Source organism: Ruficoccus sp. ZRK36, assembly GCF_019603315.1.
Taxonomy (GTDB): domain Bacteria; phylum Verrucomicrobiota; class Verrucomicrobiia; order Opitutales; family Cerasicoccaceae; genus Ruficoccus.
The window spans coordinates 3,138,678-3,196,348 of sequence record NZ_CP080649.1; the positions used below are offsets into that span (position 1 = coordinate 3,138,678).

Consider the following 57,671-nt stretch of genomic DNA (forward strand, 5'->3'; position numbering starts at 1 on the left):
ACCTCATCGGCCTGACGAAGAAGGAGCTCGGCCTCCCCCACGTAGACGAGGCCAACGAGCGCCAGAAAAAGGAGGGCATGTGCTGGGAAAAAGAAGACGAGCTCTACAATAGCGGAGGCGCCTTCAAGCTTACTTGCCGCGACAGCAACGGCGTGGTTGTCACCATCATCGCTGACAACTACTTCGGCTACTGCAAGAAGGAGGTCAAAACCCAGATCAGCTACTCCTCGAATCTTTACGGCCTGGCCGAAGAAGAGCACGCCGGTGGCGCCATTGCCTTCCCGAGCTATGACCTCGGTGAAGACTTCCGCCTGGCCACCGTGCAGCACGACCTCGACCACACCTACGAGGACGTCATCAAAAACTACGCCGAGCTGCTCGACCCTCAGCCCGAGGGCTACGCCATCGATAAGACTTACCCGGACATCTACTACATGCCCGAGGATGCGTTCTTCTCGCTGGCCGAGCAGTCCATCACCTGGAAAAAGGCTGACACCGAGCAGTCCATCCGCCTGAGCCCCGGCATCACCTACGTGCTGCCCAGCGGCTACCGCGTGGCCATGATCAAGCCGGTTGACGGCCGTCGCTGGCGCCTCGTCGGCACGACCGCCGAGGGCACCTACTGCCATAAGCCCTGCACCGTGTCCGGTGGCGGTAAATCCGAAATCTCCAAGTCCATCTCGGATGCCATCATTTATGGCCCGGTCATCGTCGCCGACTTCCAGAGCGACTTCGATAAGGTCGAGGAAATCCTTAACAAGGAATACGGGATGCGCTTCAAGGACTCGACGCGCAACCGCGAGCACGGCCGCCCGATCCTCGGACCGAAGCGCTCCCTCGGGTCAGTGATTAAGCTGCTGACACCGTCCAGCGACTACACCGACGAGTATAACTCCTGGCTCAAGAGCATCCCCTACTACATCAAGGAGCTGATCTTCATCGTCAAGCGGCACTACAAGCCCGCATGGGGAGACAACTGGCGCGAGCGCTTCCACGTGGACATGGTCAACGGTGTCGGCGGGAACCAGCTGCGCTACCGCGAGAACCTGCTCGTCACGCAGTACCTGCGTGTTGGCTTCACCGAAGACGGCGCTTGGCGCACCTACGGCCTGCGCAAGGACTTTTACCCGTCCTTCAAGCTGCAGACCGAGGACGACATCTCCGCCGCCATCGTCATGCCGCGCGACCGCATCCCCGGCCTCCCCGCCGGTATGCCGAATGAGTCCCTCAAGTTTATCGAAAACTGCGAGTTCCGGCTTTTCCAGCGCCCCGACGAGGCCATCCACCGTGGCTACGACAAACGCAGCGAGCTGGACATGTCCCAGCCGGGTAACTTCTTCAGTAACTACGAGCCGCTGGACCATGACGCCGTCACCGCCGTGCGTCAGGACAGCATCCGCTTCGATCAGTACACCCAGCCGGTCAAGAATCTCGTCAACGAGTTCCTCTCCACGGACGATCCTGACTACCTGGTCATCCCCTCGCACCCGCGCATCGTGGACGGCAAGCCGACCAAGAACCCGCGCTACCTGCAGGACCGCGATGATCTGGTCAACCCGCGTCGCTTCTACCTGGGCGAAATCGGTACCCGCCTCTACCGCGAGATCGCTCTCGGTCAGGGCGTGCCGCGTCCGGTGAACGCCGTGCTGCCGGGCCGCCGGAACAACCCGCCCGAGCCGGGCATCCGCCCGCTGGCTGTGTTCAACCCGGTCCACTTCCTGCCGATGCCGGAGTTCTTCATGGAGGTCATCTCCAGCATGACCGGTAAGTCGCCCTCCACCACGGGTGCTGGCTCCGAAGGCGCTCTGACCAAGGGTCCCTTTAACTGCCTGCCACAGATCATCGACCTGAACAACGCCCTCGTCAGCTTCATCCTCACCGGCTACCAGCCCTTTATCACGGCTGCCGGCTACGTGGGGCCGAAGTGCCGCGTCGATCACGACATCAGCCTGCTGGTGCCGGAGATCTGGTGCCGCCTCAAGCCCGAGGAGCGTTGCCCGCAGTTCATGATCGAAAACGGCTATCTGGAGAAGTGCCCGGACGTGGAATTCGAGGGGAAGACCATCCCCTCCTCCATTCTCGGCTACCGCATCTCGGACCGTTTCGTGCGCACCTTCTTCGGCCGCGTCTTCGCCAACCCTGGCTCGGTCTTCACCGAGGAAATGCTCAAGCCTGAGCTCCAGGGGGTCGACCTGTTCGCCGACGGGATGGACAACATCATCGTCACCCACGAACGTGTCGCCAAGAGCTACTTCGAGGACGGCACGATCGAGGGCGCCTGCCCTCCGCTCCAGGCCCTGCTCAAGATCATGGCCGAGGGCGATTTCGCCGCACTGCAGGACGAAAGCTTCCGCAAGCAGTTCACCCGCGAGGGTCTGATCGCAAGCGACTGGTACCAGGCCCGACTCAAGGCCCGCCAGAACGTCGAGGTCAAGCTCTGGAAGAAGCACATCGAGTACCTCGAAGGCTTCCAGCACAAGGCTAGCTACCTGCGCGAGGCCGAGCGGCTCGGCATCAACGACAAACTCAGCGATGCGCGCCACACGCTGGAGGTTTACTCCTCCCCGGATCGCCTCAAGCAGCTGGTCGGTACACTCGGCACGGACCCATACGTTTACAATCCTACAAAAATGTAGGCAGGGCTCAGGACCGGGTAACACACCGAGGGCGAAAGCCCCCGACACCTTGCTCGGCCCGCCTGGAACAACATCCGTTTACACAAAAAAGGAGAGGGAATATTCCCTCTCCTTTTTTATTAGGGCGACACCCCACCCTGTGGTAAGTAACTTCGCTCGGCATTCCGGGATAACGGCCCTTCTGGGGACACTTCTGCCCCTCATTGCCAGCGGGCGCAAGCCGCCTACCCCTGTTTGGCGAAACGTTTGAGGTCGATATCGTACTTTTTGACGCGGAGCCCCATCTTGCGCTCGGTCAGGCCGAGTCGGCGTGCGGCTTCGGCCATGTTGCTGCCCGTTTCCTTGAGCGTATCCACGATCAACTCGCGCTCCACCGCCTGCACAGCGTCCTCCAGCGTCGCGCTTTCAGACTCTTTGCGCTCGGCAGCGTTCTTTTTCTGAAGCGTAGGCGGCAGATGGTGAGCCTTGATCGACTGCCCCTTGGACAGCAAGACAGCCCGCTCGATGCAGTTTTCCAGCTCACGTACATTACCCGGCCAGTGATAGCTCATGAGCAGGTCGATCGCTGCGGACGAGATGCGTACCGGCTTGCGGCCCGCACGCTCACTGTACTTTTCGATAAAATGGTCGGCCAGCATGAGGATGTCGCAGGTGCGCTCCCGCAGCGGCGGCATATAGATCGGGAAGACATTCAGGCGGTAATACAAGTCCTCCCGGAAGGTCCCCTCCTCCATCATCTTTTCCAGATCGCGGCTGGTCGCTGCGATGATGCGCACATCGACCTTGATCGTCTTCTGGCTGCCGACACGCTCAAACTCGCGCTCCTGCAGCACCCGCAGGAGCTTGATCTGGGTGGCGATCGAAATGTCGCCGATTTCGTCGAGGAAGATCGTTCCCTTGTCGGCCAACTCAAAGCGTCCCTTGCGCATGGCCAGCGCACCGGTAAAGGCGCCCTTTTCGTGACCAAAGAGCTCGCTCTCGATAATCGAATCCGGCAGCGCAGCGCAGTTGAACTTCACAAAGGGCTGCTTCGTGCGAGATCCTTTTTCGTGCAGGGCCTTCGCGACCAGCTCCTTACCGGTTCCGCTTTCACCACGTACGAGGACTGTCGTCGAACTCGTCGCCACCTGCTCGATATGATAGTACACGGACTGCATCAAGCTAGAGTTGCCGATCATATTTCGCGGGCGAAAGCTGTGGGCGATCTCCTTCTGGAGGCGGTCGTTCTCCTCGCGCAGGCTCTGAATACGCTCGGCAGCCTGCTGGCGTACGCGAGCGGCCTGGGCAATGATCGAAGCGATCATCGTTAAAATCCGTAAGTCTGCCTCCCAGCCGACATCCGGGTCGTGCGGACGCTCAATGCTCAGGGTGCCGATGGCCTCGTTCTCAAATTTGAGGGGCACACTGACCAGCCCCGACCGGGCACCGATATTCAGTGTCTTCAGGACGTCGGCCTCGACGCCCTGCTCCTCCAGCCAGTTGGCAAAATTCGGGACGATCACGGGGTTGCTGCGGCGTACGGTCTCTTCCAGCTGCGGCTTGATCAACGCCAGATAGTCCCTGGAGCTCATGCTACGCGGCAGTCCAACGGCCTCCGAGACAAGAAACCTGCCCGTATCGCGGCTCACAATCGCAATCGTACCGCGTTCCAGGCCGATCATGTCCTGCAGGCGTCGCAGCACTGGCTTTACAATATCGGTCAGATCAAAGCTCTTTTCCAGGGTCTGGCTGATCGCAAACAGCAAGCTCAGCTCCTGCACGGACCGACAACTGACCCCCATGGTACGGTTCAGCAAGTCCAGCGAAGGCCCCTCCCTCGCTAGCACGCATCCGATGTTCTTACAGGTATTCGGTTCAGTCATATGTCGCTCCTATATATAGCTTAGCGAGTGCCGGATCATCAGATTCACAAAAAATCAGACCATTCTGGCCGGGTTATACGCAGTTATAAAAGACGCTCAGATCAGCTTTATTTTCTCTGATAGGCCATAAACCCAAGAATAGCACGGTTAGCCTCCTTGGCATAAATGGAGCTATTTTCCAAATAAGAGATACTAATCACCGCGCCATAGATCGAAAGCTACATTTATGTAGGATGGCACATTCACGGCGCACGGAAATGTAGGAAAACCGCCCCGAAACGCATCAATCACGGCCAGCCACATATAATTTATATTTTTCTAAATGCTCACAGTCAATTACTTACAAACCACAAAACAACATTGGCATGCAGGATGCACAATCCTTGGCAGCTAAAATCTAACTCCGAACTCAAAACTCACAACAACAAGGTAAAACAATGGTTACACAGCTTGAACAGCCGGTCGAAGAAAAGGCCACAGAGAAGAAAATGCGCAAAGTCGCCATCTACGGTAAGGGCGGCATTGGCAAGTCCACCACGACGCAGAACACGGTCGCCGCTCTCGCCGAAATGGGCAAGAAGGTCATGGTCGTGGGTTGCGACCCGAAGGCTGACTCCACCCGCCTCCTGCTTGGCGGTCTGGCTCAGCGCTCCGTCCTCGACACCCTCCGCGAAGAAGGTGAAGACGTCGAACTCGAAGACATCCGCAGCGACGGTTTCTGCAGCAGCCTCTGCGTAGAGTCCGGCGGTCCTGAGCCTGGCGTCGGCTGTGCCGGTCGCGGTATCATCACCTCCATCAACATGCTCGAGCAGCTCGGCGCATATGACGAAGACGAAAAGCTCGACTACGTCTTCTACGACGTTCTCGGTGACGTTGTCTGTGGTGGTTTCGCCATGCCGATCCGTGAAGGTAAGGCCGAAGAAATCTACATCGTCTGCTCCGGTGAAATGATGGCCATGTACGCCGCCAACAACATCTGTAAGGGCATCATGAAGTTCGCCGAAACCGGTGTCGTCCGCCTCGGTGGCCTGATCTGCAACAGCCGTAAGGTTGACCGCGAAGACGAGCTCATCCAGGAATTCGCCAAGCGCCTTGGCACCCAGATGATCCACTTCGTCCCCCGCGACAATGACGTGCAGCGCGCCGAAATCAACCGTAAGACGGTCATCGACTGGAACCCGAATTGCCCCCAGGCCGATGAATACCGCACGCTCGCCCGCAACATCGACAACAATGAAATGAAGGTGATCCCGAAGCCGTTGCCGATCGACGAGCTGGAAGGCCTCCTGATGGAATTCGGTCTGTTCAACTAAGAACAGGCTTCCACACCCGAGGTGCGGACACAGCTCCCTTATGAGGGATCCAGCGCGTACGCGCCCTCTTCATCGAAAACCATAAACGACAAGTTTCATCATGTCTGACGAAAACAGCACTGGCCCCATGGGGCCTCACGGTCCGGACGCTGCAACCGCACGCGAGGAAATGCTGAAGGTCTATCCTAAAAAGACCCAGCGCAAGCGTGGTAAGCAGATGCTGGTCAACGAAGAACCCGGTACGCCGGCGGAAATCGGGGCCAACAGCCGCACCGTTCCCGGTATCATCACCCAGCGTGGGTGCTCCTACGCCGGTTGTAAAGGGGTCGTCATCGGCCCGATCTACGACATCCTCCACATCACCCACGGCCCCATCGGCTGTGGCTGGTACAGCTGGCTGTCTCGCCGCAACATCACCAAGATCCGCGGCGAAGGCGAAACCAACTACCTGCAGTACAGCATGTCCACCGACATGCAGGAAGACCACATCGTCTTCGGCGGGGAAAAGCAGCTCGCCGCTGCCATCCAGGAAGCCTACGACGAGTTCCATCCGAAGGCGATCAGCGTCTACGCCACCTGCCCGGTGGGCCTCATCGGTGACGACATCCACACGGTCTGCCGCACCATGAAGGAAAAGCTCGGGATCAACATCTTCGGCTTCTCCTGCGAAGGCTACAAGGGTGTCTCCCAGTCCGCCGGTCACCACATCGCCAACAACGGTGTGTTCAAGCACATGATCGGCCTGGACGACAGCCCGGTCGAAGCGAAGTACAAGATCAACATCCTCGGTGAATACAACATCGGCGGGGATGCCTGGGAAATCGACCGTATCCTGGACCTCTGCGGCATCCACATCATCGGTACCCTCTCCGGGGGTGTCAGCTATGGTGAGATCTGCAACTGTCACATGGCCGACCTCAACGTCGTCATGTGCCACCGCTCCATCAACTACATGGCTGAGATGATGGAAGAGAAGTTCGGGATCCCGTGGTTCAAGGTGAACTTCATCGGCATCGAAGGCACGAAGAAGTCCCTCCGCAAGATCGCCCAGTACTTCGGCGACAAGGAACTGATCGACCGCGTTGAAGAAGTCATCGCTGCCGAGATGTCCGAAGTGAAGCCGATCCTCGACGACATCACGACCCGCACCACCGGTAAGACCGCTGCCCTCTTCGTGGGTGGTAGCCGCGCTCACCACTATCAGGACCTGTTCACGGACATGGACATGAAGGTGATCGCCGCCGGTTACGAGTTCGCCCACCGCGACGACTACGAAGGCCGCGACGTGCTCCCGCACATCAAGGTCGACGCTGACAGCCGCAATATCGAAGAGCTCACCGTCACCGCCGACGAAACCCGCTTCGACGCCTCCAAGCCTGAGAAGAAGAAGTCCCTCGAAGAGAACGGCTTCACCTTCAGCGACTACGAAGGCATGATGCGCCAGATGGCCAAGGACACGCTGGTCATCGACGACATCTCCCACCACGAGATGGAAAAGCTGATCGAGATGTACCATCCCGACGTCATCGGCTCCGGTATTAAGGACAAGTACATCATCGAAAAGATGGGCGTCCCCTGTAAGCAGCTGCACTCCTACGACTACGGTGGCCCGTACGCCGGATTCAAGGGAGCGATCAACTTCTACAAGGAGATTGACCGGATGACCGGAAGCAAGGTCTGGAAGCTCGCTCGTGCCCCCTGGCACGAAGACGGTTCCGCGCCTGCCGCCGAAAAGGAAACCACCACGGCCAGCGCCTAATAGCCCCGCAACAACCAAGTAAAGGAGACTATTAACCATGTTAGAAGGAACCACCGCAGAAATCCGCGAGCGTAAAGCTCTGCGCATTAATCCTGCCAAGACCTGTCAGCCCATCGGCGCCATGTACGCCGCCCTGGGCATCCACAAGTGCATGCCGCACTCACACGGCTCTCAGGGCTGCTGCGCCTACCATCGCAGCCAGCTGACCCGCCACCACAAGGAGCCGGTCGCCGCTACGACCTCCTCCTTCACCGAAGGCGCTTCTGTCTTCGGCGGGATGGCTAACCTGAAAACCGCGCTGAACAATATCTTCACCATCTACGAACCTGATATTGTCGCGGTCCACACCACCTGTCTGTCCGAAGTTATCGGTGACGACATCCCGATGATCATCAAGAAGTCCGCCGAGGATGGTATCATCCCCGAGGGCAAGACGGTCATCCACACCAATACGCCGAGCTTCGCCGGCAGCCACATCACCGGCTTCTCCGGCCAGTGTGCGGCCTTCGTCAAGTACCTGGCTGAGTCCACGGGTGAAACCAAGAACGTCGTCAACATCTTCCCGGGTTGGGTTGAGCCGGCCGACATGCGCGAAATCAAGCGCCTGGCCGAGTTGGTTGGTGTCGAGTACATCCTTGCTCCCGACACCTCCGACGTCCTCGACTCCCCGCACGATGGTAAGTACCACATGTACCCGGATGGCGGCACCACGGTTGCCCAGCTCAAGGCCATGGGTGACAGCTTCCTGAGCATCGCGCTCGGGCCGCTCGCCAGCACCGCCGCTGCCACCGAGCTCGAAAAGAAGTGCAAGGTGCCGAACAAGGTTCTGGAACTGCCCATCGGCGTCAAGGCTACCGACGAATTCGTCAACGCCCTGCGCCTGGCCGGTGACACCGCTGTTCCCGCCTCGCTCGAAAAGGAACGTGGCCGCCTGATCGACATGATCAGCGACATGTCCCAGTACATGCACAACCTCAAGGTCGCGATCTTCGGAGACCCGGATCATCTGACCAGCATGGTCAGCTTCCTCGTGGAAATGGGTGCCAAGCCGATGATCGTTGTCACCGGTACTCCCGGCAAGAAGTGGGAAGGCAAGCTCAAGGAAATCTGCTCCGAAACCAATCCGGAAGCCGAAGTCCTCGCCTTCAGCGACATCCACTACATGCACCAGTGGATCAAGAATAACCCGGTCGACCTGATCATGGGTAACACCTACGGCAAGTACGTCGCGCGGACTGAAAAGCTCCCGTTCGTACGCTTCGGGTTCCCGATCCTCGACCGCGTTGGCCACCGCGCCTTCCCGATGCTCGGGTACAACGGCGGCATGCGCATCATCGAAAAGATCACCGACGCTCTCTTCGACCAGCGCGATCGCGAAGACCCCGACCACGAGGTCGAACTGGTCCTCTAAATTACGTTTAGGCCAGAGAATACAATACACCGCAAAAGATACACTAATACTAAGCAATCAGCTCACCCTACGCCACGATGGAACCGACAATTAGAACAGCCCTTAACGATCAGGCTAATCACGAACTTCAGGCTGCCCACAGCTACGAAGGTATGGCATACTGGTGCGAGTCCAACGACTTCCCAGGCTTCGCCAAATTCTTCTTCGCCCAGGCCGCTGAGGAGCGCGAACATGGGGCCAAGTTCTTCAAACATCTGCTGGATCGCGGTGTCCAGCCGAAGGTCGATTCCATCGAGGCGCCCAGGGGTGAGTTTTCCTCGCTCAACGAGCTCGCGAGCTACGCTCAGAAGCTCGAAATGCAGAACAGCTCTAACATCCGCCAGTGCTACTCACTGGCACTGGATGTTAAAGATTTCGACTGCCAGCCGATGCTGATGTGGTTCATCGAGGAGCAGGTCGAGGAAGAAGCCTGGGCCGCCAAGATGATCACACTGGTCGCCCGCGCCGAGTGCGCGGGGTCCATTTACGCTCTTGACCGTCATATCGTCAAAGAGCTGGGAGACGACTGAGTTTAGGCACCTTTGTTTGGGAAAATTTAGAAGTCTCCCAATAATTTAATAATAAGCCAAAAAAAACGAAAAAACGAACCGAACGGCACGCTTAAAGCTAACCCAGTAAGTACTCATGAACAGCGTAAATACACCCAGTTCTATTCGAGTGCTTGACGACCGGACCGCGCAGGTCTGGGAGAAGGGTTCGGGTAAGGAATTCGTCTGCGACAAAAAGAGCGCAGCCGGTTCCGTTACCCAGCGCGCCTGCGCTTTCTGTGGCTCCCGCGTCGTACTCTACCCGATCGCTGACGCGCTCCACATCGTACACGGCCCGATCGGATGCGCCGTGTACAACTGGGACATCCGCGGCTCACTCTCCTCGGGATCGCAGCTGAACCGCAACAGCTTCTCCACCGACCTGGCCGAAAAGGAAGTCATCTTCGGCGGTGAGAAAAAGCTCAAGGCTTCCCTCATCGAGCTGATCAACTTCTACAAGCCCAAAGCCGCCTTCGTCTACTCGACGTGCATCGTCGGTCTCATCGGTGACGATGTCGAGGCAGTCTGCAAGCAGGTCACGAAGGAAACGGGCATCCAGTGCATCCAGGTTGACTCGCCCGGCTTTAAGGGCACCAAAAAGAGCGGCTACCAGGCCGCCTGCGAAGCAGCCTACAAACTGGTCGGCACCGGCGACACCTCGAACATCTCCAAGTACAGCATCAACCTGCTCGGAGAGTTTAACATCGCGGGTGAAGCCTGGATGATCCGCCAGTACTTCGAAAAGATCGGCATCGAAGTCGTCTCCACCATCACCGGCGATGGCCGGGTGGATGACCTTCGCCGCTGTCACGGGGCCAAGCTAAACCTCGTGCAGTGCTCCGGGTCCATGACCCACCTTTCCAAACTGCTAAAGGATGACTACGACATCCCCATGGAGCGCGTCTCCTTCTTCGGATTCGAGGATACCGCCCGTGCTATCTACACCGCCGCCGAGCACTTCGGCGACCCTGAGCTGATGCGCCGCGCCGAGGAGCTTGTCCGCGAGGAAATCTCCAAGTACGCGCCTAAGCTCAAACAGTACAAAAAGCGCCTCAAAGGCAAAAAGGCTGCCCTCTATGTCGGCGGCGCTTTCAAGGCCTTCTCCCTCGTGCTTGCGCTACGGGCACTGGGGATGAAGACCGTACTGGCCGGCACCCAGACCGGCAGCGCCGAAGACTACGAGCAGCTCAAGGAAATCTGCGATCCGGGCACCGTGATCGTGGATGATTCCAACCCGCTCGAGCTGGCAAAGTTCGTCCTGGAAAAGGACGTCGACCTCTTCATCGGAGGCGTCAAAGAGCGCCCCATAGCCTTTAAGCTCGGGGTGGCCTTCTGCGACCACAACCACGAGCGTAAGATCCCGCTGGCCGGGTTCGAGGGCATGGTCCACTTCGCCGAGGAGGTCGCTAACAGCGCCTGCTCGCCGATCTGGCAGTTCGCCCCCCGCCGTCAGGCCAAGGCCCTGCGCCTGCCTGAAGCCGAAGCCACCACTCCCCTCGCCCGCGAGGAAGGAGGTGCGGCATGAGCATGGCTAAAGGAAATCCCGACACGCTGACCGCCGACGGTTGCAAGACCGAGGGCGCGCTTCCAGCCTCCGCCACCCGCAATGCCTGCAAGCTGTGCACCCCGCTCGGGGCCGCCATGGTCTTTAAGGGTATCCGCGGCTGCCTGCCTTTCCTCCACGGCTCTCAGGGCTGCGCGACATATATCCGCCGCTACATGATCAGCCACTTCCGCGAGCCGGTAGACATCGCCTCCTCCAGCTTCTCCGAGGACGATGCGATCTTCGGCGGCGCCCGTAACTTTGCCCAGGGCGTGGACAACGTCATCCGCCAGTATGAGCCCGAGCTCATCGGCGTGGCCACCACCTGCCTCTCCGAGACCATCGGCGATAACATGCTCGGCATGATCAAGGAGTACCAGGATAAGCACAACGGTGACGGCCCGCCGCTGGTCCATGTATCCACTCCCGCCTACACCGGCACCCACAGCGACGGCTACTACTCAGCCATCCGCGAGCTGGTCAAAGCTTTCGTCAAGCCCACCCGCATCACCCAGCCGCGGATGGTTAACATCCTGCCGGCCATGATGTCCTGCGCCGACCTGCGCCACCTGCGCGAGATCTGCGCCATGTACGAGATGGACGCCACGATCCTGCCCGACTACAGCTCCACGCTGGAGGGCAGCAGCTGGGACTGCTACCACAAGATTTCTCCCGGAGGCACTTCTATCGAGGATGTCGCCGAGATGGGCAGCGCCGCCGCTTCGATCGAAATCGGCCACACACAGGCTGGTGATAAAAACAGCGCCGCCTCCTGGCTTGAGCGTGAGCACGGCGTGCGCCGCGATGCGCTGGGCTGGCCTCTGGGCATTCGCCTCAGCGACCAGTTCTTCGCAGCCATGGCTGCCATATCCGACCGCCCGATGCCCGAGCAGCTTGCTGACGAGCGCGGCCGTCTGGTAGACGCCTACGTGGACGCCCACAAATACGTCTCCGGAAAGCGTGCTGCGATCTTCGGTGAGCCGGATATGGTCGTAGCGCTGGCCGCATTCATGAGTGAGATCGGGGTACGCCCCGTCATCTGCGCCACAGGCGCCAAGGTGAAAAAATGGAAAGAGCTGCTCGCCTCCGAGATCGAAGGCGGCACCGCAGACATCGAGATTCTTTCAGACTCCGACCACGCAAAACTCGCTGCCGCTGCCCGCGAGCTGAAGCCCGACATCATCCTCGGCTCCAGCAAGGGTTACCCGCTGGCACGCGAACTAAAAATTCCGCTCGTTCGTATCGGTTTTCCGATACATGACCGCATTGGGGCACAGCGTATGCTTAGTGTTGGATACCGGGGAACGATGGAGCTTTTTGACCGCGTGGCCAATGCCCTCCTCGAAGGCAAACAGGACTTTTCCGAAACCGGTTACAGTTACCTCTGACCCCACCCCCTAACGAACTCACTTATTACTTAAAAACCAGGCACTGAGAAAGAGGAACAACTATGACGACTGCGATGAACATCGACCCTTCCGAGATCAACCTCGACAACCACCCGTGCTTCAGTAAAGGCGCTTGCGCCACCTACGGGCGGATCCACCTACCCATCGCTCCCAAGTGCAACATCCAGTGCAACTACTGCAACCGAGACTTTGACTGCGTAAACGAAAGCCGTCCGGGCGTAACCTCCGCTGTCCTTTCCCCCGGTCAGGCCCTCACCTACCTGGACAAGGTAATGGAGATGCGCGACGACATCGCCGTGGTCGGCATTGCCGGGCCCGGTGATCCCTTCGCCAACCCGAATGAGACGATGGAGACCTTCCGCCTCGTCCGCGCGAAGTACCCGAAGATGATCCTCTGCCTCTCGACCAACGGCCTCGGCCTCACCGAGGAGTACGTCAAGGAGCTGGCCGAGCTGAAAGTTTCCCATGTCACCATCACCATGAACGGGATCGACCCGGAAATCGCCGGTAAGGTCTACGCATGGGCGCGCCACAACAAGCGCATCTACCGCCACCGCCAGGCCGGCGAGATCATGATCGAGCGTCAGCTCAAAGCCATCAAGTGGATCAAGCAGTACGGCATGATCGCCAAGGTCAACTCGATCATCGTCCCCGGCGTCAACGACGAGCATTTACCTGAAATCGCCAAAAAGGTCGGAGATATGGGCGCCGACGTGATGAACTGCATCCCGCTCCTTCCCACTGCGGATACGGTTTTTGAAAACCTGCCTGAGCCGGACGCCAAGATGCGCTTTGCGGTACGTTTCAAGTGTGGTGAGCACATGAACCAGATGACTCACTGCGCCCGCTGCCGCGCCGATGCGGTCGGCCGCCTCGGCCAGCAGAACACCGAGGAGATTCAGGAGCTGATCCGCGCATGCTCACAGCTGCCGATCAACCCGCAGGAGACCCGCGAGTATGTGGCCGTTGCCACCCGTGAAGGCATGCTGGTCAACCAGCACCTCGGCGAGGCCCGCGAGTTCACGATCTTTGGCGTAGATCCCGAGGACGAGGAAGAGTTCCTGGCCGTGGAAAAGCGTACCGCCCCTCCCACCGGATGTGGCGAAGATCGCTGGCTCGAAATGGCCAAGCTCCTGAAGGACTGCCGCGCCATTCTGGTCAACGCCGCAGGCTCCACGCCGAAGCAGGCCCTCACCGCAGCCGGGATCAAGGTCATCGAAATGGAGGGCATGATCGACGCCGGTCTGGCCTCGGTCTTCCACGGGGAAGCACTCCCCCCCAGCCTCGTACGCAGCTTCAAGGGATGTGGTGCAGGCTCCAGCTGCGGCGGTGACGGCACGGGCTGCGGTTGATCGACTCCGCAGCGTGTATCCAACTTTCAGTACTCAACACACCATTAATAAGCAATCCACCAACCATCATGAATAAGCCCGAACATCATCTGTTCATCTGCGGCAGTGCACGCGCCACCGGCGAGCTTAAGGGCGTCTGCTGCAATAAGGAGTCCATCAACCTGCTGTCCTACACTCAGGGCGAGGTCCAGGACCGCATGCTCAGCGGCGTCGAAGTCTCCATGACCGGCTGCCTCAATATGTGCACCCGCGGTCCCGTCGTCATCGACTACCCGAGTGGCCGCTTTTACGAAAAAGCCAACGAAGAGCTGATCGATGAGATCCTCGACGCTATCGAAGATGGGGAAGTCTGCCAGACCAACCTCATCCCCGAGGACTAATCGAAGCATACCGGAATTTACTACCATGAAAATATCTGCACGCAATCAGCTGGCCGGTAAGGTCGTCTCCATCGAAAAAGGCTCGGTAAACTCCGAGGTCGAGATCGAACTGTCCGGTGGCCAGAAGATTGTCAGCATCATCACCAACCACGCCGTGGAATCCCTCGGCCTGACCGTAGGCGGGTGCGCTGTAGCCATCATCAAGGCCAGCAGCGTCATGCTCGGTGTAGAGGAATAATTAAAGTGAAACACGCCCGCTACCTGATAGATACCACTCTGCGTGATGGAGAACAGGCAGCGGGCGTCGTCTTTACTTTAAACGAGAAGCTGGCCATCTCGCGCCAGTTAGCCGATACCGGTATCGCCGAGCTGGAGGTGGGCATCCCCGCCATGGGCGAAACCGAGATCGCCCACATCCAGGCAATTGTCGGCCAGCGTCTGCCCTGCCGCATCACGACCTGGGGCCGTGCCTCCCATGAGGACATGGAGGCCGCAGCCATGACCGGTGCAGACGGCTTTCACTTTTCGCTTCCCGCCAGCGAGCTGCACATGCGCATCTGGAAAAAAGATGCCGACTGGGCACTGAGCACGCTTACTGACCTCGCCAGCGAGGCCAAACGCACGTTCAAATATTTCAGCGTCGGGGCACAGGATGCCTCCCGCGCCGATCCGGCCTTCCTCGTTGATTTCGCACAGGCCGCTGAGGCCGTAGGCGCCAAGCGTATTCGCCTGGCCGATACAGTGGGCTGCCTGAACCCGCAGTCCACTATGGCTATGCTGCAGACCGTACGCGCTGCGACGAGAATCGAGATCGAATTTCACGGGCATAACGACCTGGGCATGGCCGTCGGTAATACCGTAGCTGCTTTTCTCGCCGGTGCTGATTGCGCCAGCGTCACTGTCAACGGACTGGGCGAGCGCGCTGGGAACGCCGCTCTGGAGGTCGTCGCAGCCGCTCTGCGCCACACGACTGACATCGAGCTGGACATGCACTTCGCGCAGTTTGCCAATCTCAGTGACCTTGTCTCTAAAGCCTCCGGACGCCGCCTCGCGTGGGACAAGCCCGTCACCGGCCAGGGCTGCTTTCAGCACGAGTCCGGCATCCACTGCCGCGGCCTGAGCGAAGACCGCGCCAGCTACGAGACGATCAGCGCGGAGGATGTCGGCCGCACACGCAGCGCTTTTGTTATTGGCCGGCACAGCGGCTCAGCCGCCCTCGTTAATGCTGCCTCCGAGCTGGGCATACCGCTCACTCGCAGCATGGCTCAGGAGCTTTTACCGCAGATTCGCCGCGAATCCGAGCGCCTCGGGCGCGGACTCTCAAGCGAGGAATTTCAGTCAACCCTGGAGGCCTATCTCCTCAACCACAACGAAGTCTGGTCATGAGTTTCTGGCTGTATAAGTGCGACGGCAGCAACTACACCCAGCTCGCACCGGTCAAATTAACTGGCCCCGAGGGTATCCTCGCCCGCTACCTCCAGAGTAAATCGGAGGAGAACACGCCTTTCACGTGGAGTCTTTTAAACAAAGATATCGTCGCGCTGATCGACCCTGAGCTGGATGCCAGCACCCACCTGGTCGTGCTCGACATGCTGCCCGAGCATCTTGTCGAGGTCAGTCTGCACCGCGTCTACGCCATCCAGGGCAGTTCCGAGGAAGACACTTCGGACGTCGTCCTGGCCTGCAAAATTCTTTTTCAGGGCCTCGCGAACAAAACCAGCTCCACTTTCAAAGAAGCCTTTGAGTGCGACCCGCCCGCCGACAACCGCCAGATGCTCGAAGCTCTCGGGCTCTCCGGCGGTACTGCTGGCGGACGCTACCACTGGACCAAACCCAAAATGGACATTGGTGCCACGGTCTGCACTTAACGCACCTCCCGCCATCCAATCCTAGCCAACCACAACCCACTTCATACCAGAACAACCATATAACGCACTATCAGTCATGTCAGATCTGAAGCTCACCGTCCTGTACGGAACCGAAACCGGCAACTGCGAAGGACTTGCCAAAAAAGTAGCAGCCAAGGGCGAGAAGAACGGCGTCGCCGTCGAACTCGTCAACCTCGCCGAGTACTCTGCCGACCAACTGGCCACCATTGAAAACCCGGCCCTCGTCATCATCTCCACCTGGGATGACGGCGCTCCGCCGCCCAAGTGCGTGAAATTCTGCAACGAACTTTTCGCCTCCAGCGCCGACCTCAGCAAGCTCGAGTACACCGTGCTCGCCCTCGGCGACACCGAGTACCCGCTGTTCTGCGAGTGCGGCAAGAAGATCGACGCCAAGCTCTCCGAACTGGGCGCCAAGTGCATCATGCCGCGCACCGACATGGGAGCCGAGTTCATGGTCAACTACATCGGTTGGTCCAAGAACTTCTGGAAGACCATGAAGGGTGTATTCGGCGTCGGCGCCGCTTGAGGACTTACTTCAACCACACATTACCGATTCAATTATCCGCCCGGGGTGAGCCGGGGGCAGGCGCAAGCCGTGCCCCCCACTCTCCCGCCCGGAGCAACTCTATAGACTGTCATGGGAACAACCACTTCACTAAAAACAATCGATGGCAATGAGGCCGTAGCCGCCGTAGCCTATCGACTCAGCGAGATCATCTCGATCTATCCGATCACACCGTCCACCCCGATGGCCGAACTCTGTGATGAGTGGAGTGCGGCGAACCAGCCGAACCTCTGGGGCGACACTCCGCAGGTTGTCCAGATGCAGAGTGAGGGCGGCGTAGCCGGTGCCTTTCACGGCATCCTTATGGGCGGCAGCCTGAGCACGACCTTTACGGCGTCGCAGGGTCTGCTCCTGATGATCCCGAACATGTACAAGCTCGCCGGTGAGCTGACCCCGGCGGTCATCCACGTCTCGGCCCGCGCCATCGCTACCAATGCGTTGTCGATCTTCGGCGACCACAGCGACGTCATGGCCTGCCGCCAGACGGGCTTTGCCATGCTCGCCTCGAATTCCGTCCAGGAGGCCGCCGACATGGCCGCCATTTCGCACGCCGCCACGCTGAAGACCCGCGTGCCCTTCCTGCACTTCTTCGACGGCTTCCGCACCTCGCACGAGATCAACTCCATGACACCGATCTCCGACGACACGCTGATGAGCCTGCTCGACGAGGACGCACTCGTGTCGTTCTACCAGCGCGCGCTGACCCCGGACAGCCCGTCCGTCCGCGGTACCGCCCACAACCCGGACACTTACTTCCAGTCCCGCGAGGCCACCAACCCCTTCTACGCAGACACGCCCGGCACCGTTCAGGCGATCATGGATGTCTTTGCCGAGAAGACCGGCCGCGCCTACAAGCTTTACGACTACTACGGCGCCGAAGACGCCGAGCAGGTCATCGTCCTGATGGGCTCGGGTGCTGAAACCGCCTCCGAGACCGCCAAGTGGCTTAACGAACACACCGGCACCAAGTACGGGGTCCTCTCCGTACGTCTGTTCCGTCCCTTTGACGTCAAGGCCTTCTCCGACGCCCTGCCCGCCACGGTCAAGTCCGTCGCCGTGCTCGACCGCACGAAGGAGCCCGGCGCTCTCGGTGAACCGCTGCACCTCGATGTGGCTCTGGCCCTCCAGCAGGCTGCCCGCGAAGGTCTGCGCGACTCCGTCCCGTCCATCGTTGGTGGCCGCTACGGCATCGGCTCGAAGGAGTTCACGCCCGGCATGGTCAAGTCCGTCTTTGACAACCTCCTCACGGAGGCCCCGCGCGACCACTTCACGGTCGGTATCCGCGACGACCTGACCAACCTCTCCCTGGAGTGGGACGAAGCCTTCTCCGTCAAAACCGGCAAGACGCAGTCCGCTGTCTTCTTCGGTCTGGGCTCGGACGGTACCGTCGGCGCGAACAAGAACACCATCAAGATCATCGGCGAGTGCACAGACCTGTACACGCAGGCCTACTTCGTCTACGACTCCAAAAAGTCCGGCGGTCTGACCACCTCGCACCTGCGCTTTGGTCCGCTGCCGATCAAGGCTCCGTACCTCGTGGACGAGGCGCACTTCGTCGGCTGCCATCAGCCGCAGTTCCTCGGTAAGGTCGATGTCCTCTCCACTCTTTCCGAAGGTGGCGTATTCCTGCTTAACTCGCCCTACCCGGCCAAGAAGGTCTGGCACCACCTGCCGCTCGAAGTCCAGGAAGCCCTCATTGAGAAAAAGGCCAGTTTCCACGTGATCGACGCCTACTCGGTCGCCCGCGAGGTCGGCATGGGTAACCGCATCAACACCATCATGCAGGTCTGCTTCTTCGCCCTCAGCGGCGTCCTGCCGACCGACGTGGCCATCGCCAACATCAAGACGCGCATCGAAAAGACCTACGGCCGCAAGGGCCCGAAGATCGTCGAGATGAACTGCGCCGCTGTTGACGCCGCTCTCTCGCACCTTGAGCAGGTCGAGATCCCGGCCGAGGCCACCGCCGCCTCGATGCCGATCAAGTGGGTGCCCGACGAGGCTCCGGACTTTGCCCAGCGCGTCACTGCCCAGCTGCTCGCCGGTAAGGGGGACCTGCTCCCGACCAGCGCCTTCCCGCCCGATGGCACCTGGCCGACCGGTACTTCGCAGTACGAAAAGCGCCGCATCGCCTCCCACATCCCGGTCTGGGATGCCGAGACCTGCACGCAGTGTAACAAGTGCTCGCTGTTCTGCCCGCACGCCGCCATCCGCCCGAAGTCCTACGACATCACCGAGCTGGCCAAGGCCCCCGAGGGCTTCCGCAGCGCCGAGCTGAAGGGACCGCGTGCCGACGGCAAGGGCTTCACCATCCAGGTCTTCCCCGAGGACTGCACCGGCTGTATGGCCTGTGTCGAGCTTTGCCCGGCCAAGAACGAGGATGGTCGCCGCGCCATCGAAATGGAGCCGGTTGAAAACTACATCGATCAGGAACTCGAAAGCCTGAAGTTCTTCCAGAGCCTGCCTCAGCCAGACCTCGACCCGTCCAAGGCCACCGCCAAGACCATCACGCTGCGCCAGCCGCTGATCGAGTTCTCCGGGGCCTGCTCGGGCTGCACGCAGACGCCGTACGTCCGCATCCTTACGCAGCTCTTCGGTGATCGCCTGCTGATCGCCAACGCCACGGGCTGCTCCTCCATCTACGGTGGTAACCTGCCGACCACACCTTACTGCACCGATGCAGACGGACGCGGCCCGGCCTGGGCCAACTCCCTGTTCGAGGACAACGCCGAGTTCGGCCTCGGGCTGCACCTGGCCTCCAAGCACCGCCACGAAGCCGCCAAGCGCCTTCTGGAGCTAGCTGGTGAAGAGATCGGTAAGGACAAGGTCGAGTCGATCCTCAATGCCAAGCCCGCCCTGCAGCGTCAGCTCGCAGCCGAGCTGAAGGACAAGATCAATGGCGGCGGCAGCGCCACGGTGAAGCAGCTCAAGCGTCACCTGGACTACCTCGTCCCGAAGTCCACCTGGATCATCGGGGGTGACGGCTGGGCCTACGACATCGGCTACGGCGGCCTCGACCACGTGCTCGCCTCCGGCCACAACGTCAACGTGCTCGTCCTCGACACCGAAGTTTACTCGAACACCGGCGGCCAGGCCTCCAAGGCCACTCCGATCGGCGCTCAGGCGAAGTTCGCAGCCGCTGGCAAGGCCATCGCCAAGAAGGACCTGGCCCAGATCGCGATCAGCTACGGTAACATCTACGTCGGCCAGATCGCACTGGGTGCCAACGAGCAGCAGACGATTGAGGTCCTCCGCGAAGCCGAGAGCTATCCCGGCCCCTCACTGGTCATCGCCTACGGCCCCTGCCAGGCACACGGGATCAACCTGACGCTCGGCCCCGACCGGCAGAAGGCGGCGGTCAACAGCGGCTACTGGCCCCTGTTCCGCTACGACCCGCGGAATATCGGCAGCGAGCTTCCGGCCTTCCGTCTGGAGTCCTTCGAGCCGTCCATGCCGGTGGCTGACTTCATGACGAAGGAGAACCGCTTCAAGTCCCTCCAGCGTTCCGATCCGGACCGAGCTGGTCAGCTGCTCGAAATGGCACAGGCGCATGTTGATGCCCGCTGGGCCAAGCTCGAGAAGATGGCCGCAGCCGGACTCGAAGACGAGGACGACGACGACGATTGGGGTTGATTTCCCCTCTCGCCGCCGGCACCCGCCGGATTTTGATTCACACCAGCGCGCGAGGGGATTTATCATCCCCTCGCGCTTCCCGTTTTCACCCACCCATCCTCTTCACAGGCAGCATCGCCCTACCCCCACCGCATGATCCAGAAAGAGCCGGGCCAGATCACGATCAACCACTGCGACATCCCGCCATGGGTTATCGCCTCGGACGAGTTTAACACCTCACCGGTTGCGCTCAGCATCGCCGGTGTGCGTGAATCCAACGCCTACCTGTTTAAGCGTCTGGAGCAGATCGAGGACCCGATGGAGCGCGGCCAGATCTTCCACGACTACGTGGATGTGAAGTTCGCCCTGCACCAGTGGGAAAACTATCAGGGAAAGGCCCGCAGCAGCCTGCGCAACAGCTACATCCGCTTCCTGCGCGGCTGGGGCGTGGACAGCAACGGCATCGAGGGCGCCGTCCTCAAGAGCTGGGTGCAGAGCCGATTCGGGATCATGCCCACCTATCACCGGGGCGTCCTGCGTCCGCTCGAGGGCGAGGAGGATCATCGCTTCGCCGTGGACCGCATGCGCGGCAGTGCCAAGACGAACTGCATTTTCTCCCAACTGGACCTGATGTACGAGTTTTGCCAATACGAGCTGCGCCGCCGCTGGCCAGAGCGGCAAGTGCTCACGCTGTACCGCGGCACGTGCGACCCGGAGGAGCACCCGGTCTTTGAAACGCGCGCCAAGCGCGAGTCCTGCGTACGCCTTAACAATCTCGTCTCCTTTACCTCGGACCGGGAGAAGGCCTGGGAGTTCGGATCGACCGTCTGGCAGACCCAAATCGCCGCCACCAAAGTCGTTTTCTTCAGTCAGCTATTACCTAGTCAACTACTCAAGGGCGAAGATGAATATCTGGTGGTCGGCGGTAACTACTGGGTCCGGGAACTGCTGTATTAAACCAGTCTATTTTTTATACATAAAAAGGAAGACCATGAACTGCCTAGTCAGCGCGAAAACACCCTCCCGGCTTGCCACACCGGAGCAGCTCGAAGCCGGACTGCTGGGGATGCTGATCGGTGACGCCGTCGGCGTGCCCTATGAGTTTCGCATGCCGCAGGAGCTGCCCCCCTTTGACCAGATCGACATGGAGCCCCCCAAGGGTTTTCTGCGCACCTACTCGCATGTCCCCACCGGCACCTGGTCCGATGACGGTGCCCAGGCGCTGTGCCTGCTCGCCTCCCTGCAGGAGTGCGGCTACTACCACGCCTTTGACTTTTCCAAGCGCCTGATCAAGTGGCATGACTTCGGGTACATGGCGGTGGACAACTACGCCTTTGACATCGGCAACCAGACCAGCGTGGCGCTCGCCCGTCTGAAAAAAGGCGTCTCCACCAGCCACTCCGGGCTCACCGGCGTCCGCAATAACGGTAACGGCTCGCTCATGCGCTGCCTGCCGCTGGCGCTCCAGCACTTGGGTAACGACCTCGCGCTGGTCCTCGATGCTCACCGCCAGTCACGGCTCACCCACCGGCATCCGCGTTCGCAGGTTTGCTGCGCCCTGTACTGCCTGTGGGCCCGCCGCGAGATGCAGCGCCACCCCGACCCGTGGGGCGACGCCGTGACCACGCTGCGCATGATTTACGCGGCAGACCCAGTCTCCTCCAAAGAACTCGAAGAGCAGATCTGCCCGGACGAGCCACCCACCGGCACCGGTACCGGCTACGTCGTGGACTGCCTCAACTCTGCCCGCCTCGCCTGCGAAGAGGACAACTACGAGACCATCATCAAGAAGGCCGTCTCCCTCGGTAACGACACCGACACCACGGCAGCCGTCGCCGGGGGCATTGCCGGAGTCCGCTACGGCGTTGAAGACATCCCTGAGCGCTGGATCAAGGGACTGCGCGGCAAGCACATCCTGGCCGAGCTCGGACTGGTGCTGGAAGACTGAGTGCCTCCGTGCGCAACCCGGCCCATGGCTCCGCCGTAGCGGAGCCATCCAGATGTGAAGACCCAGGGTGCAGGGCTTGCCCTGCCGGAGCTAGAGGACGAAGTCGCCAAAGGTCAGCAGCAGCGGATAGTCCCGCAGCGGCAGCGAAATAAATCGCCGATGCCCCCGGCCGTTATCCTCGATCATCTCATCGGGGATCTCGTAGATCGAGCCATCCACGATATCGATCAGGCGCACCTTTTCCGGCAGAGTCGCGCACTCAAAGGAAACAGTAGCCTCATAGGAGGTCGTCAGCAGTTCAGTCGGTTTCCAGTAGGCGAAGGCCGCCGATCCGTCAGGGCGCGTGAAGCCTGTCGTGATAAGTTCCTTACCGGGGTCTTCGCGGCGGAGGAGCCGGCGGCTCATGCGCCACTCGATATAGTCTTCCTGCAGAAAGTCTACCGGCAGGTCGGCTTTGGCGAAGTCCTCCCGGAAGATTGCAGAGAGCGTCTGAAGCGTGCGGTAAGAGGGCTTAGGCTTATACTCTCCGCTGGCCCGGCCCTGCTCGTCAAAGTCAGCAGCCAGCACGCCAAAGAAACCGTAGTCCTGATAGCTGCCGAGATCGCCGACCGTACCGTTGAGAGCTTCGATCATGTCCAGACACGAGAAGTACGATGCAAACATCACCTCGTCCATCAGGTCGCAGATGATATGACGGGCCATGAACTTCGCCTGCCGCTCCGGCGTCCAGGCACAGCCTGACATCGCCCCCTGCCCCTTCGAGCTGGTCTGGGCACCCGTCTCTCCCTGGATCAGGATCATGTCCGGGTTGTAGCTCTTACAGAGGCTGCGCAGCGCGCGTATGCGGTCGAAGCAGTTTTCCTCGTCGGGGATATAGTAGTGGTAGGTCAAGGCATCCATCACCTTTGCCGCCCCAGTTGAGAAAACATCGTTGAGCCAGTCCAGGCCACGTGCACAGGTCGAGCCACCAATGACTTTTGCGGTGGAATCACCCGCACGTATAGCTGCTGCCGTAGCCTTTACAAACTCACCGTACTCACGCCCGTCCGGTCCATGCTTCCAGCACCACACACCGTCGGGTTCATTCCACACCTCGTACCATTCGATCTTGCCATGGTAACGAGCGGTCAGCGCCTCCACGTATTTGGCCCAGGCCTGCTTTTCTTCCTCTGAGTGGATCGGGGGCACGCCCACCGCGCCAAAGACCCCGGCAGCTTTTTCGTTGTAGATGCCGTTGCCATAGCAAAGGCACATCCACGGTGTCATGCCGCGTCGAATAAGATTATCAATAATGCCATCCAGCCAGGCGAAGTCGTAGACGCCTTTTTCCTTTTCCGTCTTGGCCCATCCGGACTGGATGCGTACCCACTTCACACCGATGTCGGCAACTTTATCATAAGCATTTTCCGGATCGAAGACATCACGATCCAGCTTCTCAAAGCCGATTCCAATAGGAGAATGGCCGACATTAACCGATTTAACGGGGCTAACAGTTCCAAGTTTTTTCAGGGGTTCCATTTCGATAGATGGGTTAGAGTTCGAAGCCAAACTTGAGCGCGCACCGCCTGATTTTCAAATAAAACATCGTGCCAATAAATGTTTACTTTGTGCCATCAACGGACCAGTCTTTTTAAAACAGATCAGCATGAAAGCCATCGAAAAGACGCAGTTCATCAGCCTGAATCAGCAGCGGGACATCCGCCTACCCTTCCAGCTATCGATCGTCGGCACCGTCAAAACGCCCAGTCTGGAGACGTACAAGATCTACGGACGCAGCGAGCTGGAGTTCTGTCTGCGCCTGAGGTCCGCAGAGGAGGAAGCCGTCGATTTAATCGATGGGAAAACCTACCGTTACCGTTTTCCACACCTGATCATTAAGCGCCCGGATGTTTCACACGAATACACGGTCCGCAGTGCGCGCGAGGCTATCTTTCTGATCTACTCGCCAGCGCTGGAGGATGTATTCAACGCCAGCGGCATGTCCACGGATGAGCCGATCATAGAGTTCGAGATCACCCCTGACCTTGAGAACTTGCTGGCCCGATTTCACAGCCTGATCCCCCACTCACAGGAGCGCGGGATCGCAGAGCAGTTTGATCTGATCGGCTTTCAGATACTGGAGCATATCTATCTCCAGAGAGTACACCCGCAGACTGCCACCCGAGATACAGACACGATCATCCGGGAGATAGCCTCGCACCTGCAGCTGAACTTTAACACCGACATCAACCTCGATGAGGTGTGCAGCACGTTCGGCATCTCGCGGCGCAGCTTCTTTCGCAACTGGTCAAAGCTCTTCCCGCACACGCCCCATCAATACATCACCAACCTGCGCATTCGCGAGGCCGAACGCCTGCTGCTGATCCATGGTCTTGAGATCAAAGAAATCGCCGCACAGGTCGGCTTCGAGAACTACCCCTACTTCGTCCAGGCGTTTAAAAGGTGCCGCGGCGGACAGACACCTGGTGAATTCCGCAGGCAGGCCATGCGTGCCGGTTAGAAGCGTTCGCGAACTAGCCTGAGTCAGCCGGGCTTACTCCGTAGAGGTTGTGCTATCGTCATCCCACGGGATCCACGTCCCCGGTATCTCCAGCATCTTGGGCTTGTCAGGCAGCCCATACTGCTGACGTAGCAGAAACGGATGCAGGAAGCGCAACCCCTCTGCCCCGATCTGCTGAGGGTCGAGAAACAAACGCGAGATACCGCGATGTGCCGTGAGGTGCGTGTCATTGAGCAAGACAAAGGACTCGCGCGCGCCCGGCCATGCGGTAGCGAGCTCACCGTGCAGCGTCACGACTCCATCGAGTTTTTTACCCAAACACCATTGCGCGAAATCCCTCGGCTTCAGGCTCCCCTCGTAGACCTGTAAACGGCGGGCACCCAGCGCGGCCGCATAGCCGCCCAGCCAACGATGGCCCGTGCGAGCCTCCAGACGCGGATCCACCGCAAACCCGATCCGGCGGCAGCCGTTCTGAAGCAGCCGGCGGCAGGCACCGTAGACCCCGTCGAAGTAGTTCAGGCAGACGCTGTGCATGACCGGCCGGTGGATGAGCGCACCCAGCGAAACCATGGCAAAGGCATCCCAGTTCCAGTCCGGAAATGTCCACTCCTCCTGCGTCGGGCCAAAGAGCAGGCCGCGCACCCCGCGGTTATAAAGCATGCGCGACAACTGTAGTTGCTTACGCGCATCATGCGGGAGCGTATGTCTTTGCACCGCATACCCCATCGCGGTGGCCTCCGCCCGCAGCCCGTCAAAAACCCAGGCACTGTAGGGTGTCCCATCCCGATCGAGAAAGGCGAGATTGGCGCTGGCCTCCGATCGATTACTGCGTGTGCGGTAGGCTGCTAGAGCGGACATCACCGGGTCCGGACGATAACCGGTCTTCTTGACCGCTTCATGCACGCGACGGGCCGTATCCGGGCTCACCCGCTTTGCACCATTGAGCACCCGCGAGACCGTCATGTGGCTGACACCAGCGGCTCTGGCTACATCGACGATCGTCGGGCGGCGTCCTTGATTAGCGTCATCCACGGCCATAAAATGTTAATGTGAACATACCCGCGCCGTTGGCAAGCCCGCATGCAGCATCAAGATCGAAACCATGCAACAACCTCCCGTACTCAGTATTTCCGGCGTCGTCCCCTCCCTCGCCCAGGTCGCAGACTTCGGCCCCCCGCGCAGCGAGATCGGCATCGGCTGTCTCATGCCCTGGCAGGGTAAACTCTACGTGCTCAACTACACCTCGCACCGCCGCAAGACCGGCACGGGTACTGGCCTGCGTGTGATTGACGAGAACTTCCAGATGAGCCACCACCCCGCTGCGGTTGACGGCACCTACGCGAACCGCTTCGTCCACGAGGAGTCGAGCCAGCTCATCATCGGGCCGCATCTGGTGGATACACAGCACAACGTGCGAACCGTCGATGCGCTGGTAGACATCCGCCTCTGCGGCACTGCCAAGCACCTGAGCCAGCCCAAGGACCTCGTCTACATGCTGGGGATGGAGGGCGAACTATTCGAGCTCAACGTGCACACGCTGGAAACGAAGCTGATCTTTGACCTGACGAAAGCGCTGAGCACTCCCGGTGAAGGCTCCTGCCACTACAAGGACTGCTACACCGCCTACGGACGGCTTATCATCACAAACAACGACTACTGCGAAGAAGACTTCCTCGGTAACCGTAAGGAAGGCACGCTCGCTGAGTTCGATGGCGAGAAGTGGACCGTCATCGAGCGCAAGCCCTTCGTCTCCGTGAATGGGCTGGAGGGCTTCGGCGGAACGATCTTCGCCAACGGCTGGGACCGCGCCTCCGCCCTGCTGAAGGTTTACACCGAGGGCGACAACGCCTGGACGACCTACCGCCTCCCCAAGGCCTCCCACTGCTGGGAGCACAAGTGGCAGACCGAGTGGCCGCGCATCCGCTCGACCGAGCATGAGCGCCTGATGATGGACCACCACGGCATGTGGTACGAGATTTCCCCCTGGGCCTACGGTAACCGCGTCTGGGGCGTGCGCCCGATCTCCACGCACTTGTGGGTACACGGCGATTTCTGCTCCTGGAAGGGGCTATTCATCGTCGGCGCGGACAACACCAGCCATGAGTTCGGCGGTAACTACCAGTGCGCCGAGCCTCAGTCGGGCCTGTGGATGGGTAAGACAGACGACTTGTGGAACTTCGGAAAGACCTCCGGCTGGGGTGGCCCGTGGTGGAAGGACCAGGTCTCGGCCGGTGTCCCCTCAGACCCGTACCTGATGACCGGTTTTGATAAAAAGGTGCTGCACCTGAGCCACGAGGCGGACCGCAGCGTATCGTTTGATGTCGAGGTGGACTTCATGGGCTGCGGTGAGTGGCGCAAGTATAAGTCGGTCTCTGTCGGCGCAAAGGGGTACGAGCCGCTGGTGTTCCCGGACGGGTTCAGCGCACACTGGGTACGCCTCGTCAGCGATAGCGACTGCGAGGCCACCGCTCAGCTCTTCTACACCTGAGCGAGGTGTAGGATCGGAACCGAGTTGATGACTTGGGCGGTGTGAACGCCGCACAAGCCATCCCGGTGGCCTCTCGTTCAGCGGGATGGCGTCCATGGAACCATTGGTAATGTGTCGGGAGCAACCACGATCTCGCAGGTCCGCCATCCGACCGGCAGAAAGGCTCAAGGCGCTGCCGGTGCACGGGGGACACCGATATCCACCTGCTCCCAGACAATGTCGCTGGACCAGGTCCGCAAGCCGAACAGCCCGCCCGGCAGAGGATCGGGGTCAGTCCAGTCATGCACGATTTTACCATCGCGGTAAACCTGCACCTGGCCACCACGCAGGACGTAGAGAATCTCGTAGGTTTTACCCTGCTCGGTGCGCAGGGGGTCGTCGTGGATCAGATTAAATCCCGGATCACGGCGCAGACGGCTCCAGCCCTCCATGCTCCCGCCTGTAAAGGTGACCAGATAGTTATTCATCTGGTGATAGTCGGTGTAGACACCGGGTCGGTTGAAGCGAACCGGCGAGCCGTCAGCCTCGGTGGCACTGATAAAGGCATTGAGGTTGCAGGCATTAAAATCATCGGTCTCAAGCGTACGTGCGCGCAAACGGATCACGACATCCGCAGGCAGAGGCGCCCGCAGCCAAGCCGTTGTCCCCTGGCCTCGCGCGCCCTCGGGCTGTGTGACTTCAAGACCATCATCGGTAGCACGCACCAGTGCGTTTTGGTTTTCGACGAACCAGCGGTTCTGCCAATCGGCCCCATCGAAGTTCTCGTGACGCAGCCACTCGACCTGAAGCGGCTCACCACCGACGTCCAGTTGGTCCAGCTCACCGAACAACGGCAGCCGGTAGGGCTCGCTCTGCTCAGCGTAGGCGGCGATGGCAGGTACATCCATCTGTACGTCCCCCTTAATGGCTGGCGTAAAGGACACAGTCTGCTTTTCGTCAGAGCCACGGATCACCACTGCCGGACCATCGAGAAACTCAACCGCACGCTCGGGTGCTCCCTCACGGCGGGCCAGCAGCACCGTCAGGAAATGCGCCTTGCGGACAGGCTCGGTCGTCACGGTCAGGCGGTCCGTAGCCCAGACTTCCCAGGTGCGCTCGCGTTCACGACGCTTGTAGGCCTTGAGAATGCCGGGCAGGTAGTCCGTACCGGTGATCGGATTGATCAGCGTCTCTTTGCCCTCGGCCAGTTCGGCTTCGACAGGGACATCGGCATGCTGCCACAGAGCGGCGTCCACATCATCCACACGGTAATTCAGGCGCGTCAGCCCCTTGTCTTCGCTCAGGGCAGGCGAGCTGTTCGGCGGGAAGTGGTACAGCCAGGTAAAGATACTCGGGTCAGCTTCAGGCTTGAGCTCCAGCTCGTCGTAAATGACCAGTGTGTCCGTACCCACCATGGCAAAGTGACGGCGCCAGGTCTGCAGCTCGGGAGCGCCCCACTCCGGCGGGAGCTTGCGGGTCATCCCATGCTGAACGGGAGACTCAGGGTCAGCCTGATAGCTACCTGTCAGGTCCACGGACCAGAGCGTAAGCTCGGGCTTGGTTTCCCAATACAAGGGACGCGCGGCATAAGGAAACGGGCTCTTAAAGTCCCGAAACTCCGCGCCATGGCCATTCACGAGAATACCGTTATGGCTGAGCGTGTGTCTGGCGTACATATCGGCGTACACGGTGGAGCCGCCACCCGCTGACAAGGTCTTACCGTACACCTGCCAGACGAAGGCGCCATCGTGCGCGTAGGAGTGGCTGTAGCCGCCATTCGGGCGGGCCATGACGGTCACGCGCGCGCCATCCGCCGCGGTCTCGCGTTGGCTCGGGTCAAAGGTCCCGGCAAAGATCCAGCCCGCCGTGGGATAAAGAGTAGAGGCGGGGTGATCCCCTCCGGCCTCAGGCACGCCGAGGCGCTCTGCGGCGGCGATGAAAAGGCTTATATCCAGTCCGCGCGGCCGGGCACCTTCGCGCTGCATCTGCTCCCAGACATGGCTAAACTTACCGTCCTGCGTCGCCACGGATGCCAGCATGATGGACTTCATCAAATCGCTCTGGCGCATGGCTGTACCCGTATCCTCGGTGTAATCACCATAGCCCTGGCGACCAGCTCCCGGAGGCGTCAGATCGAGCAGAAAATCCGCCAGATGCGGAAACCAGGGCGATTGCTTTAAATCAATATCCGGGCAGGTCATCTCCGCGACGAGATAAGCATAGAAGGCCGGAGCACTTTTAAAGTAAGCGTATCCGCCGGCCTCGTTCCAGGCTTCGTCCGGGCCGTGCCCGGCACCGACACCCGTAAAGTAGTTCATGAGGAGCGGCAGCCACTCGTCGGCTGTTTCATCATCGCCCGCCAGGAGCAGGGCCGTCTGCGTCGCACTCATGATATTTTCATACGGATGGCTCTGCTGGAAAACGGCCGAGCCGGATGCATGAATGCCTTTGTTCCCCTTCCAGGAGAGGGCTACCCCCATGATGGCCTGCAGGCGCCAGGCAGCCGCCTCGCGCAGCGCGTCGGCCTGCTCAGCAGGGAGGTCGGCCTCAAACCAGTCGTAGAAGCGGGCCAGATAGTAGCTCCACCGCGTCCCCCACTTATCAGAGCAGCCGTTGTACTCGGGAGAGGTCTCTCCGCCTTTTGGGAAACTCGCCACGGTCAGCGCATGGTCGATAGCCGGTCGGAAACGCTCGTCACCGCTCACCCGGTAAATGAATCCTGCGACCAGCAGGTCATCACCGATATTTTTCAGCTTTCGACTGAGCGCCTTACCCGCTTTTTTATCAGAGTTTTCTGGGCGGTCGGTGCTGGGGAAATCGCTCCACCAGTCCTGCTTCAAAATTGACTCCCCCTTCCGCTGAGCCTCTGCCCAGAGAGGAGCCAGGACGGGGTCGGTCTTCAGTCGCTGCGCAAAGGACTCCCAGTCCCCATCCTCCGGGCCGACTCGCGGGTGTGGCCACAAGTCCTGACCAAGCGCACTGCGGTCCCACTGCGGCGTTTTCTCCTCAACGGTAAATTCACGGATCGCACTCCACTGCTCCGGGCGATCGGGGACATCATAACGCACACGCCAGAACCAGTGGCCGGGCTTGAGCGGGGGCAGGTCGTTGATAAAGTTCCACGTCGCCGCACGCTCGATCTCCGGCGATGCAAAATCGGGGCGGGAGGAAATTTGCAGCGTGAACGTTGTCTCCGGCACAGCATCCCTGCTCTCGATGATCGTTCCCGGAATATAGGGCCACGAGAATCGAGGTGGGTTCACATCTGCGACCGACTCATTGGCCGGGCGAAATCCAAGGTAGTGCGAGTGATCCCAGCGAGAGTCAAAGGGCTGCAAGCCTTCACCGGCATGCGCAAAAGAGGCGCACAGGCAAACAGCCAGCAGCTGGAATGACTTCACGATACAGGAAGCGTAATGCGGGATAGAATATTTCATGAGGGAACTTTCAACGAGCGATGAAATACGAATCTTATAGAGCTGCGCCCCGATGAGCGAGAACAACTGCACGCGACAGAATCAACCGCACCGGCTCCGGGAACCGGTGCGGCTCGTCTGTATGTAATACCCAATACGTCGACGATTCCTACTGGCCGACATTACGCGTGTATGTCTGGAACAACAGTCTGGCATCCCATCGGGCGCCAAAATCTCCCGTCCATGCCTGTACGCATGTCAGTCAGTATGAATGGTAATGGAAAAATGTGTCTCCCCTCGACACGGAGGTGTGTAAAGCGAACTTTCTAGCGGCGACGACGCATCCAGAGAAAGAGCAAGGCGCTCAGGCCCAGGAGCAGTGCGCTGGTCTCAGCCTCGGGGATATTCTCTGCCGTGATGCTCTCGACCTCGAGCTGAGCATAGCGGGTGTCAGAGGTTGTGGTCTGCAGGACCTGCAAGGCGGTGTAAAAATCTTCGCCCCAGTTCTGAGAGCTCCAGGTGATGCCGTCCGTGTAGCTGCCCGAGCCCGAGAAGTCCTGCCCGTCACTGGTTTGCCCGGTGATCGCCCATGCCGAATCACTCAGTGTCATGGTCACGCTGCTGAGGCTGTAAGCAGAGGCCGAAGGCGAAAACGACCAGGTTTCGAGCGTAGACAGCGTGTCGTTATACTTCATGCGCAGCTGAAGTTCTGCCGAGAACCGGTTAAAGGTCAAAAACACGGTGTTATCCGGGCCGGAGTTCTGCTGCAGACCACCACTGTTACTGTTGCTGACCCCGAAGTTCGCAGCATAGGTGGCACCGGTGCTGGTGTAGGTCAGGTTGATGTTGTTGAAGGTGAAGTTCTTGGCACTGGAGATAAAGTCCATGTCCGAAGACAGGCCCGCAGTCGTATAAAGAGTCAGCTGAGAAACCTGGCCTGCTGGATCTGTCGCGTACATACGAAGCCGATCAGGATCGGTTTGCAGGGTGGCGACGCTCTCGGGATTACTGGTCACAGAGCTCCACTGCTGATTGAAAACCGTCTGGTTATCGAAGGTCAGGGTGACGGCTGAGGCTGAGGTCGTGAAAGCCAGCGCCAGGCCGGCCAGGAGGATTGACGGGGTTTTGATCATATTCATTGGGTATTGGGTATTAACGCTAGAGAATTGTAATGTGTGGTTAGAATATCCGATAGGTATTTCAGGGGTCAATTCCACCGCAATTTTACTTGTAAAACTGAGTATTTAAAGGGATCATAGACCTCCTGTAAAACGAGGGTCTCCAATCTCAATCCCTTGAACTAAACAACGACTCCCCCTGATCCGACCCCATGCCCCAACGTATCTCGATGCGCGAACTGGCCGCCGAGGCAGGCGTCAGCGTCATGACGGTTTCTCTGGCCCTGCGGAACTCCCCCAAGCTCTCAGAGGCCACCCGTACCCGTATTCAGGAGCTGGCCCAGCAGCGCGGCTACCGCCCCGACCCAGCGCTACGAGCACTGGCAGACTACCGGCTGGGTAAGCGCCAGCGTTCGTACTCAGGCACCATTGCCTATCTGCGCAACACGCCCCCGGACGCCATCACTCAGAACACCAGCCTGCATCATCACATCTATAAAGGTGCCAAGCGACGGGGTGAAAAACTTGGTCTCAAGGTCGAGGACTTCGCGATCGCAGACTACGTTAAAGACTCCGACCGTCTCTCGAAAATCCTCCTCGCCCGCGGCATCCAGGGGCTGCTGGTGGGCCCGCAACCTCGATCCCATACGCATCTGGAGCTCGATTGGGAAAAGTTCAGTGCCGTTGCGCTGGGCTACTCGCTGGAAAGCCCCAGCCTGAATGTCGTCATCGACAACCAGTTTAACGCCTCTCTGATCTGTATGCGCGAGCTGTGCAAACTCGGCTACCAGCGCGTAGGATTCGTCATCCTGACAGATCAGGACGAGCGCAGCATTCACCGCTATGTGGGCGCCTATCACTCGGCACAGGAAAACCTGCCCCCCGACTACCCTCGCCTGCCGATCCTCCGAGGGCCGGAAATCACGGAGGAGGCGTTTAATCGCTGGTTTGACGATAATCGCCCCGACGCCCTGCTGAGCCTGCACGACACGGTCATCGGGTACATGGAAAAGCGCGGCATCAGGATACCGGAGGATATCGGCTATGCCGTCCCTTTCTCCGTGGAAACGCTTGATCACATGGCCCATGCCGATGGCAGACCGGAGGAGGTCGGTGTCGCCGCCGTCGAGATGCTCAGCGGTATGATCGACCGCAATGACAAAGGAATCCCCCCCATCCCCCGCAACTTGATCATCGATCCGCTCTGGGTTCCGTCTCAATCGGTCCGTCAGGTAGGTCCTCCCATACACGTTTAGAGACGGCATAAAACCATACCCAAACACGCCAATGCCCCATGGTTACTTGGGCACAGGCTGGATCGCAAGTGCTTCCACCCTAATGTTTATCGACTTCTTTTCAGGCATGCTTGCTAACCCCTGACACGTGTGTTCATATCCGCCTCGATGAACCTGAAAACAGCCCGCAAAACCCTACTGCGGACAGCACTGGCCGTAGGACTGGTGGTGCTGCTTCTGGCCGGGACCTCCCCTTGGTGGCTGGGCTGGGCCATCGGGCTGGCTGTGAAGGGGTCGGGCGTCAGTATCGACCAGTATGAGCTACAGGGCTACGGGTCCTTCCGCTTGCAGGAGATTCATTATGCGGATGCTCAGAGTGGACTGGAGGCACAGATCGACTTTTTGCAAACAGCTACCCCACCCGCCATTCTTTGGAAAAAACTCACCGGACAGCCGCTTGATCTGTCCATCGGCACGATCACGGTCGAGCAGGGCAAACCTGCAGCGAGCCCGCAAAAGCCATCCAATACGAAAGCCACCCCACCGAGCGAGCCAAGCAGCCCCGCGGCATTGGCAGCGCAGGGCTTTAAGGCGCTCGATCTGCTTGAGAGCTGGCCGGTAGAGGTCCATGTAGAGAAAATCGTCTACACCGCAGATCCACACACGATCACGGTCGAGCAGCCCTGCTACGAGGCGGGCGTTTTCACGACGACAGTGAACACCTCCCTCACTGAGCAATCCCTCGCTATACGTGTCGATCGCCCCTCCCCGTCCGAACTGCGCGTCACGGCAACACTTTCCCCCGAGCCCGTTCATCTGAAAACTGTGCTGGCGCTCACCACCGCGACTGAGCTTGATCTAAACGGCGAAATCAACTGGCGCGACCAGCCCGCGACCTTCAGCACCCAGTGGCAGGGACAGGGGCTACTGCCAGACCGTGCCGCACTCAAAGCCGAAGACTGGGCTCTGCCGGAGGACCTTCTCACCAAAGACCAGCGCCCCGGTTACGGTGCCCCCCATGCCTCATTGGCAGCCAACTGGGATGGCCAGCAATACACGCTCTCGCTCGATGCCTCAGCCGCTCCAGAGGACGAGACACTCCCGGCCCTGACAGCCCGCATCGCAGCCGAGGGCGATACCGAGGCGCTGAAGCTTGACCAATTCTCCATCGAGGGAGGCTGGATCACCGCGAATCTGAGCGAGCCCGTCAACATCCCGCTCAACGACCTGAAAGACCTGCCTGCGGCGCGTTTCAATCTGGAGGCTGATCTCTCCGGGCAAAGTCTGCTGCCAGCCCGTGGGCAGATCACGGCCTCGCTGGTCGCTGACGATCGCCCGGACAATGCCTATCCGCTCGTCACCGCAAAGCTGGAGGCCCGAGGGCTTGCTTACGAGGCGTACACCGCCGACTCTGCCGACGTTGAAGCCGAACTGGACTGGCCCCAACTCACCCTCAGCCGTGGCACGGTTACCCTTCCGCAGGACTCATCGCTGGCGTTCAGTGGCAGTTACGACATTGAGAAAGAAACGCTCAGTGCGATCGTGGCAGACATCGCCCTGTCCGGTCAACTCGTACAGCAGTACACGCCGCAAGCTCCTGACTTTGAGCGCCTGCGTGTGCAGGTCACCGTTGAAGGCCCCACCAGCCGCCCTCGGCACACCGGTGACATCACGATCACACAGTTGGCATGGGCAGACGACCACATTGACACCGATCTGCACTGGAGCGGCGAGCACGGTGCCCTCAAAGTCCTCTCGGGTAAAGGCGGCAACGATGCGCTGGACTTCACGTGGGAAGGCAGCGCCGACATCGGCCCCGACCGGCAAAGCGTCACCCTCAGCCAGGCCCGTCTTGAACCACGCGACTACGCAAACGTCGAGCTCCAGAAGCCCTTTACGCTTTCTCGCGGAGAAGACGGGGTCATCACTCTGACCGAGGTCTCGATCCTCGGCAGCGAAGGTGGCAGCGTTCACGCACAGGCCCGGGTCGATTGGCCCCGGAGCGGGACCGTTTCGCTCTCCGCCAACGAAATCAGCCCGGTCTGGCTCAAAGCGGTCACAGACGCAAAGCTCCCCTTCCCCACGCATCTGGACAGCCTTAACGTCGATGCGCAGTGGGACAACGGCCCCATCGTCTACACCGTCAAAGGCGAGGCCATCGGAGAGCCCGAAGACCAGCCCACGCTGAGCCTTTCCCTCGACATTGCCGGGGACGCCGAGGGGCTGCGCCTCAACAGCCTCTCCGCGCAGCAGGGCCAGACTCAGCTCGCCAATGCCCACGGTCAGGTACCGGTCACCCTTGATCCCACTCAATCTGAAATGCTGCGCATCGAGACCGAGGCTCCGGCTGACTTCTACCTGGTGGCTAACCCCGGATCGACCAGTCTCTGGCGCTGGCTGCAGGAGCAGTACCACCTCGTGCTTGAGCAGCCGAGCCTGGAGCTCGCGATCAAAGGCAGCCTGGCCGCGCCCACCGGTAAGCTCAGCGCCAGCCTGGCCAAACTCGAATCCACCGAAGGCGGCGATCTGCCCGAGCTGCCGCCCGTGGATAGTCTCCGCGTAGATGCCGCTTTCTCCCCGGACGAGATCACCCTGAGCCAGTTGAGCCTGAATCTGGCCGACCGCCCCCTCTCGGCAAACGGCAAGCTGCCCATGTCCGAGGAGGCTTGGGAGGCCCTGATCTCGGATGCACAGCCGCCGAAAATCGAAGATGCCTCCGGCACCCTGCGCCTGGACGACGTCCCCCTGAGCGCCTTTTCCGGCTACCTACCCGATGTCTTGCGCAGCAGCGGCACCGTCGGCCTGAGCGCCGAGCTCAAGCCGGGGTTGAATTGGTCCGGGCAGCTCAACGTCGAAGGCGTGGAGACGATGCCACTGCCACAGCTCGGCTCCGTCACCGGCATACAGGCCCAGATGCAGTTGGTCCAGACTCGGCTGAACATCACCCGTGCCTCAGCCCAGCTCGGCGGGCAAGAGCTCGCGATCACCGGCACGATTGACGTCGAGTCGCTGGAGCAGCCTCGCTTTGATCTCGCCATCAAGGGCGAGCAAATCCCGTTCGTGCGCTCGCCGGGGCTGATCCTGCGCGGCAGCCCGGACCTCACTGTCGTGACGGATGATGAGGACATCACGACGGTGGCCGGAAGCGTAAAGCTCGACGAAAGCTTTTTCACCATCGACCTGACCTCGCTCACCACCGGCGGCGGGGGCGGAGGAGGCGGTGGCGGCCCCGGTCGCCCCTTCCCCTACGTCTCAATCGAGGACGAACCTCTCGCCTCCTGGCGGCTGCGAATTGACATCGAGGGCGACGAATTCCTGCGCGTGCGCACGCCAGTCTTTGAGGGGATGGTCTCGGCGGACCTGCAGGCTCTGGGCACGATGCGCGAGCCGATGGTGCTGGGGCAGGTGCTGATCGATCAAGGCGTCGTCATGTTCCCCTTTGCCAATCTCCGCATCCAGCAGGGCAATGTCACCATCCGGCAGGATCAGCCGGATCAACCCATCATCGACATTACAGCCACAGGTCGCGCCTACGGCTACGATCTGGTCATGCGCGTAACCGGTGGCCCGGACGACCCGCAACTGAGCTTCACCTCCACGCCTGCGCTGGAGCAGGGAGACATCCTCCTCATGATCACCGCCGGGCGCATGCCCGACAGTGACCAACGCTCGACCCAGAGCCGCCTCACGGGCTTGGGCGTCTTTATCGGCAACACTATCCTGGTGGACCTCGGGCTGGTCGATCCTCTTGACGACCAGTTGCAGGTGTATGTCGGCGAGGACGTCACCCTCACCGGCAAGGACACCATCCGCGTCATTTACCGCATCGACGAAGACTGGGCTATCGTAGGCCAGTACGACCGCTTCGACGACTACACCCTGGACTTTAAATGGACCGTCTACTCCGACTAGTACACGCGCTCAGAAGCCTCTGTCTGATGGCGCTGCTGCTAGCCGCGCCCTGCCGCGGCGCGGAGGTGTTCGGCCTGATCGGTAACCCCGATGTCGCCATCAGCGGCTTCGGGCTTATCGGGAACATCGAGCTAACCCGCACGCTACAGATTTTGGAGCCGCAGGACGAGCACCTGACGACCTTTGACACCATCTACCTGGAGGACTCGCTGTGGATCCTCTCCGGTGAGCTCAAGCGACGCGGCTACCTCCACCCCGCGATCAACGCGAGTCTGGCCCGTGGAGACGAAATCATCTGGGAAGGCCGCTGGGAAGAGGGAGAAGTGACGCCGAAACTCCCGCCCAAGCTCGAGGGCGACCACGTCAACCTCATGATTGAGGCGGGCGTGCTCTTTTACTTTAACAACGTACAGGTCAACGGCCTGCCCGCAGAGATCACCCGCGAGCCGGAGAGCTTCTTCTACTCCACGGACCGGCTCATTATCTCCGAAGGAGACCGGTTCTTCTCCAGCGGACGGATGGCCAGCGGCGTCAGCGCTATCGAGCTCACCCTGCGCGGTCTCGGCTATCGTGACGCTGCAGCCAAAAGTAAAGTCACCGCCGAGGACCGCGAAAGCGGTGCGGTGGACATCCAGGTGGATGTCGAGCCCGGCCCCCTCTACATGATCGAGCGGCTCACCCTGATCGCCCCAGCCGCTGGTAACCAGACAGCCCTGGAGGAGAGTCAACTCGTCGATCAACGCTTCGACCCGGCCTGGCTCCAGCGCCAGTCACGGGACCTGCGCAGCCGGTACTTTGCCAGCGGCCACCCCGACGTGGTCATCAACCAAAAGGTCGAGGTCCTCGATGAAGAGGGGGACGTGCGCCGCACCCATGTCACCCTCAGCGCCGAGCCGGGTCCGGTCGTCCACCTCGGAGATGTCAGCTTTAAGAAGGCCGAAAGCGTGAGCACTCCCCTGCTGGAGCGTCAGGCCAACCTCCAGTCCGGCGAGCTGCTCGACCGCTCCCAGGTCGAGGAAGGCCGTGAACGCCTGAGCCGTCTGGGCGTTTTCCGAACCATCCGCATCGACTACGAAGACGCTGGCGATGGTCAGTGGAATGTTGTCTACGACACCGAGATGAAAGAGCAGACCGAGATCAACCTGATCTTCGGTGTGGGCAGTTTCGATATCGTGCGCGGTGGCTTCGAGATCATCCAGAACAACCTCTGGGATCTCGCCCACCACTCAAGCTTTAGCGCGATCAAATCCGTCAAGGGCACGTATCTCGACTACACCTACGCCATCCCGCAGATCATGGGCGAGGATCTCGACTACTTCCTCTCTGCGAACTATCTGTACCGCGAGGAGATCAGCTTCGACCGGGAGGAGTACGGCGGCTCGACCGGGCTTCAGCACTACTTCAGCGACATCGACACCTCGGCCAGCGTGCAGTATAACTACGGGCAGGTGGAGGCCAACAACGGCAACTTCGTCAATCCCCCCGGCCCCACCAAGTCGCTCGTCTCCAGTGTCACGCTTAAGGCTAACCGCAGCGAACTCGACAACCCGATTTTCCCCACTGACGGCTGGCAGGTCTTTGGCAGCTCGGAGTTCGCCTTCCCGGAGCTGGGCGGGCAGGTAAACTTCCAGCGTATCGAGGTGGGCGGAGCCTGGCACAAGCCGATCACGGATAGCGGGCTGGTCTTTCACGCCGGGTACAAGACCGGCATCATCACCTCCTTCGGCTCGGCCAGCGATAACATCCCCATGCCGAAGCGCTTCTATCTCGGCGGTGAGAATACCGTGCGCGGTTACCGCCGTGACCAGGCCTCCCCTGTCGATGCACAGGGGCAGGAGATCGGCGCTGTCAGTTACATGCTGTGGCAGGTCGAGTTCGAGCAGCGCCTGACAGAAATGATCTCCGTAGTGGCTTTCTGTGACACCGTCGGAAACGCCGCCGAGATCGAGGACTACCCCTTTAACGAGGTGCTCATCAGCGTCGGCGCCGGGATCACCCTGCGCACGATTGTCGGCCCCCTGCGCTTCGAGTACGGCTACAACGTCAAGAAACGCACGTTTGACCCGCAGGGAACCTTCCAGGTCGCTCTCGGCTTTCCCTTCTAGAGGACGTACACAAAAAGCATAAAAGTCGGCGTTGCCGTGGCTGCGAATATACGCAGGATGCTTTCGAATGGATTGGGTAACTCTGGGGCTGTTTTCGGCAGTCGTCCTCGGCTTATATGACCTTGGGAAAAAGCATGCGGTGCGCGACAATGCGGTGCTACCGGTGCTGTTCTGGGCACAGGTGGTCTCCGCGACGATCTGGCTGCCATGGGTCATAACAAGCCATGTACGCCCTGAGCTGATCCCGACCAACCTGCTGCAGGTCGAGCCTATTGACGCATTAGGGCACTTACGGCTCTTTGCAAAATCAGCACTGGTTGGCACCTCGTGGATATTCGCCTATTTCGCCCTCAAGCATCTGCCCATCTCACTGGTGGCACCGATACGGGCGACCAGTCCGGTGTGGACACTCATCGGGGCGCTTGTGCTCCTCGGGGAACGCTTTAGCGGGCTCCAGTGGACCGGTATCGCCGTGACGCTGGCGGGCTTCTATATTCTGTCCATCGCCGGTAAAAAGGAGGGGATCCGTTTTTCCCGTGACCGCTGGGTGCTGTTTATCATCGCCGCAACGTTGCTGGGGGCTGTCAGCTCGCTCTATGACAAGTATCTGCTGAACATCGTCGGCTACAGCGCGCCCACCGTGCAGTCCTGGTTTGCGATTTATCTGGTGGTGTTCTTTTTCCCGTTTTTCTGGGGCTGGAAGCAGCGTTGGTGGCCCCGCGGAGAGTTCGAATGGCGCTGGTCGATCCCCTTTGTCGGCGTGGCCCTGCTAATCGCGGACTTCGCCTACTTCCGGGCGCTGGAGATGGACGGCGTCCTGATCGGGGTCATGTCCTGCCTGCGCCGGGGCAGCGCGCTCGTCTCGTTTGCCGGTGGTCTGTGGTTTTTTAAGGAAAAGAATGGGATGCAGAAATTCCCCGCCCTGCTTACGATCCTGCTCGGCATCATCCTACTCGTGATCGGTAAGGGATCGTAGACAACCCCGTCGGTAATCCGTCCTGCCGTATAAGCCCCTTCGCCTGAAGGCTGCAAAGTCGAGAGAGCCTACCCGCATGGGGTAATCAGTCTAGCCCTATGCCTGTCGACAAGGGTACCCCCTCTAAATTCATTAGGCTCCAGACCAACATAAGGAAAATAGCCTATTCGTAGCAATAAGAACATACTCTCAATATCAGGTTTAATAATACCCAGAATAAGGATGAGACTTTAGTATCATCGGTTAAAAGACTATGTATTCCGGTCCTGAAAAAGGCTGAAACACTCGTGTTTACCATGAAAAAAACGGACCGAATCCTCTCTTCTCTCTTTCTGTGGACCGTCTTGGGGCTTGGCATCTCCGGGAGCGCCTATGCAGACAACGCCGCCATCACCGGCTTCGGTGATGGCTCCCCTGGTGACGGATGGCAACCTGACGACGTACGCCTCAATAACGTCAATATCATCACAGATGATACTCACGCACCTGCTTCCGGCGCTACGAACGACCCGAGCGCGGTGGAGAACCAGATTTACTGGAGTAATAACTATGGCACCCGGGGTAATCTGGGTGGCGTCCACCTCGATCAGAGCGGGCCTTCGTCTAAAAGCACGATCAGCCTGATCAACAGCCCGACCGGCTTCGGCTCAGCATCCAGCCTTCTCAATACAGACTTCCGGGCTGACTTTGGCTACTCGGTCGTCTCCAGAAGCAGCCCCTCCTCCTACTCCCCTCCCTCTCTGAAGATCGGCATCCAGAGCTCTCTCTGGGGCACGGGTACGGGCGAGTCACAGGATGGCTTCAGCGCCAGCCGCTCAGGCGAAGGCAGCTGGGACATCATCATCGTTGGCTGGAACCAGAACGCCGACGAGGCTGGCGAGTTCTACAACGAAAGCTACACCTACAGCGGCACCGGCGATAACATCTGGTACGTCTATGGACAGGCCGGGAATGGTTTCTACGGCTCAGGCCCGCTGGGCACCTTTAACTCGCTCGAAGAGATCATGGAGAGCGAAATTGTTCTCAACGGTAAGGGTACGCTCGGGGACCTCGTCTCCAACGGTACCGTTGCCAACATGCAGTTCGGCGTTGGCTCTGGTGGAGACGAAGCCTCCAGCAGCCTCGACTGGGCCGCCGTCAATTTCCTCAACGACGGTGACGTGATCGACTTTGTCGATGCCTCCACCTGGGTTGGCGCGACGACCGGCACGCAGGACTTTGCACTGGCAACCAACTGGAGCGACGATGAAGGCCCCTCTGCCACCCAGAACGTCGTCTTCACCGATGTCGCGACCTTCACGGCTGCGATTAACAACGACACAGACGCCCGCAGCATCGGCGTCCTCAACGGCGACGTCACCCTGAATGTCGCCAGCGGCATGACGCTCACCCTCAACGACGACGGCTACCTTTTCACGGAAAATGACGCCACGATGAACCTGACCGGTGACGGAAGTACAGAAGCCGCCGCCATCGAAACCTACGGCGACACCAATATCTCCAGCACCGTCACTCTGAGCGGCGGCAGCGAGGATAACCCCAACTACGAAGGCCGCTACGGCATCATCGTGGCTGAGGATGGTGACCTCGTCCTGCAGAACGGAGCCGACGTCACCGTCGCCCAGGATGGCATCAGCCCCGACATCTACGTGGGCGGTGAAGAAGACGGCAACTACGCCACCCTCACTCTTGAAAGCGGCTCCAGCCTGGAGCTGATCGGCAGCGGCAGCGGCTCCGCCCAGTTGTTCGTCGGTAACGGCTCCACCGGTGTCTTATCCATCGATGGCGGTACCCTCACGCTCGGCCTCGATGGGGCACTTGCTCGCCTGGAGGTCGGCATGGACGGTGGCTACGGCACGGTCAACATGACCGACGGCCTCATCACCAGTGCTCAGTATGACACGGGACAGTACGTCACCTACGATGTTGGTTGGGGCACCGGCTCTACTGGTATCGTCAACCAGACTGGCGGCACCGTGGACTTCGATACGGCAGCAGCTCTGCAGATTGGTGTCGTTGGTGGCTCCGGTACTTATAATCTCCACAACGACGCCAGCCTCATCCTCGGTGGCGACGGCTCCACCTTCTATCTGGGTGAGAGCACGGACGGCGTCGGTGTTATGAACCTTTACGATAACGCTCAGTTCATTCAGGAGATCGACACACAGTCCTTCATCGGCGAGGGCGGTAGCGGCACGATCAACCAGTACGGATCGGGCACCGTAGTCGAGTTCCGGGGTGACACCGCAGGCCGCGCGGCCTGGTTCGGTACCGCCGCCGGAGGCTCCGGCACCTACAACCTTGAGGACGGCGCCCTGACATTCGACACGGTCAACCTGCGCTTTGGCTCCTCTGAGGATTCCACCGGCGTACTCAATCAAAGCGGCGGTACACTCACCGCCACCAACACGACCACCAGCATCGGTACCAACGGTGACGGCGAATACAACATGAGCGGCGGTACGGCTTCCTTCGACGGCGACGTCACGGTGGCCAGCGGCTCCTCCTCCACCGGTAGCATCACGCAGACCGGCGGCACGATTTCCATCACGGATGGTGCACAGCTGAAGTTCGGCTCCGGCACAGGCTCATACACCCTCACGGAGGGCACACTCGAGATTGGCGGCACCAACGGTATCCTGAATGGATCCGGGGATAATACCTTCACCCTCGGTGGTGGTACCCTTAAGGTCATCGACAGTGACCTGACCACCTCGATGGACCTCACCGTCGTTAACAACGAAACCCTCCCGGCCTTTACACCGTCTGTCATCGACACCAACGGTCTCAATGCAACCCTTTCGGGTGGCATTAACGGTGACGGCTGGCTCGTCAAAACGGGTGACGGTAACCTCAATCTGCAAACCGCAGACCGGACCTTTTATGCCCTCGCAGTGGAAGAAGGTGAAATCGAGCACATCTCCGGCACGACGAACCTCGCGCGTCTGTTGATCGGTGCTGAGCCCTCCGTGCTCGGCGTCGCCAACGGCACCTTTACCCTCACCGACGGCACGATCAACCTGAACCAGACCAACGGTGCGGACCTCTTCGTAGGCAGCCAGGATACCGCTGCCAACACAGGGGTACTCAATATCGATGGCGGTGTCATTAACCTGGGGGATGGCTCTGATGGAGCTCTCCGGTCGGACATGTATGTCGGCGCATTCGGCACAACCGGCTCCGGCACCGTTAACCAGACCGGCGGTATCGTCAACAAGCTCTCCGACGAGGGTATCATCCACATCGGTAATCAGGCCACGGGCGTGTACAACCTCATCGCAGGTACGATCAACATCAGCGGCGCCAATGGCATGGTGCTCGGTCGCTCCGGCACCTGGGGTGACGGTGACGGCACGCTGAACATCAGCGGCGGGGACCTCACCTTTACCGAGGGCACGGACTTGCTCCTGGGCGGGGCTCAGGATACCGAGCCTCTCACGGGCTCGGGTACGGTCAACCAGACCGGCGGTACCGTCTCGATCCGCGACGGTGGCAGCCTCGTCATCGGGCAGCGCGGTACCGGCACGTACAATCTCGACGGTGGCGTCCTCGAGGCCGGCGGCAGCAACCGCATCCGTACCGGTAACAGCGGCGCGGCCAACTTCCGCTTCGGCGGCGGTACCCTGCGCGTGATTGAGAGCGACCTGACCGTCAGCACCGGCATCAACCCGGAGCTGCGCACCGGCACGACATCGACCGTCGACACCAACGGCCTGAACGCCAGCTTTGCGGGTAACTTCACCGGCTCTGGTAAGCTCGTGAAAAACGGCATTGGTAACCTGACCCTCACCGGCACCAACACGAATACCGGCGAGTTTGAAATCAATCAGGGCCTGCTGACCGTGAACGGCTCTCTCGGTGGCACACTCGTCGTAAACAACGCTGGCACCCTGGCGGGAACGGGCACGATCAACGCCGCGACAACCATCAATGGTATTCTCGCCCCCGGTAACTCACCCGGCATCCTGACCTTCACCAATGGGCTGACCCTGGCTGAAGATTCCACCGTCCAGATCGAATTCATCGACAACACCACCAGTGGCCGTGGCACGAACTTCGATGGTGTGGACGTAACCGGTGGCACGCTGACCATTGATCCGGCTGCATCGCTCTACCTGTCGTTTGACGGTAACTCCTCCATCGTCAACTTCACGGATGCGTTCTGGGATACCAACCAGTCCTGGCTGATCTTTGACAACACGCTTCCCCCCGATGTGAACCTGGCCGTGTTCAATAACATCCAGGTCTCGCAGGACGCTTACGGCAACGACTTCGATGCCGGGGTCGGCAGCTTCACGCTGTCACTGATAGACGACGACGTATACCTGGACTTCACGGCGGTCCCCGAGCCCTCCGTCACTGCGCTTCTGCTGGCGCTTGGAGCCTCGGTCGTGGTCTGGCAGCGCCGTCGTAATCGCAAGGCCAGCTGATAGCCAGCCACCACGAAAAGACTTCACAACAAACCCCGGCTCGCACCTGCGAAGCCGGGGTTTTTCTTTGTCGAATGTAAACGCTAAGGGCGTTGAAGAGATAGCCGTTTAGAACCTCCAGAGAGGTTATGTATCCCCTGCCCTCGTCTACAGCGCGCAGCAGCTACATCTGTCTTTGCTGCTCCAGTGGGATGCGCTTGGTGTTCCAGTGGAATTTTTTCTGGATGTCCTTGTACATGGCGCGCACTTCCGACTCGGAGCCCTGGAAGCTGCACTTGATGCAGTAGTGCTGGTCATTCTCGTGCTGCATGAGCACGTCCACGTCCCGTGAGAAACACACGGGGCAGCGCATGACTGATGTATCGTTAAAAGCCTGTTCCATCGTTCGATCCGTTAAGGTTCTGAGTGTTGTTTAAATTTTTGACAGTTTCAGCTCGCTCTCGACGCTGCCGTTACCGGTCAGCTGATGCGTGAGCTGGAGTGTAAAGTACGGACTGAAAAGCGTCCCGCACCGGAGGGTACCCCCCGTGACAGTTGCACCGGTAGCACTCAGGCTGAGCAAGGTGCTGACCTGAGGCACACGTGCGCAGACGGTACTGGCACCGTCCACCGACACAGGCACACCCGAGTAGTCAAAGTCCAGCTCCGTGCCATTAGGCCCGTCGGCCTTCAGCGTGATGCCAGTCAGGTCCTCGGCATACTCCGTGCGGCCGGGAGCGCCCTTGAGGTGCTCGGTCACAGTAAGAGTCGCCGACGGGTCCGACAGCCCCTGAATCGTGCGCGTAATACCCGTGCAGCCGGTGTTGTGTCCGAAAACATAGGTCGTAACGACTTCACCGCTCAGACCGTTGGCGAAGCTGAACTTCGCAGGCGTCAGCGTCAGTGTGGAGGCCTCGTCCGTACGCTCAAGCTTGGCAACCTTCGTGCGGACGCCTGCCAGGTCGATGCTCTCGTCCCCGTGCCCGATGAGGCATGAGGTGCGGGAGCCATCCTCGTAGTGGTGGGCGAAACCGGTGCGCTGCTGCGACTGGATCAGGTACGGATATGAGCCAATCTCGCGGTTGGGAGTATCCGGCCCGGTCTCGACCGCGTGGCGGCCAGCGTAGCTACGCATATCCCCGATCGAGCCCCCCTGGGCCGTATCGACCAGCATGCGCTGCTCGCCGTCGAGATACCAGAAGTAGTGCTTACCGGAGCCGTAGAGCATTTCCTTGGCGTGGTAGACCTCGGGCTCGCCGTACTGGCGGTTTTCCCGGAACCAGCGACCGTACTCGCTCAGGTACATATCCTGAGCCGCGCCCTGCTCGCGCAGCTCCACCAGATAGCGCAGCATGGTGCGGTACAGGTGCCAGCAAACTTCGGGCGGGTACTCGCTGTTGTGGTTCCACGTCAGCCAGTTTACCCCGACAAAGGTATTCAGGTACGAAGGCCGTCCGTTGAACTCCTCCTGCATGCGATACTGGTCGATGAGGTTCAGGTCGTACGGGTTAAACGAGGCCTCATTACCCATGCCGCGAACAACGTTCGGCGGATGGCTGGCCCAGAAGTCATTGCGCCCTTCGTAGGAGAGGCTCATGTCGCGCACCAGGTGCGGTACGGCGACCACACCCGCGCTGTCCTCCTCGGAGACTGCGGGGCGCAGGCTGTGGCTCTTGCTCGGGAACCAGGGGCCCCAGGGCATCCCCTCGTTAAAGAGGTACCAGCTGTGGTTACAGCCATGAAAGACGCGAACGCCCTCCTCGAAGCAACCGCCGATGACGGTCTCACACTCGGGGCAGAGCTCCTTTAGGATAGCCAGTGAAGAGCTGTCGAAGTGGTAGCTGCCCACGGCAGTCGGCGCCTTACCAAAGACGGCCTTGAAGCGGGTGAGGATCTTGTCCAGGACTTCGCGTTTCTTCGCCTTGTTAAACAGCCAGATGGCGTGGAGGTTACCCACCAGTTTATCCATATCCGGACCATCCAGGTCATGCAGCGCGAGCCCGATCTCGTCGCCATACTCCTTGGCGTCGTCCATCAAGACCTTGAGCATCGCCTCGTCAAAGAGGTCCTTGTAGTGGACGAAGACCGTGGTCTTGATGCCCATCTCGTGGACCGTCTGCTGCTGCTCGCGAAAGACGGAGTATTTGGCACCCTGTGCGGTGCGGTGCATGATATTATATAACATACGTATATTCCTCTACCTCTTGGCTATCGTTCTGATGATGGTCACCACGCACGGGTGACATTCACGTATAAAAGTTCTCACTCTTGGTCTGCGCACACGAAACCATGCGCGACGCTCCCTGACCGCCTCTTATGGCTGCGGCTCGCTGATGACCTCCTCATAGACCTCGGCGTACCGGCGGCCGAACTCGCGCTGCGACTCGGCGTTAAAGTGAATCATGTCGGGGTTGCTGGTCAGCCCGTCGCTGGGGACGAACCCCACATAGGGCAGCTCCCTGGCGATCTCCTGCTGAGCCTGATCGACCTTGCGGCGGCTACTGTTCCAGTGCTTGCCGGGATACTGGCCGAGCTGCCCGATGATGATGGGCAGGTCCGGGTCGTTGAACTCCGTGCGAAATCGTTTGATCAGCTCGATGAGCCGCTCCTTGTACATCTCTGCGTTGGGCTCCTTGCTGTCTGACTCACCCTGGTGCCAGAGCACGCCCATCAGCGTACCGTCCTGCATCGCACGGCGCGTACGCTCCAGCGCATCGTCGTAGGGGTGGCTGCGTGTCTGATCATGATAGCCGCCGGGCACCCATGTCGTGATGGATGAGCCCCCACAGGCGGTAGGGATAAGGCCGATGACCACGGTGTCGTCCTCCTCGGTCAGAGCCTCGGCAAAGGACCGCCCCGGCCCGACACCGGCAGCCTTCTTATCATAATGGACCGGATCAACCGCCGGTACCCACCGGCCCTCGCGGTTAAGCATCAGCACGCGCGGATTCGGCTCATTATCCTGAGGGTCCACGAAGCCGCGGCCCGCCATGTTGGACTGCCCCGCCAGCAGAAACAAATGGAAGTGCTCCTTGTCCGGGATAGCCACTTCGCCGCCGTTCGCGCAGGCAGTCGTTACGCCGAGAAACGGCAGGGTAAAGCTCAGGGTACAAAACAGCCTAAGGCTGCGTAGAAAACTTACTTTCATAGAAACCATCTATAACTTAGTCGTATCGGATTTCTCTGGTTGAGATCAATCACGCTGCCGATCAATACGTATTAAAGGACGGATTTCCCCGATGCCTCTGCGAACAACCAGAGAGGAAAATATTCAATCTCAATTTCACTACTAACAAGGTGATATAATAATTTATACCTCGTCATTCGACCCTTGCCTCTATTGAAGGTTTTAAGGTGAAGAGCCCCTCGTCATACTTGCCCTGTATTTTTTCTGCATGCTTGCTGATCGGTCTATTCACGCTCAAGCACTTCTTCCCCGAGATAGCCTCGGATGGCTTTGTGCTGCCGGGAGGAAAACTAGCGGCATGGATGCTGGGGGCCGCCCCTGCGACCTGGGATGGTGCCAGTGTCAGCTTCTATGTGCAGGGGCTTCTGGTGCAGGTGACTTCAGCCTGTAGCGGGTATGGGTTTTTCTGCATTCTATCTGCCTGGGTGGGCTATCAGCTCGGCTCAAAAGGCTTGCGATTCGTACTTCTGCTTCTGCCCGCGTGCTGGCCACTCGCGGTCTGCATTAACGCACTGCGCGTAACAGCTTCGGTTCATACGCGCCAACTGGCCGCCGAGTTTCTGCCCGACACGTACTTCAATGTCGTCCATCAGGCCACGGGGATGCTTGTTTTCCTTACGTTTCTGATCCTCGTGTCCATCATCATTCAAATCGTTGCCCGTCATGTCTCAGCCTCAGCCCCCGCAAAAACACTCCCTACTGCCTGATGCCCTCCGCCGCCCCCACATGCTGCTGTGGATTTGGGCGCTGCCCATGGGCATTCTCCTGTTGCTCAATTACCGGTCGTGGTGGGTGGTCGAGGGAGAGATGTCCCCCGAGCAGCAACATCTGGCACTCCTGTGGGGCGGACTCAACCTCTGCAACCTCCTCGCGGCTCTGGCCACATACGCCATCCTGAAGTGGAAGCGTGCCACATCTAACTGGCTCATCGGCACCATCCAACTCATCCTGCAATGCGGGTTCCTGTGGTTCGCGACCATACAGGCGAGTGAGGTACTGCCAGCGAGCGTCACCACATGGATTCTCCCCCCAGAGCATGTGGTCTTTAACCATTGGACATGGGTGATGCCGTCCGCATTCTTCGGGGTAGTGCTCCTGGCTGGATTCCCTCTCCGATACAGCCTCAGAAGCGAGACAGGGCTGTCAATCCTGGCAGTCGTTGCGGGACCGGTGTTGTTTTACGCCGTCATAAACCTTTCCATGTTTTTTTCAATAGCGGCTCCTGTCGCATTGGTTACGGCGCTAGCTATCCTGCTCACGACCATATCCAGCTTGTTGCTTGGGTTGGGGCTAGTCCGACTGCTGCTGATTCGGCTATCGTGCCTCCTGAAGAGAAAAGCCAGGGCCATGAATGTGCTGGTCGTGCTCTTTGCTCTGGTGCTGCCTCTGGGGGGGCTTCTGCTAAACCGCTCAATCCCTTTCCCAGCCGATTACCAAAGCATATGGGTCTACGTGCTGACGGTCCTCAATGCCATCGTCCTGAGCGTACCTGCCAGCCGCTCACCGTGGGTTAACGCTGCCCTCCTGCTGCTGCGCAGTCTGCTATTTCCTTTTACCCTCTACTTCTTCCTCGTTTTCCTCCCCTACCTTCCTCTTGCCATTCCGGCGATTATAGCCGTGGCGACGGGTTTCCTCATCCTTGCGCCGACCGTCCTGTTCATCGTTCATGTACTGCGCCTGCGTGACGTGTGGACCGGTGAGCTGCCCTTCGGGCGAGCTACGGCATTCGGGCTGAGTTTGCTGGCCTTTGCGGTACTGCCCGGCTTCATCACGCTGCAATCGCTCTATCTCGGCCACCAGCTCAGAAACGGACTCAATTGGGTATATGCCCCCGATGCCACTTCGCAGGCTGCTTTCGATGGGAATCCCGAGGCCGTCACGGAGGCGTGCCTGTGGTTACATGATTACAAAAGCGATCGCTTTCTACCCTACCTGACGCCTTACCGCGAGTGGCTCATGTTCGACGGCTTTGTGCTCCCGGACGACAAACTGACCCACGTCTACGAGGCTTTCAGCGGTAAGCCCCTCGATTTTGACGAAACAAACCTGAGGTCCAGCTTCGGCTTCTTCAGCATGCAGCGCAGTAACCGTGATCGCAACCGCAACCGTAGCCGTAACCGTCTGTTACGGGCGGCGTCTCCACCCGCTCGTCACGTCAATCTGGAGATGCTGTCCTCAAGCGTATCTGTCGATGCCGACGCGATTACCCGCAGCACCCTCAAGCTCGACCTCAAGGCTGAGGACACGCACGCTCAGCTCGAATACCAGTGCAACTTCACGCTCCCAGCAGGCGCGGTCGTCAGCGGCTTCTGGCTGCATATCGGCGATGAGCGTGTGCCGGGGCGGATTTTTGAGAAGAAGACAGCCCTGTGGGTCTACCAGATGATCCGCGACAGCCGCCGGGACCCCGGGCTGCTCTACTATACAGGCCCGCATGAACTGACGCTCCACGTCTTTCCCTTTAACTCCGGCGAGACACGTACCGTGGAGCTGGAGCTGATGTACCCTGAGGGCTTGGTGCGCACCGTCGAAATCGACGGAATAACCGCGCAACTGGGGAATATTGAACACGTCGCAGTGTCCTCATCAAACGCCGATTCCGTGGTTCTAAACAAGCCTGCGCTCGACGGCTTACCCCTTATTCAGCGTAAGCCGTACTGGCATTTCATCATCGATCACTCCACACAAGCCCTTCCGCCGGAAACAACGCTGGAGTGCATCCAGTCCGTACTCGAGAGCCATCCCTCCGTCACCGAAATGCGGGCCACCCTGGTAAACTTTGAGAGCGGGCAAAGCTATGACAATCTGGATGATCTTAAGAGAGCCCTCATGGAGAATAAGCTGACCGCCAGGGGCGGTTTCCTGCCCGATCGCGCAATCATGCAGGCTTTAACTGCCTATGCGAACGAAACCCTGCGCACCGATGCCGACTACGACACATACCCGGTTTTCGTGATCATCTCCGATCAATCCATAAAGCCATGGGAGCTCGACCTCAGCCCCCTCGCAGGCTGGGTCCCTGAAACGCCCGGCGTAGCGGTCACCGGCCCCGGTGAAGCATCGGGCATCGACTGGCAGGGGAACCCGATGGAGGCGCTTGCCCCCACTCCGGTACTCCCGGTAAGCATGCTCGCGAAAGGCGACTCTGTCCGGCCTCTGCCTGGCGGGGCCTGGAGCGCGGTAGCCACTTTTACGCCTGAGAGTCGCGGGCAGGAGCTACGTTTCCTGGAGTCCGAAGGGCGTACCTTTGTGCCGCTCGATCAACTCACTGAATTGTCCTTAGAGAATCCCTATATCAAAGCGACGAACCTCCAATCGGCTTCGCTCGCAGCCGAGCAAAACCCTGCCAGACTCACAGGGGCCCTGCCTGAGCTCGTTAGTACCAGTAAGGCACAGGGCATCTTGATCCCCCAAACCAGCTATATCGTAGTGGAGAACTCCGCACAGTGGCGGATGCTGGAAAAAACAGAAAAGGAAAAACTGGACGCAAATCCGAATCTGGAACTGGTGGAAACTCCTGAGCCTGCCATCTGGCTGCTCGGCATCTCATTGTTTGCTTTCGAGGCAGTACGACGCAGGATCATCGCGTCATCGCGGACGAAGCAGCCTGAATGACGCATGAGGGCTTCGAGACGGAGTTATTTCTAAAGTCTAGTCGTCCCTAGATTAGGGTATTGACTTCCCGGCATGGGGCATCGCCTATAAAGGCAAAACTAATCATGCCCATTAGTAACACGCTCTCTCTCGTGGCAACTCTCGCCTGGCTTATCCCGGCAGTTGCGGTTTTCGCTCAAAAGGTTGACTGGAGCAATGCTCCCGTGAACCCGATTCCGGTCAAATACAAGGCTGAGCACTTTAACCTGAAAGGACCGGTTTTCTCTGCGGACAAGAGGGTCTTCGATGAGGACGGCCTGCTCATCAAGGAAAGCAGCTACGTGTATTACGAGGACGGGCTCCCCACCGGCAAAGGCTCCGTTATCTGGGAGACGGATGTCGAGGGAAACGTGACCCGTGAGTCCTACTCTTCTGGCCTCGACACAGACTACACCTACAGCAATGGCCGACTCGTCAAAGAATCCACGAAATACAAAGAGAAAGAAAGTGAGAAGACCTACGATTATGACAATGCCGGGCGCCTCTCTCGAGTGGACAGCCATGATGGTGATAAAACGGAAACCACCACCTATACCTACACCGTAGACGGTGACAGTGTCCATGTCACCGAGACCATCCAGCGAGGCACAGCTCCGGCCAAGCGCAATTTCCTGACCTACAAGGACGGCCACCTGACGGCTTCACGCACAGAGGGCGACGCCATCGAGCTGAAGATCGAGTACGAGTTCGATCAGTACGGAAATCCCGTCAAGTGGATCCATACGCAGAACAACGGCGTCCGTGACGAATTTTCCACCTACTACCAGTACTACCCGGATCTGCAGCAGCGCAACCAGCTCAGCTACGGCGCGATCCGCAAGGACAGCGTTACCCCCGTCTCCGTATTCCGTAACGGCCAGATTGCCGAGGATGTCGTCTTTGGCGCTCGCTCGGATAAGAACGAGATTCTTGTCTACGATGATTTCGAGAAAAGCTACTACCTCGTACCGACTGGCTCTGACCTCAAGCCGGGCCAGAGACTCCCGGTAACGGAGCTGATCATGAAAGGCACCGACAGCATTGCCTTTTTAAACGGCTCAAACATCGAGCCTTATTACGCAGGACGATCGGTCTTTAAAGGCTCAAAGAACAAAGCAGTCATGACCGCGAACGGCGGCATCCTCACCTACTCCGTGAACCAAACCTTCTTCAATAAGTACTCACTCTATTTTGACATGGAGCCGGGCCAGAAGGTACTGCCAGGGCGTTTACTCGAGACCTCGAGACAACTGCACGGCAGGCACCTGTTCTACGTCGTCGGAGACAAGGGCGAGCTGGAACTCTTTCGCTTCGGCGAGCGCATCGAGAACCCGATTGGTTTGAAAAAGGGCAAAGTAAACGACACCGACCTCCTCCTCTATAACAACAGCGGTGATCCTTATGCCTTTGACTATGTGCTCCCCAACGCGCTGTCCAAGCCAGCTCCCGGCATCTATCCTGCCCGCTATTTCAATAGTGAAAAGGAAAGCGTGGAGCCTCTGCCGGACGATTTTCAACTGGACCTCCAGCCACCTGCAGCCGCGAGCGTCGGCACCCGTGAGACTGTCCCCGGCTATAGCGAGCAGGATGTGGCCGCGCTCTACTCGATCACGGCCGAGGAGAAGTCCTCCTATGTGCGCCCCTATGTCAACCTGACGGACGCGCCCGTCAATCCGCTTCCCTACGTCGGCAGTCTCTACGACCTCAACTGGGACGGCGACATCGCCTACCTCCACCACAACGATCAGAGTATGTACTTTGACGAGGACGGAACGCGCTATGATCCCACCCACAACTACTTCACCGACGAGGAAACAGCCCTCCGCGAAAAGGGCACCTACCGGCTTTTTGACAACGGCGGTAAACTCCTGCTGCAAAAGCCGAGCATCGGCACGGTGTGGGATGTAGATGTCATCTACAAATACAATTCCGACGGGACCGTACAGCGCTGGTACTACATCATGGACGGTCAGCTCATCGAGGTATGTACGCTTGAGTACGATAACGACCGTCGCCTCGTCAAATCCCTGCGCCAGCGCGGCAAAAACAACATCACCACCAGCCACAGCTACGAGGAAGTTGACGGCCAACTCCACGTCTTGACAAAGGTGCAGGGGCTAGGCGACGAAATCACCCGCCGTAGCGTCTTCGGGAACGGTCGCCTGGTCAGCGAGATCGAGGATCTGGGCAGCTCGCACTCCGAAAAGACCTACCAGTACATTAATGACGATTACGGCAACCCGTACGTTAGCCTCGATCAGGATGGCAAGGAAATCGAGAAACGCCATTATTACCACAGCGACACGTGGCAAATGGATCGCTGGCACTGGCTCAACGAGAAAGACTACGACGCCTACAGGCCCTACGTATATGCCTATGACCGGCGAGCGGGCCCGATCTACGGGAACTCCGGCGATGACTCCCCCTTCGCGCATGGCGTTTTTTATGAACCCGTGGGCCAAAACTACATGATCGCCGAAAACGCCCTCCTCCCGGAGACGATCAAAAACCCTGACGCCAGAGGAAAGATGCAGGTAAAGGTTTCCGGCCCGGCGATGCTCTACCTGACTAAGAGCGGCCATTTGCGCCTTTACGACTACGGGGAGATCCTGGGCGGCCTTAAGCAGTTCCGGGGCGGCAATACGCTTATTCTTTTCAACGGAAAAAACGGACATACCTACCAGGTGCAGGGCTTCCAAACCGGGCAGGAAAAATTCTTCCGCGCTGAAGATTTGGGGCGAGATGTAGCCGTCTGGTATCAATCGCCGGACAAAAAGAAATTCAGCTTATTTTTCAATGGCGGTTCCCCTGACGGTAAACTGACGCCTGGAGGCGCATACCCCAACGGCGACGCTCTCGTCCTCAAGGACGGTCAGCCCTGGGGTATCCTGGAGGCGAACGACCTCAAGCGCCCCGGCAACATCCACCGCATGCTTCCCTACGATAACCGCGGTCGACCGGGCCAGGCCCCGCCCCCGCCGAAGAACCCTCAGGAAGTCATCCAGCAGTACGCCTACGGCGTCCCCATCACGCTCAAACGCGAGGCGGGGAAGTACCGCTTCTACCAGAAAGGTAAGCAAATCTTTGAGCCCAAGGCATTCGTGGTCGGAGACTCCGGTAACGCCTTCGCCTTTTACGGCTCCACCAGCTACCACCTCTTCAAGCAGGCCAAAGGTCTTCGCGATGGTGAGTCGTTACTGGAAGAGCAGATGGTCACCGATCCGATCCTGGTTGAGAATAACGGCTCAGAAACGCGTGTCTGGCTGAAAGGCGAGCCCGTACCGGAAGACGAATACAGCTTATTTTCCTGCGACAACGGCAACCGCTTCCTCTACGTGCAAAAGGGTGCGGAAGCTTGCGTACTCAAGCCTGAAGGCAGTTACCTGAACTACCAAGTCACGGGCAGAGTCGGTAACCCGGATGTGCTGATCAAGAACAAGGATGACTTTATCTATGTCGTGCGCGGTGTCGCCCAGCCGACTGAAGAAGTCACGCTGTACCCGCACAAGGGTGAGATCATCATCTACGTCGAGTCGGACCCCGCACACGTCATCAGCGACATTGGGTCGCTCGACGAGCTCACCCCCGGCATCTATTCGCTCCGCCACTTCACCTACTAGGCTAGTAACAGGCTCTTCAACTTATCTGCACATGAGTGTCCCCAGCAAGGCAGCTTCCGTATTCACCGCTCTCTTCCTCATCATCTTCGGCTGTGTGTTCACCGGGGTTGGCGTGATGATGTTCTTCATGTTTGAGGACACAGGCAGCGGTATAGCCGAAGCGATCCCGACATTTATCGCGACGGTGTTCACACTGGCCGGGCTCGGAATCATCGGGGGAGCGTTCTACTCGATCCCCCACGCAGCAGCCCTGCGTGAGCGCGCCGCCCGCTACCCAGACCAGCCATGGATGCTAAACAACGCCTGGGCCACCGGGCGTATCCGGGATGGTAATACCGTCACCCTGATCATCATGGCCATCATAACCGTGGTCTGGTGCGGCATCACCGCAAAGGTACTCATCTCCATGCTGATCGATGGCGACTTCGCGCAGGAAAAGTTTTCGCTGTTCGCACTTGTCCTACCCGCGATCGGCCTGGCGCTGATCGGCACCACCCTTTACCTCTTCCTGCGCTACCGTAAGTACGGAGTTTCGGTCTTCGAGATGGCCGACATGCCGGGTGTCCTGGGCGGCAGCCTCGGCGGCGTCATCCTCACGCGCACCCCTGTCCGCACCACTGATGGCTTTCGGCTGATGCTGCGCAACGTCCACCTCTGGAGCACCGGCACGGGCAAGAACCGTAAGACCCACCGCGAGACGCTCTGGGAGCGTGAACAGCGCCTGCCTAAAACACTCGACCAAACAGACGGGCAGCGGGCATTTCCGGTGCTTTTCACGATCCCCTACTCCTGCCACCCCACCCACAAGGTGAGCTACAACAAGGAGTATTACTGGGAGCTGGTACTCTCGGGGAAAGCGCCGGGCATCAACTACAAGGCCACCTTCCGCGTCCCTGTATTCAAAACTGAACACAGCTCACCGACTGTAACCGGCGAGCTGGAGAGCCTGCCCGAAGATGAGCGGACCTCTCTGGGGACGGACATCCTCACCATCCCCGGCCTGAGCGTCCGCAAGTCTCTCTTCGGTGGTGAGGAGCTGAGTTTTTCCTCCACTGCGGGCCGTAAAGTCGGGGCGGTCTTCACGCTGCTGGCTTCGTTGGGGCTTCTGGGGGCGGCCTTCATCGTCGGGCTCGGCGGGCTCTCCGTCTTTATGGGATTAGTGCTCGCAGCGATGGGGGTGTACGCAGGCTGGCGCGCACTCGGCTCGCTGTTTGGCTCGACGTTGATCGGCATTCATCCTGACAGGCTGGAGGTCACCCGTAAGTTTATCGGACTGACCACCTCGAACCGGGTGGTCCTGGGTAAAGAACTTCAAAACATCCAGGTCATCTCCACCCGCGCCTCAAACGAAAGCAACCACTACACCCTACGGCTCGACCTCGACGGTGACGAGCGCATCCGCCTGCCCCTGCGTATCAGCGGGCAGGTGAACGCCGAAGTGCTCGCAGCTCACATCCGGAAGCTTGCGGACATGTAGGTCCGTTCGACTTGATCACGAGCAGCCCTGGTATTGATGAGGCTCACATCAATGCTGATGACCGGCAGGCATGCTCTTGTCGTTCGTGTCACCCGCAACTTGCTTTTGGATGCTGCCGCAATGCAACATCATCGCGCCAAAATACGGGTTGGTGATGGTTTTATCAGCCTGTAGCCAATCGCCACCCTTTCCGCCTAAAGCCATCGGGCAGTGAGCCAGATATAAATCGGTACCGGCAGGCACTCCAACATGTGCAATCAGCGATTCCATTTTCGTGGAGAGAGTCGCGAAGGCTTCGCGCGCTGTTGCGAGCGTCGTTGCCTGGGCAATGGACTTGGCCGGTGCGTACAGATCCTCGACCACTGAGTCTACGCGTTTACTTCCCGAAGGGGCCTGCTCCATGGACTTGAGGAAGCTCTTAGCGCCGATCTGGGCGTCGGATAGGTCATCCGATGAGAGGGCTTTCTGCATGCTCAGGTAGGGGCTGACGAGGGTGTCCACAAAGCCCGGCTTAAAGGCGTCGTCATGCGCCTGTGCGATATTCGCCAGGAGAAGTGAGAGCCCTAGGATAATAGTACGTATGCTTTTCATGGTTTGGTTGATTTGAGTTTCAAGGTGTGAGTGATTTCGGCCAATCCGCAGTAAAGAACCGGCACAACAAAAATGGTCAGGATAGCCAGCAGCATACCGCCAAAGGACGGGATAGCCATCGGCACCATGATGTCCGAGCCACGGCCAACAGAGGTGAGGACCGGCAGGAGCGCGAGAATCGTCGTCGCGCTCGTCATCATGGCCGGGCGCACGCGGCGGGTGCCGGCCTCAACGGTGGCGGCCCTGATTTGCTCAAGAGTCGTTGGATTCTTTTCTCTGAAAATCTGCTGAAGATAGGTGCAGACGATGACGCCGTTGTCGGTAGCGATCCCAAAGAGAGCCAGGAACCCGACCCAGACGGCTACGCTGAGATTGACCGTGTCCACCTGAAACAGTGCCCTCAGGTCGTGCCCGAAGAAGCTGACATCGAGGAACCAGGGCTGGCCGTAGAGCCAGATCAGGATGAAACCACCCGACCAGGCGAAGACAATGCCTGAGAAAACAAGCAAGGTCGTGGCAATCCGCTTGAATTGGAAGTAGAGGATCAGCCAGATCGCAAACAAAGCGATCGGCAGCACGATGCGAAGCTTTTTCTCGGCGCGCACCTGATTCTCGTAGCTTCCGGTGAACTTGTAGCTGACCCCGGCGGGGATGACGAGCTCACCGCTATTTATTTTATCCTGCAGGAGTTGCTGCGCCTGCTCGACAACCTCGACCTCTGCGTAGCCCTCGGCCTTGTCGAAAATCACGTAGCCGACCAGA

Annotated in this window: 37 protein-coding genes (2 of these 37 cut by a window edge); 27 read left to right on the forward strand and 10 right to left on the reverse strand. The window is 59.4% G+C overall.

The window, feature by feature from the left end:
- Positions 1 to 2,636, forward strand: the 3' portion of a protein-coding gene (locus tag K0V07_RS13780) for a hypothetical protein (protein WP_220621967.1). It extends 826 nt beyond the left edge of the window; 2,636 of the gene's 3,462 nt are visible here — the last part of the coding sequence; the start codon falls outside the window, past its left edge; it ends in the stop codon at positions 2,634 to 2,636.
- 224 nt (positions 2,637 to 2,860) lie between these two features.
- Here the strand turns inward: K0V07_RS13780 and K0V07_RS13785 are convergent, their stop codons facing one another.
- Positions 2,861 to 4,498 (reverse strand): sigma 54-interacting transcriptional regulator, encoded by a 1,638-nt coding sequence (locus K0V07_RS13785; protein WP_220621968.1) that lies wholly within the window; start codon positions 4,496 to 4,498, stop codon positions 2,861 to 2,863.
- A 488-nt stretch (positions 4,499 to 4,986) separates the two neighbouring features.
- On the opposite strand from K0V07_RS13785, the gene nifH reads away from it, so the two are divergent.
- From nifH to K0V07_RS13860, 15 genes are all read left to right on the forward strand, one after another.
- On the forward strand, positions 4,987 to 5,811 hold the full coding sequence (nifH, locus tag K0V07_RS13790) for a nitrogenase iron protein (protein ID WP_220624101.1): 825 nt from the start codon (positions 4,987 to 4,989) through the stop codon (positions 5,809 to 5,811).
- Between the two features lie 100 nt (positions 5,812 to 5,911).
- Positions 5,912 to 7,570: a nitrogenase component I subunit alpha gene (locus K0V07_RS13795; RefSeq protein WP_255567992.1), complete on the forward strand. Its 1,659-nt coding sequence runs from the start codon at positions 5,912 to 5,914 to the stop codon at positions 7,568 to 7,570.
- Positions 7,571 to 7,607: 37 nt separating this feature from the next.
- Complete coding sequence (nifK, locus tag K0V07_RS13800) at positions 7,608 to 8,981, forward strand: nitrogenase molybdenum-iron protein subunit beta (protein WP_220621969.1); 1,374 nt, start codon at positions 7,608 to 7,610, stop codon at positions 8,979 to 8,981.
- Positions 8,982 to 9,058: 77 nt separating this feature from the next.
- Positions 9,059 to 9,550, forward strand: coding sequence for a ferritin (locus K0V07_RS13805; protein WP_220621970.1), 492 nt, complete (start codon positions 9,059 to 9,061; stop codon positions 9,548 to 9,550).
- 115 nt (positions 9,551 to 9,665) lie between these two features.
- A complete protein-coding gene (nifE, locus tag K0V07_RS13810) occupies positions 9,666 to 11,093 on the forward strand; it encodes a nitrogenase iron-molybdenum cofactor biosynthesis protein NifE (protein ID WP_220621971.1) in 1,428 nt (475 codons plus the stop codon).
- Positions 11,090 to 12,499: a nitrogenase component 1 gene (locus K0V07_RS13815; RefSeq protein WP_255567993.1), complete on the forward strand. Its 1,410-nt coding sequence runs from the start codon at positions 11,090 to 11,092 to the stop codon at positions 12,497 to 12,499. The genes nifE and K0V07_RS13815 overlap by 4 nt, the downstream gene beginning before the upstream one ends.
- A 74-nt stretch (positions 12,500 to 12,573) precedes the next feature.
- Positions 12,574 to 13,872 (forward strand): radical SAM protein, encoded by a 1,299-nt coding sequence (locus tag K0V07_RS13820; protein WP_220621972.1) that lies wholly within the window; start codon positions 12,574 to 12,576, stop codon positions 13,870 to 13,872.
- A gap of 68 nt (positions 13,873 to 13,940) precedes the next feature.
- Positions 13,941 to 14,252: a (2Fe-2S) ferredoxin domain-containing protein gene (locus tag K0V07_RS13825; RefSeq protein WP_220621973.1), complete on the forward strand. Its 312-nt coding sequence runs from the start codon at positions 13,941 to 13,943 to the stop codon at positions 14,250 to 14,252.
- Between the two features lie 25 nt (positions 14,253 to 14,277).
- A complete protein-coding gene (locus K0V07_RS13830; RefSeq protein ID WP_220621974.1) occupies positions 14,278 to 14,490 on the forward strand; it encodes a TOBE domain-containing protein in 213 nt (70 codons plus the stop codon).
- 5 nt (positions 14,491 to 14,495) lie between these two features.
- Positions 14,496 to 15,638, forward strand: coding sequence for a hypothetical protein (locus K0V07_RS13835; RefSeq protein ID WP_220621975.1), 1,143 nt, complete (start codon positions 14,496 to 14,498; stop codon positions 15,636 to 15,638).
- Positions 15,635 to 16,120, forward strand: coding sequence for a hypothetical protein (locus K0V07_RS13840; RefSeq protein WP_220621976.1), 486 nt, complete (start codon positions 15,635 to 15,637; stop codon positions 16,118 to 16,120). Before K0V07_RS13835 ends, K0V07_RS13840 begins: the two co-directional genes overlap by 4 nt.
- A 76-nt stretch (positions 16,121 to 16,196) precedes the next feature.
- The gene (locus tag K0V07_RS13845; RefSeq protein ID WP_255567995.1) at positions 16,197 to 16,667 is read left to right on the forward strand and encodes a flavodoxin domain-containing protein; all 471 of its coding nucleotides are present in this window, start codon (positions 16,197 to 16,199) and stop codon (positions 16,665 to 16,667) included.
- Between the two features lie 111 nt (positions 16,668 to 16,778).
- Positions 16,779 to 20,336: a pyruvate:ferredoxin (flavodoxin) oxidoreductase gene (nifJ, locus tag K0V07_RS13850; RefSeq protein ID WP_220621977.1), complete on the forward strand. Its 3,558-nt coding sequence runs from the start codon at positions 16,779 to 16,781 to the stop codon at positions 20,334 to 20,336.
- Between the two features lie 132 nt (positions 20,337 to 20,468).
- Entirely contained in the window at positions 20,469 to 21,272 is an 804-nt protein-coding gene (locus tag K0V07_RS13855) for an NAD(+)--dinitrogen-reductase ADP-D-ribosyltransferase (RefSeq protein WP_220621978.1), read from the forward strand.
- A 34-nt stretch (positions 21,273 to 21,306) separates the two neighbouring features.
- On the forward strand, positions 21,307 to 22,263 hold the full coding sequence (locus K0V07_RS13860) for an ADP-ribosylglycohydrolase family protein (protein ID WP_220621979.1): 957 nt from the start codon (positions 21,307 to 21,309) through the stop codon (positions 22,261 to 22,263).
- A 90-nt stretch (positions 22,264 to 22,353) separates the two neighbouring features.
- Here K0V07_RS13860 and K0V07_RS13865 read toward each other — a convergent pair whose 3' ends face one another.
- Positions 22,354 to 23,781 carry a beta-galactosidase gene (locus K0V07_RS13865; protein ID WP_220621980.1) on the reverse strand — a complete coding sequence of 476 codons (1,428 nt, stop codon included), beginning with the start codon at positions 23,779 to 23,781 and terminating at the stop codon, positions 22,354 to 22,356.
- Between the two features lie 127 nt (positions 23,782 to 23,908).
- On the opposite strand from K0V07_RS13865, the gene K0V07_RS13870 reads away from it, so the two are divergent.
- Positions 23,909 to 24,763, forward strand: coding sequence for an AraC family transcriptional regulator (locus tag K0V07_RS13870; RefSeq protein ID WP_220621981.1), 855 nt, complete (start codon positions 23,909 to 23,911; stop codon positions 24,761 to 24,763).
- 33 nt (positions 24,764 to 24,796) lie between these two features.
- Here K0V07_RS13870 and K0V07_RS13875 read toward each other — a convergent pair whose 3' ends face one another.
- Positions 24,797 to 25,795, reverse strand: coding sequence for a LacI family DNA-binding transcriptional regulator (locus tag K0V07_RS13875; protein ID WP_220621982.1), 999 nt, complete (start codon positions 25,793 to 25,795; stop codon positions 24,797 to 24,799).
- Positions 25,796 to 25,865: 70 nt separating this feature from the next.
- On the opposite strand from K0V07_RS13875, the gene K0V07_RS13880 reads away from it, so the two are divergent.
- Positions 25,866 to 27,251 carry a hypothetical protein gene (locus tag K0V07_RS13880; protein ID WP_220621983.1) on the forward strand — a complete coding sequence of 462 codons (1,386 nt, stop codon included), beginning with the start codon at positions 25,866 to 25,868 and terminating at the stop codon, positions 27,249 to 27,251.
- Positions 27,252 to 27,415: 164 nt separating this feature from the next.
- Here K0V07_RS13880 and K0V07_RS13885 read toward each other — a convergent pair whose 3' ends face one another.
- Both K0V07_RS13885 and K0V07_RS13890 read right to left on the reverse strand, forming a co-directional pair.
- Positions 27,416 to 30,631 (reverse strand): DUF4962 domain-containing protein, encoded by a 3,216-nt coding sequence (locus K0V07_RS13885; RefSeq protein ID WP_220621984.1) that lies wholly within the window; start codon positions 30,629 to 30,631, stop codon positions 27,416 to 27,418.
- Positions 30,632 to 30,972: 341 nt separating this feature from the next.
- On the reverse strand, positions 30,973 to 31,779 hold the full coding sequence (locus K0V07_RS13890; RefSeq protein WP_220621985.1) for a hypothetical protein: 807 nt from the start codon (positions 31,777 to 31,779) through the stop codon (positions 30,973 to 30,975).
- Between the two features lie 197 nt (positions 31,780 to 31,976).
- On the opposite strand from K0V07_RS13890, the gene K0V07_RS13895 reads away from it, so the two are divergent.
- The 5 genes from K0V07_RS13895 (at position 31,977) to K0V07_RS13915 (ending at position 44,422) form a co-directional block, all read left to right on the forward strand.
- Positions 31,977 to 33,020, forward strand: a complete 1,044-nt coding sequence (locus K0V07_RS13895) for a LacI family DNA-binding transcriptional regulator (RefSeq protein ID WP_220621986.1) — start codon at positions 31,977 to 31,979, stop codon at positions 33,018 to 33,020.
- Between the two features lie 147 nt (positions 33,021 to 33,167).
- The gene (locus tag K0V07_RS13900; protein WP_220621987.1) at positions 33,168 to 36,911 is read left to right on the forward strand and encodes a translocation/assembly module TamB domain-containing protein; all 3,744 of its coding nucleotides are present in this window, start codon (positions 33,168 to 33,170) and stop codon (positions 36,909 to 36,911) included.
- A gap of 26 nt (positions 36,912 to 36,937) precedes the next feature.
- On the forward strand, positions 36,938 to 39,016 hold the full coding sequence (locus tag K0V07_RS13905) for a BamA/TamA family outer membrane protein (protein ID WP_220621988.1): 2,079 nt from the start codon (positions 36,938 to 36,940) through the stop codon (positions 39,014 to 39,016).
- 67 nt (positions 39,017 to 39,083) lie between these two features.
- Positions 39,084 to 39,992 (forward strand): EamA family transporter, encoded by a 909-nt coding sequence (locus K0V07_RS13910; RefSeq protein ID WP_220621989.1) that lies wholly within the window; start codon positions 39,084 to 39,086, stop codon positions 39,990 to 39,992.
- Positions 39,993 to 40,288: 296 nt separating this feature from the next.
- Positions 40,289 to 44,422, forward strand: a complete 4,134-nt coding sequence (locus K0V07_RS13915; protein ID WP_220621990.1) for a hypothetical protein — start codon at positions 40,289 to 40,291, stop codon at positions 44,420 to 44,422.
- Positions 44,423 to 44,585: 163 nt separating this feature from the next.
- On the opposite strand, the gene K0V07_RS13920 is transcribed toward K0V07_RS13915, so the two are convergent.
- The 3 genes from K0V07_RS13920 to K0V07_RS13930 all read right to left on the reverse strand — a co-directional run bounded on the left by K0V07_RS13920 (position 44,586) and on the right by K0V07_RS13930 (position 47,549).
- Entirely contained in the window at positions 44,586 to 44,804 is a 219-nt protein-coding gene (locus K0V07_RS13920; protein WP_220621991.1) for a hypothetical protein, read from the reverse strand.
- Positions 44,805 to 44,834: 30 nt separating this feature from the next.
- On the reverse strand, positions 44,835 to 46,586 hold the full coding sequence (locus tag K0V07_RS13925; RefSeq protein ID WP_220621992.1) for a hypothetical protein: 1,752 nt from the start codon (positions 46,584 to 46,586) through the stop codon (positions 44,835 to 44,837).
- 129 nt (positions 46,587 to 46,715) lie between these two features.
- On the reverse strand, positions 46,716 to 47,549 hold the full coding sequence (locus K0V07_RS13930; protein ID WP_220621993.1) for a sialate O-acetylesterase: 834 nt from the start codon (positions 47,547 to 47,549) through the stop codon (positions 46,716 to 46,718).
- 251 nt (positions 47,550 to 47,800) lie between these two features.
- On the opposite strand from K0V07_RS13930, the gene K0V07_RS13935 reads away from it, so the two are divergent.
- The 4 genes from K0V07_RS13935 (at position 47,801) to K0V07_RS13950 (ending at position 56,318) form a co-directional block, all read left to right on the forward strand.
- Complete coding sequence (locus K0V07_RS13935) at positions 47,801 to 48,295, forward strand: archaeosortase/exosortase family protein (protein ID WP_220621994.1); 495 nt, start codon at positions 47,801 to 47,803, stop codon at positions 48,293 to 48,295.
- 19 nt (positions 48,296 to 48,314) lie between these two features.
- Positions 48,315 to 51,203, forward strand: a complete 2,889-nt coding sequence (locus tag K0V07_RS13940) for an MSEP-CTERM sorting domain-containing protein (protein WP_220621995.1) — start codon at positions 48,315 to 48,317, stop codon at positions 51,201 to 51,203.
- Between the two features lie 104 nt (positions 51,204 to 51,307).
- Entirely contained in the window at positions 51,308 to 54,841 is a 3,534-nt protein-coding gene (locus tag K0V07_RS13945; RefSeq protein ID WP_220621996.1) for a hypothetical protein, read from the forward strand.
- 31 nt (positions 54,842 to 54,872) lie between these two features.
- On the forward strand, positions 54,873 to 56,318 hold the full coding sequence (locus tag K0V07_RS13950) for a hypothetical protein (RefSeq protein WP_220621997.1): 1,446 nt from the start codon (positions 54,873 to 54,875) through the stop codon (positions 56,316 to 56,318).
- Between the two features lie 48 nt (positions 56,319 to 56,366).
- Here K0V07_RS13950 and K0V07_RS13955 read toward each other — a convergent pair whose 3' ends face one another.
- Together K0V07_RS13955 and K0V07_RS13960 are read right to left on the reverse strand one after the other, a co-directional pair.
- Positions 56,367 to 56,909, reverse strand: a complete 543-nt coding sequence (locus K0V07_RS13955) for a DUF3347 domain-containing protein (RefSeq protein WP_220621998.1) — start codon at positions 56,907 to 56,909, stop codon at positions 56,367 to 56,369.
- Positions 56,906 to 57,671: the 3' portion of an efflux RND transporter permease subunit gene (locus K0V07_RS13960; protein ID WP_220621999.1), read on the reverse strand. It continues 3,017 nt past the right edge of the window; 766 of the gene's 3,783 nt are visible here — the last part of the coding sequence; its start codon lies off the right edge, out of view; its stop codon occupies positions 56,906 to 56,908. Before K0V07_RS13960 ends, K0V07_RS13955 begins: the two co-directional genes overlap by 4 nt.

What these genes read in the sequence shown, in the direction of transcription:
- K0V07_RS13805 (WP_220621970.1), top strand. Translation starts at nt 9,059, where the DNA reads ATGGAACCGACAATTAGAACAGCCCTTAACGATCAGGCTAATCACGAA.
- K0V07_RS13865 (WP_220621980.1), bottom strand. Translation starts at nt 23,781, where the DNA reads ATGGAACCCCTGAAAAAACTTGGAACTGTTAGCCCCGTTAAATCGGTT.
- K0V07_RS13870 (WP_220621981.1), top strand. Translation starts at nt 23,909, where the DNA reads ATGAAAGCCATCGAAAAGACGCAGTTCATCAGCCTGAATCAGCAGCGG.
- K0V07_RS13785 (WP_220621968.1), bottom strand. Translation starts at nt 4,498, where the DNA reads ATGACTGAACCGAATACCTGTAAGAACATCGGATGCGTGCTAGCGAGG.
- K0V07_RS13900 (WP_220621987.1), top strand. Translation starts at nt 33,168, where the DNA reads ATGAACCTGAAAACAGCCCGCAAAACCCTACTGCGGACAGCACTGGCC.
- K0V07_RS13860 (WP_220621979.1), top strand. Translation starts at nt 21,307, where the DNA reads ATGAACTGCCTAGTCAGCGCGAAAACACCCTCCCGGCTTGCCACACCG.
- K0V07_RS13830 (WP_220621974.1), top strand. Translation starts at nt 14,278, where the DNA reads ATGAAAATATCTGCACGCAATCAGCTGGCCGGTAAGGTCGTCTCCATC.
- K0V07_RS13815 (WP_255567993.1), top strand. Translation starts at nt 11,090, where the DNA reads ATGAGCATGGCTAAAGGAAATCCCGACACGCTGACCGCCGACGGTTGC.
- K0V07_RS13955 (WP_220621998.1), bottom strand. Translation starts at nt 56,909, where the DNA reads ATGAAAAGCATACGTACTATTATCCTAGGGCTCTCACTTCTCCTGGCG.
- K0V07_RS13925 (WP_220621992.1), bottom strand. Translation starts at nt 46,586, where the DNA reads ATGTTATATAATATCATGCACCGCACCGCACAGGGTGCCAAATACTCC.
- K0V07_RS13910 (WP_220621989.1), top strand. Translation starts at nt 39,084, where the DNA reads ATGGATTGGGTAACTCTGGGGCTGTTTTCGGCAGTCGTCCTCGGCTTA.
- K0V07_RS13930 (WP_220621993.1), bottom strand. Translation starts at nt 47,549, where the DNA reads ATGAAAGTAAGTTTTCTACGCAGCCTTAGGCTGTTTTGTACCCTGAGC.
- K0V07_RS13950 (WP_220621997.1), top strand. Translation starts at nt 54,873, where the DNA reads ATGAGTGTCCCCAGCAAGGCAGCTTCCGTATTCACCGCTCTCTTCCTC.
- K0V07_RS13905 (WP_220621988.1), top strand. Translation starts at nt 36,938, where the DNA reads ATGGCGCTGCTGCTAGCCGCGCCCTGCCGCGGCGCGGAGGTGTTCGGC.
- nifH (WP_220624101.1), top strand. Translation starts at nt 4,987, where the DNA reads ATGCGCAAAGTCGCCATCTACGGTAAGGGCGGCATTGGCAAGTCCACC.
- K0V07_RS13895 (WP_220621986.1), top strand. Translation starts at nt 31,977, where the DNA reads ATGCCCCAACGTATCTCGATGCGCGAACTGGCCGCCGAGGCAGGCGTC.
- K0V07_RS13795 (WP_255567992.1), top strand. Translation starts at nt 5,912, where the DNA reads ATGTCTGACGAAAACAGCACTGGCCCCATGGGGCCTCACGGTCCGGAC.
- nifK (WP_220621969.1), top strand. Translation starts at nt 7,608, where the DNA reads ATGTTAGAAGGAACCACCGCAGAAATCCGCGAGCGTAAAGCTCTGCGC.
- K0V07_RS13855 (WP_220621978.1), top strand. Translation starts at nt 20,469, where the DNA reads ATGATCCAGAAAGAGCCGGGCCAGATCACGATCAACCACTGCGACATC.
- K0V07_RS13840 (WP_220621976.1), top strand. Translation starts at nt 15,635, where the DNA reads ATGAGTTTCTGGCTGTATAAGTGCGACGGCAGCAACTACACCCAGCTC.
- K0V07_RS13880 (WP_220621983.1), top strand. Translation starts at nt 25,866, where the DNA reads ATGCAACAACCTCCCGTACTCAGTATTTCCGGCGTCGTCCCCTCCCTC.
- K0V07_RS13845 (WP_255567995.1), top strand. Translation starts at nt 16,197, where the DNA reads ATGTCAGATCTGAAGCTCACCGTCCTGTACGGAACCGAAACCGGCAAC.
- K0V07_RS13945 (WP_220621996.1), top strand. Translation starts at nt 51,308, where the DNA reads ATGCCCATTAGTAACACGCTCTCTCTCGTGGCAACTCTCGCCTGGCTT.
- K0V07_RS13915 (WP_220621990.1), top strand. Translation starts at nt 40,289, where the DNA reads ATGAAAAAAACGGACCGAATCCTCTCTTCTCTCTTTCTGTGGACCGTC.
- K0V07_RS13825 (WP_220621973.1), top strand. Translation starts at nt 13,941, where the DNA reads ATGAATAAGCCCGAACATCATCTGTTCATCTGCGGCAGTGCACGCGCC.
- K0V07_RS13890 (WP_220621985.1), bottom strand. Translation starts at nt 31,779, where the DNA reads ATGATCAAAACCCCGTCAATCCTCCTGGCCGGCCTGGCGCTGGCTTTC.
- K0V07_RS13940 (WP_220621995.1), top strand. Translation starts at nt 48,315, where the DNA reads ATGCTGCTGTGGATTTGGGCGCTGCCCATGGGCATTCTCCTGTTGCTC.
- K0V07_RS13920 (WP_220621991.1), bottom strand. Translation starts at nt 44,804, where the DNA reads ATGGAACAGGCTTTTAACGATACATCAGTCATGCGCTGCCCCGTGTGT.
- nifJ (WP_220621977.1), top strand. Translation starts at nt 16,779, where the DNA reads ATGGGAACAACCACTTCACTAAAAACAATCGATGGCAATGAGGCCGTA.
- K0V07_RS13820 (WP_220621972.1), top strand. Translation starts at nt 12,574, where the DNA reads ATGAACATCGACCCTTCCGAGATCAACCTCGACAACCACCCGTGCTTC.
- nifE (WP_220621971.1), top strand. Translation starts at nt 9,666, where the DNA reads ATGAACAGCGTAAATACACCCAGTTCTATTCGAGTGCTTGACGACCGG.